This is a genomic window from Streptomyces sp. NPDC007907 (genome assembly GCF_042959365.1).
GTDB lineage: Bacteria > Actinomycetota > Actinomycetes > Streptomycetales > Streptomycetaceae > Streptomyces > Streptomyces indiaensis.
Window position 1 is genome coordinate 1,250,801 of the sequence record NZ_JBIBKR010000001.1, and the last position, 49,407, is coordinate 1,300,207.

Annotated in this window: 44 protein-coding genes, 2 rRNA genes and 2 pseudogenes; 21 read left to right on the plus strand and 27 right to left on the minus strand. The window is 71.6% G+C overall.

Annotated features, from left to right (window positions below):
* The first annotated feature begins 56 nt into the window (after nucleotides 1-56).
* Both ACFZDI_RS05790 and ACFZDI_RS05795 read left to right on the plus strand, forming a co-directional pair.
* The gene (locus ACFZDI_RS05790; RefSeq protein ID WP_234846852.1) at nucleotides 57-656 is read left to right on the plus strand and encodes a dihydrofolate reductase family protein; all 600 of its coding nucleotides are present in this window, start codon (nucleotides 57-59) and stop codon (nucleotides 654-656) included.
* 145 nt (nucleotides 657-801) lie between these two features.
* Nucleotides 802-1,647: a GNAT family N-acetyltransferase gene (locus ACFZDI_RS05795; protein WP_391247930.1), complete on the plus strand. Its 846-nt coding sequence runs from the start codon at nucleotides 802-804 to the stop codon at nucleotides 1,645-1,647.
* Here the strand turns inward: ACFZDI_RS05795 and ACFZDI_RS05800 are convergent.
* Complete coding sequence (locus tag ACFZDI_RS05800; protein ID WP_391248061.1) at nucleotides 1,584-2,654, minus strand: substrate-binding domain-containing protein; 1,071 nt, start codon at nucleotides 2,652-2,654, stop codon at nucleotides 1,584-1,586. The two genes, ACFZDI_RS05795 and ACFZDI_RS05800, sit on opposite strands and share 64 nt — an antisense overlap.
* Before the next feature lie 303 nt (nucleotides 2,655-2,957).
* On the opposite strand from ACFZDI_RS05800, the gene ACFZDI_RS05805 reads away from it, so the two are divergent.
* From ACFZDI_RS05805 to ACFZDI_RS05820, 4 genes are read left to right on the plus strand one after another with little or no spacing between them, the layout of a single operon-like run.
* Nucleotides 2,958-4,241, plus strand: a complete 1,284-nt coding sequence (locus ACFZDI_RS05805; protein ID WP_234846854.1) for an ABC transporter substrate-binding protein — start codon at nucleotides 2,958-2,960, stop codon at nucleotides 4,239-4,241.
* Between the two features lie 11 nt (nucleotides 4,242-4,252).
* Nucleotides 4,253-5,236: an ABC transporter permease subunit gene (locus tag ACFZDI_RS05810; RefSeq protein WP_391247933.1), complete on the plus strand. Its 984-nt coding sequence runs from the start codon at nucleotides 4,253-4,255 to the stop codon at nucleotides 5,234-5,236.
* On the plus strand, nucleotides 5,233-6,069 hold the full coding sequence (locus ACFZDI_RS05815) for an ABC transporter permease subunit (protein ID WP_391247935.1): 837 nt from the start codon (nucleotides 5,233-5,235) through the stop codon (nucleotides 6,067-6,069). Before ACFZDI_RS05810 ends, ACFZDI_RS05815 begins: the two co-directional genes overlap by 4 nt.
* 41 nt (nucleotides 6,070-6,110) lie before the next feature.
* A complete protein-coding gene (locus tag ACFZDI_RS05820) occupies nucleotides 6,111-7,751 on the plus strand; it encodes an alpha-amylase family glycosyl hydrolase (RefSeq protein ID WP_391247937.1) in 1,641 nt (546 codons plus the stop codon).
* Between the two features lie 407 nt (nucleotides 7,752-8,158).
* Here the strand turns inward: ACFZDI_RS05820 and ACFZDI_RS05825 are convergent, their stop codons facing one another.
* From ACFZDI_RS05825 to ACFZDI_RS05840, 4 genes are all read right to left on the minus strand, one after another.
* A complete protein-coding gene (locus ACFZDI_RS05825) occupies nucleotides 8,159-9,574 on the minus strand; it encodes a HAMP domain-containing sensor histidine kinase (RefSeq protein WP_234846858.1) in 1,416 nt (471 codons plus the stop codon).
* Entirely contained in the window at nucleotides 9,575-10,294 is a 720-nt protein-coding gene (locus ACFZDI_RS05830; RefSeq protein ID WP_361121590.1) for a response regulator transcription factor, read from the minus strand.
* Between the two features lie 117 nt (nucleotides 10,295-10,411).
* Nucleotides 10,412-11,488 (minus strand): LLM class flavin-dependent oxidoreductase, encoded by a 1,077-nt coding sequence (locus ACFZDI_RS05835; protein ID WP_361121587.1) that lies wholly within the window; start codon nucleotides 11,486-11,488, stop codon nucleotides 10,412-10,414.
* Between the two features lie 64 nt (nucleotides 11,489-11,552).
* Nucleotides 11,553-12,170 carry a TIGR03086 family metal-binding protein gene (locus ACFZDI_RS05840; RefSeq protein WP_391247940.1) on the minus strand — a complete coding sequence of 206 codons (618 nt, stop codon included), beginning with the start codon at nucleotides 12,168-12,170 and terminating at the stop codon, nucleotides 11,553-11,555.
* A gap of 62 nt (nucleotides 12,171-12,232) precedes the next feature.
* On the opposite strand from ACFZDI_RS05840, the gene ACFZDI_RS05845 reads away from it, so the two are divergent.
* Entirely contained in the window at nucleotides 12,233-13,066 is an 834-nt protein-coding gene (locus tag ACFZDI_RS05845) for a DUF6597 domain-containing transcriptional factor (protein WP_391247942.1), read from the plus strand.
* Between the two features lie 119 nt (nucleotides 13,067-13,185).
* Here the strand turns inward: ACFZDI_RS05845 and ACFZDI_RS05850 are convergent, their stop codons facing one another.
* Complete coding sequence (locus ACFZDI_RS05850; RefSeq protein ID WP_391247944.1) at nucleotides 13,186-14,076, minus strand: zinc-binding dehydrogenase; 891 nt, start codon at nucleotides 14,074-14,076, stop codon at nucleotides 13,186-13,188.
* A 126-nt stretch (nucleotides 14,077-14,202) separates the two neighbouring features.
* Between ACFZDI_RS05850 and ACFZDI_RS05855 the strand changes: the two genes are divergently transcribed.
* Nucleotides 14,203-14,610 (plus strand): helix-turn-helix domain-containing protein, encoded by a 408-nt coding sequence (locus tag ACFZDI_RS05855; RefSeq protein ID WP_234846864.1) that lies wholly within the window; start codon nucleotides 14,203-14,205, stop codon nucleotides 14,608-14,610.
* Nucleotides 14,611-14,654: 44 nt separating this feature from the next.
* Complete coding sequence (locus tag ACFZDI_RS05860; protein ID WP_234846865.1) at nucleotides 14,655-14,990, plus strand: YnfA family protein; 336 nt, start codon at nucleotides 14,655-14,657, stop codon at nucleotides 14,988-14,990.
* 44 nt (nucleotides 14,991-15,034) lie between these two features.
* Here the strand turns inward: ACFZDI_RS05860 and ACFZDI_RS05865 are convergent, their stop codons facing one another.
* Complete coding sequence (locus tag ACFZDI_RS05865) at nucleotides 15,035-15,472, minus strand: ester cyclase (RefSeq protein WP_234846866.1); 438 nt, start codon at nucleotides 15,470-15,472, stop codon at nucleotides 15,035-15,037.
* A 119-nt stretch (nucleotides 15,473-15,591) separates the two neighbouring features.
* Here ACFZDI_RS05865 and ACFZDI_RS05870 point away from each other — a divergent pair, with 119 nt between their 5' ends.
* Nucleotides 15,592-16,368 carry an SDR family NAD(P)-dependent oxidoreductase gene (locus tag ACFZDI_RS05870; RefSeq protein ID WP_234846867.1) on the plus strand — a complete coding sequence of 259 codons (777 nt, stop codon included), beginning with the start codon at nucleotides 15,592-15,594 and terminating at the stop codon, nucleotides 16,366-16,368.
* Nucleotides 16,369-16,696: 328 nt separating this feature from the next.
* Here ACFZDI_RS05870 and ACFZDI_RS05875 read toward each other — a convergent pair whose 3' ends face one another.
* Nucleotides 16,697-17,890, minus strand: coding sequence for an RtcB family protein (locus ACFZDI_RS05875; RefSeq protein ID WP_391247947.1), 1,194 nt, complete (start codon nucleotides 17,888-17,890; stop codon nucleotides 16,697-16,699).
* Between the two features lie 171 nt (nucleotides 17,891-18,061).
* Between ACFZDI_RS05875 and ACFZDI_RS05880 the strand changes: the two genes are divergently transcribed.
* The 3 genes from ACFZDI_RS05880 to ACFZDI_RS05890 all read left to right on the plus strand — a co-directional run bounded on the left by ACFZDI_RS05880 (nucleotide 18,062) and on the right by ACFZDI_RS05890 (nucleotide 21,397).
* A complete protein-coding gene (locus ACFZDI_RS05880) occupies nucleotides 18,062-18,883 on the plus strand; it encodes a DUF3558 domain-containing protein (protein ID WP_391247949.1) in 822 nt (273 codons plus the stop codon).
* A 119-nt stretch (nucleotides 18,884-19,002) separates the two neighbouring features.
* Complete coding sequence (locus tag ACFZDI_RS05885) at nucleotides 19,003-19,908, plus strand: DUF3558 family protein (RefSeq protein WP_391247950.1); 906 nt, start codon at nucleotides 19,003-19,005, stop codon at nucleotides 19,906-19,908.
* A gap of 121 nt (nucleotides 19,909-20,029) precedes the next feature.
* Nucleotides 20,030-21,397 (plus strand): DUF2637 domain-containing protein, encoded by a 1,368-nt coding sequence (locus tag ACFZDI_RS05890; RefSeq protein ID WP_391247952.1) that lies wholly within the window; start codon nucleotides 20,030-20,032, stop codon nucleotides 21,395-21,397.
* Between the two features lie 72 nt (nucleotides 21,398-21,469).
* Here the strand turns inward: ACFZDI_RS05890 and lysS are convergent, their stop codons facing one another.
* A complete protein-coding gene (gene lysS, locus ACFZDI_RS05895; protein WP_391247955.1) occupies nucleotides 21,470-23,218 on the minus strand; it encodes a lysine--tRNA ligase in 1,749 nt (582 codons plus the stop codon).
* 149 nt (nucleotides 23,219-23,367) lie between these two features.
* On the opposite strand from lysS, the gene argS reads away from it, so the two are divergent.
* Nucleotides 23,368-25,125, plus strand: a complete 1,758-nt coding sequence (argS, locus tag ACFZDI_RS05900) for an arginine--tRNA ligase (RefSeq protein ID WP_391247957.1) — start codon at nucleotides 23,368-23,370, stop codon at nucleotides 25,123-25,125.
* 65 nt (nucleotides 25,126-25,190) lie between these two features.
* On the opposite strand, the gene ACFZDI_RS05905 is transcribed toward argS, so the two are convergent.
* Nucleotides 25,191-26,423 carry an aminotransferase class I/II-fold pyridoxal phosphate-dependent enzyme gene (locus ACFZDI_RS05905; protein ID WP_391247959.1) on the minus strand — a complete coding sequence of 411 codons (1,233 nt, stop codon included), beginning with the start codon at nucleotides 26,421-26,423 and terminating at the stop codon, nucleotides 25,191-25,193.
* Between the two features lie 86 nt (nucleotides 26,424-26,509).
* Between ACFZDI_RS05905 and ACFZDI_RS05910 the strand changes: the two are divergent.
* Together ACFZDI_RS05910 and ACFZDI_RS05915 are read left to right on the plus strand one after the other, a co-directional pair.
* Nucleotides 26,510-26,692: pseudogene (locus ACFZDI_RS05910) on the plus strand (SAM-dependent methyltransferase); the annotation flags it as partial.
* A 52-nt stretch (nucleotides 26,693-26,744) separates the two neighbouring features.
* A pseudogene (locus ACFZDI_RS05915) lies at nucleotides 26,745-27,016 on the plus strand (hypothetical protein); the annotation flags it as partial.
* Between the two features lie 15 nt (nucleotides 27,017-27,031).
* Here ACFZDI_RS05915 and ACFZDI_RS05920 read toward each other — a convergent pair.
* Nucleotides 27,032-28,432 carry a helix-turn-helix domain-containing protein gene (locus ACFZDI_RS05920; RefSeq protein WP_391247961.1) on the minus strand — a complete coding sequence of 467 codons (1,401 nt, stop codon included), beginning with the start codon at nucleotides 28,430-28,432 and terminating at the stop codon, nucleotides 27,032-27,034.
* A gap of 229 nt (nucleotides 28,433-28,661) precedes the next feature.
* Here ACFZDI_RS05920 and ACFZDI_RS05925 point away from each other — a divergent pair, with 229 nt between their 5' ends.
* Nucleotides 28,662-29,375 (plus strand): DUF4232 domain-containing protein, encoded by a 714-nt coding sequence (locus tag ACFZDI_RS05925; RefSeq protein ID WP_391247963.1) that lies wholly within the window; start codon nucleotides 28,662-28,664, stop codon nucleotides 29,373-29,375.
* A gap of 8 nt (nucleotides 29,376-29,383) precedes the next feature.
* Here ACFZDI_RS05925 and hemB read toward each other — a convergent pair whose 3' ends face one another.
* Nucleotides 29,384-30,382 (minus strand): porphobilinogen synthase, encoded by a 999-nt coding sequence (hemB, locus tag ACFZDI_RS05930; RefSeq protein WP_234846877.1) that lies wholly within the window; start codon nucleotides 30,380-30,382, stop codon nucleotides 29,384-29,386.
* A gap of 305 nt (nucleotides 30,383-30,687) precedes the next feature.
* Here hemB and ACFZDI_RS05935 point away from each other — a divergent pair, with 305 nt between their 5' ends.
* Nucleotides 30,688-32,076 carry an FAD-binding protein gene (locus ACFZDI_RS05935; protein ID WP_391247965.1) on the plus strand — a complete coding sequence of 463 codons (1,389 nt, stop codon included), beginning with the start codon at nucleotides 30,688-30,690 and terminating at the stop codon, nucleotides 32,074-32,076.
* Between the two features lie 20 nt (nucleotides 32,077-32,096).
* Here ACFZDI_RS05935 and ACFZDI_RS05940 read toward each other — a convergent pair whose 3' ends face one another.
* The 5 genes from ACFZDI_RS05940 to ACFZDI_RS05960 form a co-directional block, all read right to left on the minus strand.
* Nucleotides 32,097-33,803 (minus strand): bifunctional uroporphyrinogen-III C-methyltransferase/uroporphyrinogen-III synthase, encoded by a 1,707-nt coding sequence (locus tag ACFZDI_RS05940; protein WP_234850063.1) that lies wholly within the window; start codon nucleotides 33,801-33,803, stop codon nucleotides 32,097-32,099.
* Nucleotides 33,800-34,747 carry a hydroxymethylbilane synthase gene (gene hemC, locus ACFZDI_RS05945; protein WP_234850062.1) on the minus strand — a complete coding sequence of 316 codons (948 nt, stop codon included), beginning with the start codon at nucleotides 34,745-34,747 and terminating at the stop codon, nucleotides 33,800-33,802. Before hemC ends, ACFZDI_RS05940 begins: the two co-directional genes overlap by 4 nt.
* 164 nt (nucleotides 34,748-34,911) lie before the next feature.
* Nucleotides 34,912-36,666, minus strand: coding sequence for a glutamyl-tRNA reductase (locus ACFZDI_RS05950; protein WP_391247967.1), 1,755 nt, complete (start codon nucleotides 36,664-36,666; stop codon nucleotides 34,912-34,914).
* On the minus strand, nucleotides 36,663-37,427 hold the full coding sequence (locus tag ACFZDI_RS05955; protein WP_391247969.1) for a redox-sensing transcriptional repressor Rex: 765 nt from the start codon (nucleotides 37,425-37,427) through the stop codon (nucleotides 36,663-36,665). The genes ACFZDI_RS05950 and ACFZDI_RS05955 overlap by 4 nt, the downstream gene beginning before the upstream one ends.
* Nucleotides 37,428-37,741: 314 nt before the next feature.
* A complete protein-coding gene (locus ACFZDI_RS05960; RefSeq protein WP_391247971.1) occupies nucleotides 37,742-38,020 on the minus strand; it encodes a glutaredoxin family protein in 279 nt (92 codons plus the stop codon).
* A gap of 164 nt (nucleotides 38,021-38,184) precedes the next feature.
* Here ACFZDI_RS05960 and ACFZDI_RS05965 point away from each other — a divergent pair, with 164 nt between their 5' ends.
* The 3 genes from ACFZDI_RS05965 (at nucleotide 38,185) to ACFZDI_RS05975 (ending at nucleotide 41,703) form a co-directional block, all read left to right on the plus strand.
* Nucleotides 38,185-39,102 (plus strand): HAD-IB family hydrolase, encoded by a 918-nt coding sequence (locus ACFZDI_RS05965; protein ID WP_391247973.1) that lies wholly within the window; start codon nucleotides 38,185-38,187, stop codon nucleotides 39,100-39,102.
* Between the two features lie 349 nt (nucleotides 39,103-39,451).
* Entirely contained in the window at nucleotides 39,452-40,222 is a 771-nt protein-coding gene (locus ACFZDI_RS05970; RefSeq protein WP_234850057.1) for an ECF subfamily RNA polymerase sigma factor, BldN family, read from the plus strand.
* Nucleotides 40,223-40,458: 236 nt separating this feature from the next.
* Complete coding sequence (locus ACFZDI_RS05975) at nucleotides 40,459-41,703, plus strand: DUF5667 domain-containing protein (protein WP_391247975.1); 1,245 nt, start codon at nucleotides 40,459-40,461, stop codon at nucleotides 41,701-41,703.
* Nucleotides 41,704-41,778: 75 nt separating this feature from the next.
* On the opposite strand, the gene ACFZDI_RS05980 is transcribed toward ACFZDI_RS05975, so the two are convergent.
* The 10 genes from ACFZDI_RS05980 to ACFZDI_RS06025 all read right to left on the minus strand — a co-directional run.
* Entirely contained in the window at nucleotides 41,779-42,834 is a 1,056-nt protein-coding gene (locus ACFZDI_RS05980) for a lysophospholipid acyltransferase family protein (RefSeq protein WP_234850055.1), read from the minus strand.
* A 14-nt stretch (nucleotides 42,835-42,848) separates the two neighbouring features.
* A complete protein-coding gene (locus ACFZDI_RS05985; RefSeq protein WP_234850054.1) occupies nucleotides 42,849-43,910 on the minus strand; it encodes an NAD-dependent epimerase/dehydratase family protein in 1,062 nt (353 codons plus the stop codon).
* A 230-nt stretch (nucleotides 43,911-44,140) separates the two neighbouring features.
* The gene (locus ACFZDI_RS05990; RefSeq protein ID WP_003948845.1) at nucleotides 44,141-44,239 is read right to left on the minus strand and encodes a 30S ribosomal protein bS22; all 99 of its coding nucleotides are present in this window, start codon (nucleotides 44,237-44,239) and stop codon (nucleotides 44,141-44,143) included.
* 155 nt (nucleotides 44,240-44,394) lie between these two features.
* Nucleotides 44,395-44,607: a helix-turn-helix domain-containing protein gene (locus ACFZDI_RS05995; RefSeq protein ID WP_004984898.1), complete on the minus strand. Its 213-nt coding sequence runs from the start codon at nucleotides 44,605-44,607 to the stop codon at nucleotides 44,395-44,397.
* Nucleotides 44,608-44,736: 129 nt separating this feature from the next.
* Nucleotides 44,737-45,552 carry a phosphatase gene (locus ACFZDI_RS06000; RefSeq protein WP_234850053.1) on the minus strand — a complete coding sequence of 272 codons (816 nt, stop codon included), beginning with the start codon at nucleotides 45,550-45,552 and terminating at the stop codon, nucleotides 44,737-44,739.
* Nucleotides 45,553-45,994: 442 nt separating this feature from the next.
* Nucleotides 45,995-47,167 (minus strand): acetoin utilization protein AcuC, encoded by a 1,173-nt coding sequence (locus ACFZDI_RS06005; RefSeq protein WP_391247978.1) that lies wholly within the window; start codon nucleotides 47,165-47,167, stop codon nucleotides 45,995-45,997.
* On the minus strand, nucleotides 47,118-48,338 hold the full coding sequence (locus ACFZDI_RS06010; protein ID WP_391247980.1) for an MFS transporter: 1,221 nt from the start codon (nucleotides 48,336-48,338) through the stop codon (nucleotides 47,118-47,120). The genes ACFZDI_RS06005 and ACFZDI_RS06010 overlap by 50 nt, the downstream gene beginning before the upstream one ends.
* A gap of 89 nt (nucleotides 48,339-48,427) precedes the next feature.
* Nucleotides 48,428-49,072: an HAD-IA family hydrolase gene (locus ACFZDI_RS06015; protein ID WP_391247982.1), complete on the minus strand. Its 645-nt coding sequence runs from the start codon at nucleotides 49,070-49,072 to the stop codon at nucleotides 48,428-48,430.
* A 59-nt stretch (nucleotides 49,073-49,131) separates the two neighbouring features.
* A 5S ribosomal RNA gene (rrf, locus tag ACFZDI_RS06020) occupies nucleotides 49,132-49,248 on the minus strand.
* An 86-nt stretch (nucleotides 49,249-49,334) separates the two neighbouring features.
* Nucleotides 49,335-49,407 (minus strand): 23S ribosomal RNA (locus ACFZDI_RS06025); the annotation flags it as partial.

The following is a 49,407-nucleotide window of genomic DNA, read 5'->3' on the forward strand; positions in this document are numbered from 1 at the left end:
GATCCACTCTGGTCTCCGGCCCATCGCGCAGACCCGGAGAAAAAAGGGAGCACCGCATGCGAAAGCTCGTGTACTACATCGCCACCACGCTGGACGGTTTCATCGCGGGCCCGGACGGTGCCGACCCCACCGGCCCGGCCGGCTTCTGGCCGATCCCGGCGGACTACATCGAGTACCTGGTGGCGGAGTACCCGGAGACCCTGCCCGTGCAGGCCCGGGCGGCCCTGTCCGTCACGGCGGAGGGCACGCACTTCGACACCGTCCTCGAAGGACGGCGCAGCTACGAGATCGGCCTCAAGGCCGGCATCGACGACGCCTACCCCCACCTGCGCCACCTGGTCTTCTCCCGGACCCTCACCGAGGTCCCGGCCCCGGCCGTCGAACTGGTCGCCGACGACCCCGTGGAGAAGGTGCGACAGCTGAAGCAGGAGGACGGCAAGGACATCTGGCTGCTGGGCGGCGCGGAACTGGCCGGGGCCCTGTACTCCGAGATCGACCGGCTCGTCCTCAAGGTGGCCCCGTTGACCATCGGCGCGGGGATCCCGCTCTTCTCCCACAAGGCCGTCTTCGATCCGCGCGGCTGGGAGCTCACCGGCCACACCGTGCTCGACAGCGGCGCGGCCTTCGTCACCTACGCGCACGCCACCGGAAACTGACCACGCCGCCGGACGACCCTCCGGCGCCGTGCCGGCATGGCCGGTTCCCGGCGGAGTGCGCCGGGGTCCGCCGGGGCCGTGGATGAGCCGGCCCCCGGGCGGGCAGGACCGGTGCGGCAGCAGTCGGTGACCCGAGGGGGACCCCGTGCGTGATCTCGCGGACGCGATCGAGTCGATGGAACAGCTCGCGACGGTCTGGCGGGCCATGGTGCTCGACCGGGACCCCCGCGCCGACGTGCGGGACCTGCCGGGCATCGCCGTACGGTGGGCCGACTCCCGGTTCGCCTTCTGGAACTGCGTGACCCTGACGGAGGCCGGGGCGGACGCCGGGGTGCTGAAGCAGCGGCTGCACGAGGCCGCCGCGGTGATGCGTTCGAAGACCCGCCCCGGCTTCCTGTGGGTCTTCGAGGCCCTGCTCGACGACGGGGCGCGTGCGGCGCTCGCAGCGGCCGCCGAGCGGGCGGGCCTGCGGTACGCCTTCCCCGGCACCGGCATGGCGGGAGACCTGCTGCCTCTCCCCGAGCCCGCCCACCCCGAGCTGGCCTTCGTGCGCGTGGACAGCGACGAACTGCTCCAGGCGTACGCGGACATCAACGCGCGCGCCTACGGTTTCCCGCTGGAGGACGGGCGGGACGGGCTCGCCGGGTCGGCGTGGTGGAAGAGCGGGGTGTTCGCCTACCTGGGGCTGCGCGACGGGGTCCCCGTGACCTGCGCCGCGACCGTGGAGGCGGAGGGGCGGCTCTTCGTCGTGCTCGTCGCCACCGATCCGGCGTGGGAGCGGCGGGGCTACGGAGAGGCCGTGACCCGCAAGGCCCTGTACGAGGGGGGCCGCGCGACCGGGCTGACCCGGGCGACCCTGCACGCCACCGTCGCGGGCGCGCCCGTGTACCCCCGGATCGGGTTCGAGCCGAACTCCCCGATCGGGTTCTACGCGCTCGCCGGGCTCCCCGGCGCCTCGGACTCCTCCGGTCCCTCCGGCCTCTCCGGCTGATCCGCCGGTCGGGTCGCCACGGGGGCCGTCGTGCCCCGGGGGATCACGTGGGTCGGCAGGACGATGTGGCGTTCGTGGTCCCCGTCCGAGTCGTCGATGAGCTTCAGGGCCAGTTCCCCGGCCAGCCGGCCCATCTCGGACGGGGACTGCGCCACCGTCGACAGGTCGAACCAGTCCGCCAGCGGCTGGTCGTCGAAGCCCAGGACCGAGATGCGCTCGGGCACCGCGATCCGTGTCTTGCGGAGGTTCCAGATGAGGGCGACCGCGACCTCGTCCTGCTCGGCGAAGACGGCGGTGGGCGGCTCGCGCAGGCTGAGCAGTGCGCCGAGGGACTCGGCGGCCGCGCGCTTGCTGCCGGTCCGCGTGGACACCACCAGGTCGTCGTCGAGCGGCACCCCCGCCTCGGCGAGGGCCTGCCGGTAGCCCAGCAGGCGCTCGTTGGAGCTGAAGGTGAAGCCGCTCGCCCCCTCGGTCGGGACGAAGGCGATGCGGCGGTGGCCGAGGTTGAGTAGGTGCCGGGTGCCGTGCAGCGCTCCGGCGACGTCGTCGACGTAGACGCTCGGGCGGCCCTCGACGTGCTGGCTGACGTAGATCACCGGCATGCCGAGGTCGTCCAGCCGGGCCGTCTCCTCGTCGGTGAGGTCGAAGGAGAACACCAGGAGCGCGTCGGCGTTGCGGCGCGCCGGGAGATGCTCGAAGAACGCCGTGCGCTCGGCCAGGTCCGGGATCTCGTAGACGTTCAGCTGCATGCCCGCCGCCCGCAGCAGCGGGGCGAGGCTGGACAGGGCGGATCCCATGAACCACGAGTTGAGCGTCGGGACCATCACCGCGACCGTGCCCGTCCTGCCCGTGACGAGGCTCGCCGCCTGCCGTGACACGGCGAAGTTGAGGTCGCGAGCCGCCTGCTCGACGCGGGCGCGCACCTCCGGCGAGACCGTGGACAGTCCGCGCAGAGTACGGGAGACGGTGGAGGTGGAGACCCCGGCCCGCTCGGCGACGTCGGCCATCGTGGGGTGCCGTTGCTGAGCTGGAGGCATGAGCCGGACGTTAGCACAGGGATCCATTCCGTCACCGGGATTCGTGACAGCGCTTTCACGTGCGGGCGACCCGACCGGTCAGCCCATTACCTGTGGGTAACGCATTGACTTCACCTCGGCCCGCCCCTAGCTTGCAAGCGTTGTCCCGACAGCCTCGTATCCCTCTCCGGAAATCCGCTCTCATCTTTCTGACCTGCGGATTCCCTCATCGCATCGCGTGACAACGCAGTCTCAGCAGCATTCGCACCCGGTTCCGCACGACCAGGAGAGACAGTGACGACCAGAACCACCAGCAGAGCGGCCGTGATCACCGCCGCCGGGCTCCTCCTCACCGCCTGCGGCTCCTCCGACGGCGGCTCCGGGCAGGCCGGCCCCCCGTCGTTCGAAGGGCGCGGCCCCATCACGTACGTGGCGGGCAAGGACACCACCGGCACCGTCCAGCCGATGCTCGACCGCTGGAACGCGGCGCACCCGAAGGAGAAGGTCACCTTCATCCAGCTGCCGACCGACGCGGACGCCCAGCGGCAGCAGATGATCCAGAACGCGGAGACGAAGTCCGACGCCTACACGGTGCTGTCCCTCGACGTCGTGTGGACCTCGGAGTTCGCCGCCCACCGATGGATCGACCGGCTGCCCGACAAGCGGTTCCCGCTGGGGAAGATGCTGAAGCCGGTGGTGGAGACCGCCCGGTACCGGGGCGGGCTGTACGCGGTGCCGGCCAGTTCGGACGGCGGCATGCTCTACTACCGCACCGATCTGCTGAAGAAGGCCGGCGTCGCCGCTCCCCCCAGGACCTGGGACGAGATGACCGCCGCGTGCGCCGAGGTGAGGAAGCTCCCCGAGGCGAAGGGCATGTCCTGCTACGCCGGGCAGTTCCAGAAGTACGAGGGCCTGACGGTGAACTTCGCCGAGGCGGTGAACTCGGCGGGCGGCACCGTCGCCGACGCCGCCGGCAAGCCGGACGTCGACACCCCCGAGGCGCGCAAGGGCCTGGACTTCCTGGTCCGTTCCTTCCGGGACGGGACGATCCCGAAGAAGGCCATCACCTACCAGGAGGAGGACGGCCGGCAGGCCTTCCAGTCCGGCAAGGTGCTCTTCCTGCGCAACTGGCCCTACGTGTACTCCCTGGCCCAGAAGAGCGGCGTCAAGGGCAAGTTCGCAGTCGCGCCCCTGCCCGGTCTGAACGGGCCCGGCTCCTCCAGCCTCGGCGGCCACAACATGGCCGTGTCCACGACGGCGAAGAACAAGGCGACCGCGCTGGACTTCATCGAGTTCATGACGAACGAGAAGAACACCCGCACCCTGCTGGAGGACGCCTCCGTCGCCCCGCCGTACGCCGCGCTCTACGACGACCGGCAGCTCATCGGGCAGTACCCGTATCTGCCGGTGCTCAAGGAGTCCATCGTCCGGGCCGTCCCGCGTCCCCGGGTGGTGCCGTACGGCGATGTCACCGCGGCCGTCCAGCAGGAGGCGTACGCCGCCCTGAACGGGGACAAGAACAGCGCGCAGGCACTGCGGGACCTGCAGAAGGCGCTGAGCAAGGCCGTGGCACGGTGAAGGCCGGCGTCATGACCGAGGCGCCGGCACAGTCCGAGGCTCCCACCCCGGCCGGGCCGCCGGTGCGGCGGGGGCGGGCGGGTGCCGGTGCCGGACGGCTGGCGGCGCTGCTCGTCTCCCCCACCCTGCTGGTGCTCACGGTCGTCGTGCTCTACCCGACCCTGATGGCGCTCAAGGAGTCGCTGTACGGGGCGAAGGGCCTGGACCCGGCGACCGGGTTCATCAGCGACACCGAGCCGTTCGTCGGGCTGGGCAACTACGCCGAGATCTTCGGGGATGCCGGGGCTCGGTTCTGGAACGCCTTCTGGAACACCACGTTCTTCACCGTCGTCACCGTCGGCCTGGAGACGGTGATCGGCGTGGCCATGGCGCTGATCATGCACAAGGCGTTCAAGGGCCGGGGCCTGGTGCGGGCCGGGATCCTGGTGCCCTGGGCCGTGCCGACGGCCATCTCCGGGCTGCTGTGGCGCTGGATCTTCAACAGCGACGGCGTCGCCAACGCGCTGCTCGGACAGCAGATCCTGTGGACCACCGAGGGCGTGCACGCCAAGGTCGCGGTCATCGTCGCGGAGGTGTGGAAGACGGCGCCGTTCATCGGGCTGCTGGTGCTGGCAGGACTCCAGGTGATCCCCACCGAGGTCTACGAGGCGGCCCGGATGGACGGGGCCCGCGCGGCGCGCCGGTTCTGGCACATCACCCTGCCGCTGGTGAAGCCGGCCCTGCTCGTGGCGGTGCTGTTCCGCTGCATGGACGCGCTGCGGATGTTCGACCTGCCTTACATCCTCGTCGGCGCGCAGAAGCACTCGGTGGAGACGCTGTCGATGCTCGCGCAGAACGAGGCGTCCAACGTCCGCTTCGGACCGGCCTCCGCGTACGCGGTGATCCTCTTCCTCTACGTGTTCCTGATCGCGCTCGCGTTCGTCCGGCTGCTCGGTGCCGACCTCGTCGGCGGCGGGCGCGCCGGGAGGCGCCGTCGTACGGAGGTGACGGCATGACGACCCTCACGGCGAAATGGCGGGGCGGGCTCGTGTACGCGGGTGTCGTCGCGGTCGTGGCGTACTGCCTGGCCCCCTTCTACTGGATGCTGGTCTCCAGCCTGCGCCGCACCGGCGACATCTTCGACACCTCGCTCGTCCCGTCCCCGCTGTCCTTCGAGAACTACCGGGCCGTGTTCGACCCGGCGCAGGGCTTCGGCCGGGCGCTGCTCAACAGCCTGGTCGTCGCCGGGATCACGACCGTCCTGGCGCTGGTGCTGGCCACGTTCACGGCGTACGCGATGGCGCGGCTGGAGTTCCGCGGCAAGCGGCTGATCCTGACGCTGATCATCGCCACCTCGATGTTCCCGGTGGTGTCGATCGTGGTGCCGCTGCTGAAGCTGTTCACGGACATCGGCTGGATCAACACCTACCGGTCGATGATCGTGCCGAGCATGTCCTTCGCGCTGCCGCTGGCGGTGTGGAACCTGACCACGTTCTTCCGGCAGATGCCGGACGAGCTGGAGCACGCGGCGATGGTCGACGGCTGCACCCGCGGCCAGGCCTTCCGCAAGGTCATCGTGCCGCTGGCTGCGCCGGGCATCTTCACCACCGCGATCATCACGTTCATCGCGGCCTGGAACGAGTTCCTCATCGCCCTGTCGATGACCAACCGGCCGGGCATGCAGACCGCCACGGTCGCCATCTCCAAGTTCACCGGCGCGACGACCTACGAGACCCCGTTCGGCAGCCAGATGGCCGCGGGTGTGCTGGTCACCGTTCCGCTGGTGGTCATGGTGCTGCTCTTCCAGCGCCGGATCGTCGCCGGGCTCACCGCCGGCGCGGCCAAGTAGCCCCACCCTGCCGCAGTTTCGCCCGCTTCAGAAGGAGCCTTGTGTCCCCCACCGCACCCTGGTGGCGCAGCGCCGTCATCTACCAGGTCTACATCCGCAGCTTCGCGGACGGCAACGGCGACGGCGTCGGCGACATCGCCGGCATCCGCTCCCGCCTGCCGTATCTGAAGTCGCTGGGCGTGGACGCCATCTGGATCAACCCCTGGTACAAGTCGCCGATGGCCGACCACGGTTACGACGTCGCCGACTTCCGGGAGATCGACCCGGTCTTCGGCACCGTGGCCGACGCCGAGCGGCTCATCGAGGAGGCGCACGCGCTGGGGATCCGCGTGATCCCCGACATCGTGCCCAACCACACCTCCGACCGGCACGCCTGGTTCCGGGCGGCGCTGGCGGCCGGCCCCGGCAGCGCCGAACGCGAGCGCTACGTCTTCCGCGCCGGGCGCGGACCGGACGGCTCCCAGCCACCGAACGACTGGGTGTCCTGCTTCGGCGGCCCGGCCTGGACCCGGCTGCCCGACGGGGAGTGGTACCTGCACCTGTTCGCGCCCGAGCAGCCCGACCTGAACTGGGAACACCCCGAGGTGCGGGAGGAGTTCGAGTCGATCCTGCGGTTCTGGTTCGGCCGGGGCGTCGACGGTTTCCGCATCGACGTCGCCCACGGGCTGGTCAAGCACCCGGAGCTGCCCGACCTGCCGCCCCGCCGGGACCCGGACGACGAGCGGCCCCGGCAGCACGTCGACCACCCGCACTGGGACCGGGACGAGGTGCACGAGATCTACCGGTCCTGGCGCAAGGTCGCCGACGAGTTCCCCGGCGACCGCTCCTTCGTCGCCGAGGCCTGGGCGGACACCCCCGAGCGGCTGGCGGCGTACGTCCGCCGGGACGGCCTGCACACGGCCTTCAACTTCGACTTCCTGATGTCGAGCTGGGACGCGAAGGACCTGCGGTCGGTCATCGACGGCTCCCTCGGCATGCTCGGGGCGGTGGGCGCACCGGCCACCTGGGTGCTGTCCAACCACGACGTCGTACGCCACCCCAGCCGCTACGGCCGCCGGACGGTCAGGCGCTGGGTGGCCAACGAGAGCTACCGCCCCGACGGCCCCCTGGACCTCGACCTCGGCACCCGGCGCTCCCGTGCCGCCGCTCTGCTGATGCTCGCCCTGCCCGGCGGCGCCTACGTCTACCAGGGCGAGGAACTCGGGCTGCCGGAGGTCGAGGACCTGCCGGAGTCCGTTCTCCAGGACCCCACCTGGGAGCGCTCGGGGCGCACCGACCGCGGCCGCGACGGCTGCCGTGTCCCGATCCCGTGGACCGAGGGCGGCACGGCGTTCGGCTTCAGCCCCGAGGGCGCGACGGGCGAGCCGTGGCTGCCGCAGCCCGCCGAATGGGGCCGGTTCGCCGTGGCGGCCCAGTCGGGGGACACCACCTCGATGCTGGAGCTGTACCGGGCGGCGCTGGGCATCCGGCGCGACCATCCGGCCCTCGGCGACGGCTCGATGGACTGGCTGGACGCTCCCGAAGGGGTTCTGGCCTTCCGCCGGGAGCCCGGTTTCGTCTGCGTCGTGAACCTCTCGGCCGAGCCGTACGAGCTGCCGGCGTACTCCGCGCTGCTGCTGGCCTCCGGTCCGCTGAGGAACGGGCGTCTGGAGCCGGACCAGGCGGTGTGGCTGGCGGTCTGACCGCCCACACCACCGCCCTGCACCGCTTCCGGCAGGGGCGGGAGCGGGCCGCGTCCACGGGCTCGGCCTGCCCGGGGCGCACGGTCCGGGTCGCGTCCGCGGGGCTCGGCTCCCAGGGGGGGACGGCCACGGCCGCATCCGCGGGGGCTCGGCTCGCCGGGGGGCACGGCAACGGCCGCATCCGCGGGGGCTCGGCTTGCCGGGGGCATGGGCTCGGCTTGCCGGGGCGCACGGCCGCATCCGCGGAGCTCGGCTCGCAGGGGGGCACGGCCACGGCCGCATCCGCGGGGGCTCGGCACGCCGGGGGGCGCGGGCTCGGCTTGCCGGGGCGCACGGCCCCGGTCGCGTCCGCGGGCTCGGCCTGGCCGGGGCGCACGGCCCCGGTCGCGCGCCGCACACCCGCCGGGTCAGTCGATCCCGCCGCCGACCGTGAATCCGGTGACCGTCCCGCCGCCTTCCCGCCGGAACGCGAACGGTGCTCCGCCGTGTGCGAGGGCCACCTCGCGGACGATGGACAGGCCGAGGCCGGAACCCGGCAGGGAACGGGCGTCGGCGGCGCGGTAGAAGCGGTCGAAGACCCGGGTGAGGTCGCGGTCGTCGATGCCCGGGCCGCGGTCGAGGACCTCGATGCGGATCCTGCCGGGCCGGGCGGGCCCCGAGACGACGATCTCGACGGGGGCCCTGCCGCCCTGGTCGAACTTGACGGCGTTCTCGACGAGGTTGGACAGCGCCCGGGTCAGCATCCCGGGCCGTCCGTCGGTCGTGGTGTCGCCGCTCGCGCGCAGCAGGATCTGCCGGCCGCTGCGGCGCCGGGCCGCCCCGGCGACCTCCTCTGCGATGTCGGCGACGTCCACCCGCTGCGGCGGCTCGGTGTCGGACTGTCCGGCCGCGAGATCCACCAGCTCGTTGACCAGATCGGTCAGCTCCCGGGCCTCCTGGCCGAGGTCGGCGACCAGCTCCTCGCGGGCCTGCGGCGGGAGTTCGTCGATCCGGCGCAGCAGGGAGATGTTGGTGCGCAGCGAGGTCAGCGGCGTGCGCAGCTCGTGGCCCGCGTCCTGGACCAGGCGGCGCTGGTCCTCCTCGGACTGCGCGAGCCGGCCCAGCATGCGGTCGAAGGCCCGGCCGAGGCGGCCCACCTCGTCGTGGCCGGCCACGGGCACCTGGATGCCCAGGCGGCGGGTGCGGGCGACGTCCTCGGCGGCGTCGGTCAGCACGACCAGGCGGCGGGTGATCCGCCGGGCCAGCCACCAGCCGAACAGCCCGGCGCCCACCACCACGGCGGCCATCAGCAGCAGCGTCCGCTGCTGGAGCGCCCGCAGCAGATCCTCCACGTCGCTGAACTCCTGCGCGATCTGCACCGCGCCCCGGCCGCCGCCGAGGGAGACGGTGGCGACGCGGTAGACGTCGCTGCCCACGTCGACGTCCTTGTGCTCGGCCACCTGCCCGGAGCCGGCCGCGGCGGCGATCCGTACGTCGGTGCCGGTGACGGGCAGTCCGGGACTGCCCGCGTCGACGACGTGCCCGTCCGGGCCGAGCACCTGCACGTCCGTGCGGGCGGGCCGCACCAGGTCGTGGCCCGGCGCGGCGGACGAGAAGTCGCCGGGCGCCATGTGGTTCTGCCGCACCTCGTCGCGCAGGTCCTGCACGACCTCGTCGAACACGGTCTGCTGGTCCACCCGCACCAGCCGGGCTGCGGCACTGTAGGACAGGATGCCGACGAGGATGGTGACGGCCGCCGTCACCGCCGCGAAGGACACCGCGAAGGTGGTGCGCAGCGACACGAGCTTCGGCCGCCGCCCGGCCGGCAGGCGCAGGCGGCCCACTCAGTCCTCCCGCAGCACGTAACCCACGCCGCGCACCGTGTGGATCAGTTGCGGCGCGTCCGGCTCGTCGAGCTTGCGGCGCAGGTAGCCGACGTAGACGGCGAGGTTCTTCGAGCCGGGCCCGAAGTCGTAGCCCCAGATGCGGTCGTAGATCGTCGAGTGGTCGAGGACGATGCCCGCGTTGCGGACCAGCAGCTCCAGCAGTTCGAACTCGGTGCGGGTCAGCTCCAGCTCGCGCGCGCCCCGCCAGGCCCGGCGGGCCTGCGGGTCCATGCGCAGGCCGGCGGCCTCGAGGAACCGCTCGGGGAGCGGCCTGGGCGTCTCGGCCGCGGGGGCGCCGCCGGTGCCCACCGGGCTGGTGCGGCGCAGCAGGGCGCGCAGCCGGGCGAAGACCTCCTCCACGTCGAAGGGTTTGACCACGTAGTCGTCGGCGCCCGCGTCCAGCCCGGCGATCCGGTCGGCGGTCTCGACGAGGGCGGTCAGCATCAGCACCGGCGTCCGGTCCCCCTCGGCGCGCAGCACCCGGCACACCTGGAGCCCGTCGATGCCGGGCATCATCACGTCCAGCAGGAGGACGTCCGGACGGTTGCGGTGGGCCTGCGCCAGCGCCTCGACACCGTCGGCGACCGCCATGACCTGGTAGCCCTCCAGGGTCAGGGCGCGCTCCAGGGCGTTGCGGATGGCGCGGTCGTCTTCGGCGAGCAGCACGGTGTGGGGCACGCGTCCAGTGTGCCAAGCCGCCCCGCGCCCGGGACCGTATGCGCTGCGCCGGGGCGTCCTTCTTACTCGGCTCTCACCAGGGGCGGGGCGGCCTCGCGGCCGGGCCCCGCCGTCCCCTCACCCTCGGGCCCGGGCGAGGCGGGCCGGGTGCGTCGGGGCGTCCGGGACGTCCGCCGGGCGGTCCACGGCGAACTCCTTGCGCAGCACCGGCACGACCTCCTCGCCGAGCAGGTCGATCTGCTCCAGCACGGTCTTCAGCGGCAGCCCGGCGTGGTCGATCAGGAACAGCTGGCGCTGGTAGTCGCCCGCGTAGTCGCGGAAGGCCAGGGTCTTCTCGATGACCTGCTGCGGGGAGCCCACGGTCAGCGGCGTCTGCTCCATGAAGTCCTCCAGCGACGGGCCGTGCCCGTACACCGGGGCGACGTCGAAGTAGGGGCGGAACTCGCGCACCGCGTCCTGGGCGTTCTTCCGCATGAAGACGTGCCCGCCGAGACCGACGATCGCCTGCTCGGGCGTGCCGTGCCCGTAGTGGGCGTACCGCTCGCGGTACAGCTCGACCATGCGCTTGGTGTGGTCGGCCGGCCAGAAGATGTTGTTGTGGAAGAAGCCGTCGCCGTAGAACGCGGCCTGCTCGGCGATCTCCGGGGAGCGGATCGACCCGTGCCAGACGAACGGCGGTACGCCGTCCAGCGGGCGGGGCGTGGCCGTGAAGCCCTGCAGGGGCGTGCGGAACGTGCCCTCCCAGTCGACGACGTCCTCGCGCCAGAGGCGGTGCAGGAGGGCGTAGTTCTCGACGGCGAGGTTGATGCCCTGCCGGATGTCCTGCCCGAACCAGGGGTAGACCGGGCCGGTGTTCCCGCGGCCCAGCATCAGGTCGACCCGCCCGTCGGCCAGGTGCTGGAGCATCGCGAAGTCCTCGGCGATCTTCACGGGGTCGTTGGTGGTGATCAGGGTCGTCGCCGTGGAGAGGATCAGCCGCTCGGTGCGGGCCGCGACGTAGCCGAGCATCGTGGTGGGGGACGAGGGCACGAACGGCGGGTTGTGGTGCTCACCGGTCGCGAAGACGTCGAGGCCCACCTCCTCGGCCTTCAGCGCGATGGCCACCATGGCCTTGATCCGCTCGCGTTCCGTGGGCGTCCGGCCGGTGGTGGGGTCGGGCGTGACGTCGCCGACGCTGAAGATCCCGAACTGCATGCTCGCTCACCCTCCAGGTTGTTTACTGTTCAACTATACCTGGAGAACGGCGGCCCACGTGCGCCTATTCCCGCGAGGAAGCCTGGGCGGTCCGGCCCCAGGACGGGGCACGGCCGGTCCGCGCCAGCAGCCGCTCGAACGCCGACGCGTCCTCGCCCACCGGCACCGGCTCACCGAACACGCCCATCTTCCGGGCCGTCGACGCCAGCTGGTCCACCGCGCCCGCCAGCTCTGCCACGACCGCCTCGTCGGCACCCGGGTCGTCCTGGCCGGTCGCCCTCGCCAGGTCCCACACGTGCACCGTCAGGTCCAGCAGCGCCATCGAACCGACCAGCCGCGCGGGCATGCCCATGGCGCCGGTGGTGCCCTCCTCGGCACCGGGCGCGGACCAGGCCGCCACCAGTCGGTCCGCCTCCCCCACCAGCCGCTCCCGCCAGTCGGGGCTCTCGGCGACCACGTCGGCCGCCCCCGAGAAGTCCGAGGCCTCCTTCGCGGCCAGCCGCTGGAACTGCACGATCACCTGGAAGAGATGACCGGCCAGGGCCCGCACGTCGTACTCGGCGCAGGGCGTCGGGGCGCCGAGCGCCGCGTCCGGGATGCCCCGCACCACCGGCACCGCCCGCCGACTCGCCAGGGCCAGCAGCTCACCGATGCCGTGGGTCCTCACCGCTTTCGTGTCCATACCCCGACCGTAGGCAGCCCCACAGCCGCCCTTCTTGAAGAAACGCGACGTACGATCCGGCCATGGAGGCACCCCGCCACGACACCCGCGGGATCGTCGACCCGTCCGGGCTGCTGGACCACGTCCGCTTCCGCCGCCACGAGCCCGCCGGGCCGTTGCGCCGGTACGTCGAGTGGTACTGGCTCATCGACTGGGACCTGCCCGCGCCCTACGCCTCCCACGTCGTCCCGCACCCCGCCGTCAACCTCACCTTCCAGTGGGACGAGGACGAGGGCCCGCCGTACGCCGAGGTCACCGGCGTCGCCCTCGGCCTCTACACCAGGAAGCTCACCGGGCGGGGCCGTGTCTGCGGGGCGAAGTTCCGCCCCGGCGGCTTCCGGCCGTACGCCCCGGACGACCCGGTCTCCCGGTGGACGGGCCGCGCGCTGCCCGCCCGGGAGGTGTTCCCGCAGATCACCGATGACACCGCCCGCTCCGTCGTCACCGCCGCCGACGACCGGGACCGGGTGGCCGCCCTGGACGCCTTCCTGCTCTCCCTGCCGTGCGCCCCGGACCCGCAGGCCGACCTCGCGATCGACCTCGTCCGCCGCATCCGCACGGACCGCACCGTGCGCCGCGTCGGCGACCTCGCCCACGAGCAGGGCCTGTCGATGCGGGCCCTGCAACGGCTGTTCGCCGCCTGGGTGGGGGTGAGCCCCAAGTGGGTCGTCCTCCGCTACCGCATCCACGAGGCCCTCGAACAGGCCGGCACCCGCGACGCCGTCGACTGGGCCGCCCTCGCCGCCGACCTCGGCTACGCCGACCAGGCCCACCTGGTACGCGACTTCACGGCGACGGTGGGGGTGCCGCCCACGGCGTACGCGGCGGAGGTCAGGGCCGGACGCGCCGGCCCCTAGGTCGAGTCCCGGAGGCGCTCGACGGGCGGTTCGAGTGGGACGACGCCGCCGAGACGAGCGCGCCACTCGTCGATCCGCCGGCCGTTGTCGAGCCGCCGGTCGAGGAGCCCCGCACCCGGCTAGGGCACGAGCACCAGCCGCCCCCGCACGCCGCCCCCGTCGAGCCGGGCGTGCGCCTTCGCGGCGTCCTCCAGGGCGAACGTCTCGGCCACCCGGGTCGTCAGCACGCCCTCGTCCACCAGCCGCACCAGCTCCGCCAGCCGGGCCCCGTCGGCACTCACCTCGACCGCCCCGGTCCGCACACCCCGGACCGAGGCCGGCTCCGCCTGCGGGATGACGCCGATGTACCGGCCACCGTCCCGCACCCCCGCCAGGGCCGGCTCACCGAGGACCGCGGCGTCCAGCACCGCGTCGAAACCCCCGTCCGTGACGGCACCGCTGACGAAACGCTCCGCTCCCAGCGACCGCACGAACGCCTCGTCGCCCGCACGCGCCAGCCCGGTCACCGCGATCCCCCGGTGCGCCGCCAGCTGGACCGCGTATCCGCCGACCGCCCCCGCCGCGCCCGTCACCAGCAGCGACTCGCCCGGCGCGAGCTCCAGCCGGTCCAGGGCCTGCACAGCGGTCAGCGCGTTCAGCGGCAGCGTCGCCGCCCGGACGGCGTCCACCGTGGCGGGCGCCAGAGCCGCCGCGTCCGTGTCCACGACGACGTACTCGGCGTGGGTGCCCAGCGGCTTGACCATGCCGTAGTCCAGCGCCACCACCTCGTCGCCCACGCGCCACGAACTGGCCACTCCCACCGCGTCCACCGTCCCGGCGACGTCCCAGCCCAGCCCGATCCGCTTGCCCGCGCCGCCGAACACCCCGGACCGCACCCCCGCGTCCACGGGATTCAGGGAGGCGGCCGCCACCTTGATCCGCACCTCACGCGCACCCGGCTCGGGCACCGCGGTCTCCACGACCTCCACAGCCTCCGGCCCACCGAACGAATTCACCACGACAGCACGCACAGCGACGCTCCTCGGATTCTCGGTAACGGGGACGTCCTCCGCCCCGCTGCGGACAACCCTAGGAAGAGTTACTATCCATCAGTAAGTAGTTACCTGCGAGTGCGTATGTACCCCGGAGGTGAGCGTATGCCGACCATGACGGCGGCCCAGCGGCGCGAGCAGGCCCGCATCGAGTACGACGCGTTCCTCAAGAGCTGCCCCACCAACCAGCTCCTGGACCGCATCAGCGACAAGTGGGTCAGCCTCGTCGTCTCCGCCCTCGCCCCGGGTCCCCTGCGCTACAGCGACCTCGGCCGCAAGATCGCCGGCGTCAGCCCCAAGATGCTCACCCAGACCCTGCGCACACTGGAACGCGACGGCCTCCTCACCCGCACCGTCACCCCGTCCGTCCCGGTCCGCGTCGACTACGCGCTCACCCCCCTGGGCCAGAACCTCGCCCTGCTGCTGACCGCCGTGAAGGACTGGGCGGAGAACCACTTCGACGAGGTCGCGCAGGCCCGCGAACGCTACGACGCCGAGGCCGCCGACGCCTGACGCCGACGGCACGGGGCCGGGCCGGGCGTGCGAAGCTGGCCGCCATGTCCGTGCTCCGCTCCGCCGCCCTCTTCGTCCTCGCCGCCCTGCTGGAGATCGGCGGCGCCTGGCTCGTCTGGCAGGGCGTACGCGAGAACAAGGGCTGGCTCTGGGCGGCCGGCGGGGTCCTCGCCCTCGGCGCCTACGGCTTCGTCGCCACGTTCCAGCCCGACGCCCACTTCGGCCGGGTCCTCGCCGCCTACGGCGGGATCTTCGTCGCCGGTTCGATCCTGTGGGGCGTGGTCGCCGACGGCTACCGCCCGGACCGCTGGGACCTCACGGGCGCGCTGGTCTGCCTCGCGGGCATGGCCGTCATCATGTACGCCCCGCGAGGGAACTGACCCGCGTCCCGGGCCCGCGTCCCGGGCCCGCGTCCCGGGCCTGCTCAGAACGGCTCGTCGGGCGGCAGCAGGCCCAACTGCCCCAGGAAGTCCATCTCGTCGAAGTACAGCCGGTAGTCGACGATCCGCCCGTCCTCGACGGTGGCGATGTCCACCCCGCGGATCCGGATCTCCTTCTGCGTCGGCGGCAGCGTCTCCCCGTTGGGCAGCTCCAGCGGCCCGGTGTTCCGCCCGTGGTAGACACCCTCGTCGATGGCCGTGTCACCGGCCTCGTAGGAATGCAGCGGCTGGAACGTCGCCTCGGGAACCGCCTCCGTCATGGTCCGCCAGTACTCGACGATCGCGTCCCGTCCGCGCAGCTCGCCCTCGTCGGGTGTGAAGGCGACCGCGTCCTCGGCGTACAGATCGGCGACGACCTTCAGATCGGCGTGCCCGGTCACCGCGTCGGTGAGCCGGTCCATGACCTCACGTGCCTCACCCATGATCCACCTCCCGGAGAACAGGGGATCACCCAGCCTCATTCTCCCACCACGGACCCCTTCTATCCTGGCCGCACGCCCCGGCGCAGACGCCCGCCGGCCCACCCACCCGAGGAGCTCCCATGGCCACCGCCGCCCCGCCCGCAGCCTCCCGCATCGCCGTCGTCACGGGTGCGAGCAGCGGAATCGGCGCCGCCACGGCCCGGCAACTCGCCGCGGCGGGCTACCGCGTCGTCCTCACCGCGCGCCGCAAGGACCGCATCGAGGCCCTGGCCGAGGAGATCACCAAGGCCGGCCACCAGGCCACGGCCTACCCCCTCGACGTCACCGACCGCGCCGCCGTCGACGAGTTCGCGACCGCCTTCAAGACGATCGGCGTGCTGGTCAACAACGCGGGCGGCGCGCTCGGCGCCGACCCGGTCGCCACCGGCGACCCGGAGGACTGGCGCCGGATGTACGAGACGAACGTCCTCGGCACCCTCAACCTCACCCAGGCCCTGCTGCCCAAGCTGATCGCGAGCGGCGACGGCACGGTCGTGGTCGTCTCCTCCACCGCCGGCCACGGCACCTACGAGGGCGGCGGTGGCTACGTCGCCGCGAAGCACGGCGCCCACGTCCTCGCCGAGACCCTGCGCCTGGAGATCGTCGGACAGCCGGTCCGCGTGATCGAGATCGCCCCCGGCATGGTCAAGACGGACGAGTTCGCCCTGACCCGCTTCGGCGGTGACGAGGAGAAGGCGGCCAAGGTCTACCAGGGCGTCGCCGACCCCCTCACGGCCGACGACGTCGCCGAAACGATCACCTGGGCGATCACCCGCCCCGCCCACGTCAACGTCGACCTCCTGGTCCTGCGCCCCCGAGCCCAGGCGTCGAACACAAAGGTGCACCGGGCGTTGTGAGGCCGCATTCTCACTCACAGGCGTGAACATCGTCGTTCATCCGAACGGCGCTTGAACTGCCGATCCAAGCTCACGTCACATCGTCAAAACGACGGCCCCGGCCGGGACGGGCATCCCGGCCGAGGGCCGACGCGGCCGTGGCGGCCTACCTCTGTCTTGGGAGCGAAACGCCGCTGAGAGGACCATGAGGGCCCCATCCTGCTGAAACTCCACAGCCCAACGGCCGCGACGTAAGTGCTCGGCAGGACCGCGCAAAGCTGCAATCTCCGAAGGTGGCGCCTGCGCACCGGACGAGTACCGGCCGCGGCCTGAACCCGGCCCTTGAGCGTCAGCCCTTCACGCAGACGACCTGCTTCAGCTTCGCCACGACCTCCACGAGATCCCGCTGCTGGTCGATGACCTGCTCGATCGGCTTGTAGGCGGCGGGGATCTCGTCGACCACGCCGGAGTCCTTGCGGCACTCCACGCCCTGGGTCTGCTGCTCCAGGTCCTTCGTGGTGAACCGGCGCTTGGCCGCGTTGCGGCTCATGCGCCGACCCGCGCCGTGCGAGGCCGAGTTGAACGACTTGGCGTTGCCGAGGCCCTTGACGATGTACGAACCCGTGCCCATGGACCCGGGGATGATCCCGTACTCGCCGGAGCCGGCCCGGATCGCGCCCTTGCGGGTCACCAGCAGGTCCATGCCCTCGTAGCGCTCCTCGGCCACGTAGTTGTGGTGCGCGCTGATCTCCGGCTCAAAGGCGGGCTTGGCCTTCTTGAACTCCTTGCGGACCACGTCCTTCAGGAGCGCCATCATGATCGAGCGGTTGTGCTTGGCGTACTCCTGCGCCCAGAACAGGTCGTTGCGGTACGCCGCCATCTGCGGGGTGTCCGCGACGAAGACGGCGAGGTCGCGGTCGACCAGGCCCTGGTTGTGCGGGAGTTTCTGGGCCACGCCGATGTGGTGCTCGGCCAGCTCCTTGCCGATGTTCCGGGAGCCGGAGTGCAGCATCAGCCAGACAGATCCGGTCGTATCCGCGCATACCTCGACAAAATGATTTCCGCCGCCGAGTGTTCCCATCTGCTTCGCGGCACGCTCCTGACGGAACTTGACCGCTTCCGCCACCCCGTCGAACCGCGACCAGAAGTCGTCCCACCCCGCGGTGGCCAGCCCGTGGAACCGCCCCGGATCCACCGGGTCGTCATGCATCCCCCGCCCCACCGGAATCACCTGCTCGATCCTCGACCGCAGCCGGGACAGGTCGCCGGGCAGGTCGTTCGCCGTCAGGGATGTCTTCACCGCCGACATTCCGCAACCGATGTCGACACCCACCGCCGCCGGGCACACCGCGCCCTGCATGGCGATGACCGAACCGACCGTCGCACCCTTGCCGTAGTGCACGTCGGGCATCACGGCCAGGCCCTTGATCCACGGCAGCGTGGCGACGTTCCGGAGCTGCTGGAGCGCGCCCTCCTCGACCGAGGCCGGGTCGGTCCACATCCGGATCGGTACCTTCGCACCCGGTATCTCTACATACGACATAGCGTCCTCAATCCCCCGTAAACGAACAGAAGTCCTCAACAGCAAATACCGGAGCCAAGGTCGACGAAAAGGAAATCGGACCGGCGTCCACGGCAGTGCGTGCGATACACATTGTGTCCATCGCCCGCCGTACGGCGGCAAGCCAATATCCGTGTCGAGAGGAGCCACCACGTGCAACGGAAGGCGTGCGTGCCCGGTATCGCCGTGCTCCTCGCGGCGGTTCTGGCCGGCTGCACCGGCGGCTCGGCCGACGGCGGCCCGACGGACGACACCAACCCCGGCGACACCGGCACGGCCTCACCCGCCGCCGAGCCCGGCCGCTACCGCACCCTGCCCGACCCCTGCGCCGAGGCCGGCGACAGCACGCTCGACGAACTCCTCCCCGGCATCGCGCAGATCAGGGACGAGGAGCAGCGCGAGAAGGCCTATAAGGGTGAGCCGACGACCACCTTCGACACCGACCGGAAGGTCGGCTGCCGCTGGAAGGTGGACTCCCCGGCGGCCACCGACCACCTGCTGATCGACTTCGAGCGGGTCGTCTCCTACGACAACGCCGTCAGTGACGACAGCCAGGCCGAGCAGCTCTTCGCGGAGCGGGAGGCCGCGGCCCACCTGCCCGAGCCGACCGCCACGCAGACGGCGCCCTCGGCCGGCGCCACGGCGAGCGGTTCGGCCGCCTCGTCGAGCGGCTCCCCGGCCCCGTCCGGCTCCTCCTCCTCGCCCTCGGCGTCCCCTTCCGCGACGCCGACCGAGCTGCAGCCCCGGGTCCTGGAGGACCTCGGCGACGAGGCGTTCCTCGACGACGGGCTGAACCGTTCCGGTTCGACGGCCGAGCAGCGGACGGTGACTGTGGCGTTCCGCACGTCCAACGTCATCGTGACCATCGAGTACGCGGAGCAGCCGGCGACCGTCGGAGTCGTCCCGGACAGCAAGGAAATGCAGGACAGGGCGCAGAAACTGGCCTCCCAACTGGCGGAGTCACTGGGCGACTGAGGCCCCTTCACGGCCCCTTCACGGCCCCGCGCAAAGCGCCCGAAGGAAGAACACGCCGCTGCCTCACCGCGTACGGTGACCACTCGGACCCGTTCCGACCGCAGGGAATCACGAGCGTCATGAGTGAAGGAACCATGCAGCGACGAGCACAGCGAGTAGAGCGAGACCAGCGAGCGAAGCGCCTGAGCCGCGTCCTTGTCTGCGCGGCCGCCGTCCCCGTGATGCTGGTCGCCGCCGGCTGCTCCTCGGACTCCGGCTCCGGTGACAGCACGGACAAGGCCGAGGCCGCGGCGTCGGCGTCGGCGTCGGCGAGCCCGTCACCGACCGTGAAGGCGGCGGCGTACGACAAGCTTCCGGAGGCGTGCAAGGCGCTTCCGAAGAAGACGCTGAAGGACCTCGTGCCGGAGAGCAAGTCCGGCAAGGAGGGCAAGTCGGACGACATCTCGACGCGTGCCAGCTGCTCCTGGAACAGCCTCGACAACAACGGCGTCAAGGGTTCGCAGTTCCGCTGGCTGAACGTGTCGATGCTGCGCTTCGAGTCGGACGTCACCCTCGGTCCGGGCGACAAGCTGGCGCAGGAGTACTTCGAGAAGCAGGTCCAGGAGGCCCAGGCCGTCGAAGGCGCGAAGAGCGTCAAGACGGAGCCGGTGACCGGTACGGGTGACCGGGCGACGGCCGTGCACTACGACCTGAAGAAGAAGGAAGGCACCTTCAAGCAGCAGACGGTCGTGGCGCGCGTCGAGAACGTCGTGGTCACGCTCGACTACAACGGCGCCGGCCTGGCCGGGGACAAGACGCCGGACGGCGGTGACCTGCTGAAGGACGCTAAGAAGGCCGTCAAGGAGGCCGTGGAGGCGGTGTCGGCCGCGAACGGCAAGGGCGGCGGCACGGCGGACGGCGCCCCGTCCCAGCCGTCGAAGTCGTCGTCGAAGTCGCCCTCGAAGCCGGCTTCCAAGGAGGCCTCGGACGAGCCCTCGAAGGGCACGTCGGCCTCGCCGTCGAAGAAGCCCGCGGCGAAGAGCTGAGCAGTCCGTGAGCCGTCCGTGAGCAGTCCCTGAGACGTCTCGACGGGAACCGGCCACCCGTTCCCCGTACACATGTGCCACCCTGTTGCGCGCAACAACACGCAAGGGGAGGGGAGTACGGGTGGCCGCGCCACTGCAGCTGACTCGGATGCACCGCGTTCTCATCGGCGTGGTCGTGGCCGGCGCCGTGATCATCGCCGGTATCGGCTTCGCCGGTTCGTACGCGGCGGTCCGCGAGTTGGCCATCAAGAAGGGCTTCGGGAACTTCTCCTACGTCTTCCCGATCGGCATCGACGCGGGCATCTGCGTCCTGCTGGCCCTGGATCTGCTCCTCACCTGGATCAGGATCCCGTTCCCCCTGCTGCGCCAGACGGCGTGGCTGCTGACGGCGGCGACGATCGCCTTCAACGGCGCGGCCGCGTGGCCGGATCCGCTCGGTGTGGGCATGCACGCGGTGATCCCGGTGCTGTTCGTGGTCGCGGTCGAGGCGGCCCGGCACGCGATCGGCCGGATCGCCGACATCACGGCCGACAAGCACATGGAGGGAGTCCGCCTCACCCGCTGGCTCCTCTCCCCGGTCCCCACGTTCCTCCTGTGGCGCCGCATGAAGCTGTGGGAGCTGCGCTCCTACGACCAGGTGATCAAGCTGGAGCAGGAGCGGCTGGTCTACCAGGCCCGGCTGCGGTCCCGCTTCGGACGCGCCTGGCGCCGGAAGGCACCGGTGGAGTCACTGATGCCGCTGCGGCTGGCGAAGTACGGCGTGCCGTTGGCGGAGACGGCCCCGGCTGGCCTGGCCGCGGCGGGCATCGAGCCGGCCCTGCTGCCACCGGCCCCTCAGCAGGCCCTGGACGCGGCGGAGCCGAGGACGCTCGCGGCGGAGCCGAAGGCGCTCGGGGCGGACGCCGCCCTCGCTGCGAACAGCCGTGTCGCCGCGGCGGCACAGGCGGGCGCGGCGGCACCCCGCGGCGGGCGGCGTCCGGAGTTCGACGGCAGCCCCGACGCACAGCAGCCCGGCCCCGCACCGGAACCGGACGAGAGCCCCTGGTTCAACACCCCCCGGGACGTCGAGTACCAGGGCGGCTACGACCCGGCCTACGACCCCGACCAGTACGCCCAGTGGATCGCCGAGCCCCCGCGGGCCGAGCGGTATCCCGAGACCCGGGGGGCCGAGCAGTATCCCGACCGGCCGCAGGAGGGCTTCTCCCCGGAGGACACCGGGAGCTTCCCGATCCCGGTGGTCCCGGGCCGCACCCGTGAACTGGGTGAGGGCGGCGGCACACCCCCCGCCCCGGAGCCGGACGAGGAGGCGTACTACCAGATCTTCCGCGAGTCGATCAAGAGCGGGAACGGAGCACCCACCCCGCGCGGGTTTATCGCCGACGTCGAGGCGACGTACGGCGTCACGCTGGAGGAGGCGGAGTCCAAGCGCATGGTGAATCGCTTCTCCAACCGCCTCAACGCGGAGCTGACGGACGAGCACATCGCCTGACGCGCAACCGGCACACACGGAGAAGGGGCCCTCGGAGAGGGCCCCTTCTCCGTCGTCACGGCGACGGATCCGCTACGCCGCGAGCAGCGCCCGCACCCGGTCCTGCCCCACCGCCAGCAGCAGCGTGGGCAGCCGCGGACCGGTGTCGCGGCCCACCAGCAGGTGGTACAGCAGCGCGAAGAAGGACCGCTGGGCGGTCTTGATCTCCGGCGGCAGTTCCTTCGGCGTGGCGTCGGCGGAGAACCCGGCCTGCACCTTCGGCACGCCGTACACCAGGTGCGTCAGCCCGTCGAGCGACCAGTGGTCGGCCAGCCCGTCCAGCAGCAGCCGCAGCGACGCGCGGCCCTGCTCGTCGAGCGACTTCAGCAGCTCGGCGTCCGGCTCGTCCCGCACGATGGTCCGCTGGTCGGCGGGGACGTGCGTGTTGATCCAGGCCTCGGCCTTGTCGTAGCGCGGGCGCGCCTCGTCGAGGGAGGTCAGCGGCTGCTCGGGGTCGAGCTCGCTGAGGATGCGCAGCGCCTGGTCCTCGTGCCCGGCGGTGATGTCCGCGACGGACGCAAGCGTCCGGTACGGCAGCGGCCGGGGCGTCCGGGGCAGCTCACCGGCCGCGGTGCGCACCGCGCGGGAGTGCGCGGCCACGTCGGCCGGCAGGGCGCTGCCGTCGGCGACCTTGGCGTCCAGCCGGTCCCACTCGTCGTAGAGCCGCTGGATCTCCTGGTCGAAGGCGACCTTGAAGGACTGGTTGGGCCTGCGGCGGGCGTACAGCCAGCGCAGCAGCTGCGGCTCCATGATCTGCAGGGCGTCGGCCGGGGTGGGCACGCCGCCCTTGGAGGAGGACATCTTGGCCATGCCGGAGATCCCGACGAAGGCGTACATCGGCCCGATCGGCTGCTTCCCGCCGAAGATGCCGACGATCTGCCCGCCGACCTGGAACGACGACCCGGGCGAGGAGTGGTCGACACCGGAGGGCTCGAACACGACCCCCTCGTACGCCCAGCGCATCGGCCAGTCGACCTTCCAGACCAGCTTGCCGCGGTTGAACTCCTCCAGCCGGACCGTCTCCGAGAAGCCGCACGCGGTGCAGGCGTACGTCAGCTCGGTGGAGTCGTCGTCGTAGGAGGTGACGGTGGTGAGGTCCTTCTCGCAGTTGCCGCAGTACGGCTTGTACGGGAAGTACCCGGCGGCGGTGGAGCTGCCGTCGTCCTCACCGGCCGCGCCGGAGCCCTCGGCGGCCTCCAGCTCGGCCTCGTCGACCGGCTTCTGGCCCTGCTGCTTCTTGGCCGGGGCCTTCTTCGTGCGGTACTGGTCGAGGATCGCGTCGATGTCGGCGCGGTGCTTGATCGCGTGCAGGATCTGCTCGCGGTACACCCCGGAGGTGTACTGCTCGGTCTGGCTGATGCCGTCGAACTCCACGCCCAGCTCGGCCAGCGACTCGATCATCGCGGCCTTGAAGTGCTCGGCCCAGTTCGGGTGGGGGGAGCCCTTGGGCGCCGGGACGGACGTCAGCGGCTTGCCGATGTGCTCCTGCCAGGCCTCCTCGTCGACCCCGGCGATGCCCTTGGGCACCTTGCGGTACCTGTCGTAGTCGTCCCAGGAGATCAGGTGGCGCACCTGATGGCCCCGGCGGCGGATCTCGTCGGCGACGAGGTGCGGGGTCATGACCTCGCGAAGGTTCCCGAGGTGGATGGGCCCGGACGGGGAGAGCCCGGACGCGACGACGACGGGTTTGCCCGGGGCCCGGCGCTCCGACTCCTCGATGACCTCATCCGCGAAACGGGAGACCCAGTCGGTGGTCTCGGTGCTCTGAGCCACGATCGGCACGTCCTTCTTTCTGCATCGGGCAGCCGGTACGGTCGCACGGCTGACCGCACCATTGTCCCAGACCCCCTCGCGCCCGGAAAAACGGCTTTACCCGCATGGAATACTGGCCGTGTCTATCGATTCCCTCGAGGAGAACGGCACCCTTACCTATGGCCTCGGTCACGTCCCTCAGCGACTCCGTCCACCAGCGCCTCGCGGCGGCCCTGTCGGCGGCTCTGCCGCAGGCCGGCTCCGCGGACCCGCTGCTGCGACGAAGCGACCGGGCCGACTTCCAGGCCAACGGGATCCTGGCCCTCGCGAAGAAGGAGAAGGCCAACCCGCGCGAGCTGGCCACGCAGGTCGTCTCCCGGGTCGAGTCGGGTGAGCTGATCAAGGACGTCGAGGTCTCCGGCCCCGGCTTCCTCAACATCACGGTCACCGACCGCGCGATCACCGAGAACCTCGCCGTGCGGCACGCGGACGGCGAGCGTCTCGGGGTGCCGCTGAAGGAGAACGCGGGCATCACGGTCGTCGACTACGCCCAGCCGAACGTGGCGAAGGAGATGCACGTCGGTCACCTGCGGTCGGCGGTCATCGGCGACGCCCTGCGCGGCATGCTCGACTTCACCGGCGAGAAGACGATCGGCCGGCACCACATCGGCGACTGGGGCACCCAGTTCGGCATGCTCATCCAGTACCTGTTCGAGCACCCCGGCGAGCTGGCGCCCGCGGCCGACGTCGACGGCCAGCAGGCGATGAGCAACCTGAACCGGGTGTACAAGGCGTCGCGTGCGCTCTTCGACGCGGACGAGGAGTTCAAGGAGCGGGCCCGCAAGCGGGTCGTCGCCCTGCAGTCCGGTGACAAGGAGACGCTCGAGCTGTGGCAGCAGTTCGTGGACGAGTCGAAGGTCTACTTCTACTCCGTCTTCGAGAAGCTCGACATGGAGATCCGCGACGAGGAGATCGTCGGCGAGTCCGCCTACAACGAGGGCATGCCCGAGACCGCCCGCCTCCTGGAGGAGACGGGAGTCGCGGTGCGCTCCGAGGGTGCGCTCGTGGTGTTCTTCGACGAGATCCGCGGAAAGGACGACCAGCCGGTCCCGCTGATCGTGCAGAAGGCGGACGGCGGCTTCGGCTACGCGGCCTCCGACCTGACGGCGATCCGCAACCGCGTCTTCGACCTGCGGGCGACGACGCTGCTGTACGTCGTGGACGTACGCCAGTCGCTCCACTTCAAGATGGTCTTCGAAACGGCCCGCCGGGCCGGCTGGCTGAGCGAGCACGTCACCGCGCACAACATGGGCTACGGCACGGTTCTCGGCGCGGACGGCAAGCCGTTCAAAACGCGTGAGGGCGAGACCGTACGGCTGGAGGATCTGCTGGACGAGGCGGTGCAGCGGGCCGCCGAGGTCGTACGGGAGAAGGCGCAGGACCTCACCGAGGAAGAGATCCAGGAGCGGGCCGCGCAGGTCGGCATCGGTGCCGTGAAGTACGCGGACCTTTCGACGTCGCCGAACCGGGACTACAAGTTCGACCTGGACCAGATGGTGTCACTGAACGGCGACACGTCCGTCTACCTCCAGTACGCGTACGCCCGGATCCAGTCGATCCTGCGCAAGGCCGGCGAGACGAAGCCGGTCGCGCACCCGGAGCTCGAACTCGCCCCGGCGGAGCGGGCGCTCGGTCTGCACCTGGACGCCTTCGGCGACACGGTCTTCGAAGCCGCCGCGGAGTACGCCCCGCACAAGCTGGCGGCGTACCTGTACCAGCTGGCGTCCCTGTTCACGACGTTCTACGACAAGTGCCCGGTCCTGAAGGCCGAGACGCAGGAGCAGATCGAGAACCGCCTGTTCCTCTGCGACGTCACGGCCCGCACGCTCCACCGCGGCATGGCCCTGCTGGGCATCCGGACGCCCGAACGACTCTGACGCCGGGTTCTTGTGCAACCGAGCCGAGGGCGGCACTCCCCCAGGGGGTGCCGCCCTCGGTGGTTTCAGCCGGCGGACGTGGCGCTCCCTGCGGGGCCGAGTCCCTTGCCCAGTCGGCGCAGGCCCTCGCCGATCTCCTGCGGTGTCTGCGTCACGAAGCACAGGCGCAGGGTCGTCCGGTCGGGCGGGCCGGCGTAGAAGGGCGCGCCGGGGACGTAGGCGACGTCCTGCCGGACCACCTGCGGCAGCAGGGCCGTCGTGTCGTACGGCTCCGGCAGGCGTGCCCAGAGGAACATGCCGCCCTCGGGCCGGTTCCAGACCGACCCGCCGGGCAGCGCCCCGGCCAGTCCGGCGAGCATCGCGTCGCGGCGTTCGCGGTACACGCCGGCGACGCGGGCGACATGGGCGTCCAGGTCGTTGTCGGCCAGGTACCGGGCCGCGGCGAGCTGGTTGACGGTCGGGGTGTGCAGGTCGGCGGCCTGCTTGGCGACGGCACAGGCGCGCCGCAGCTCCAGGGGCGCCCGCAGCCAGCCCAGCCGCAGCCCGGGCGCCATGACCTTGGAGAAGCTGCCGAGCAGCACGGTCCGGTCCTCGGCGCCCGGGTGGGCGGCGATCCACGGCACGCGCTCGCCGTCGTAGCGCAGTTCGCCGTAGGGGTCGTCCTCGACGATCCACAGTCCGCGCCGGGCGGCGACGGCGGCCACGGCGGCGCGGCGCGCTGCGGGCAGGGTCCGGCCGGTGGGGTTCTGGAAGGTGGGCACGGTGTAGAGCAGCTTGGGCCGCTCGCGTACGACGAGTTCCTCCAGGGCGCCCGGGTCGAGGCCGTGCTCGTCGCCGGGCACGGCCACGATCCGCGCCCCGGCGAAGCCGAACGCCTGGAGGGCCGCCAGATAGCAGGGGTTCTCCACGAGGACGGTGTCCCCGGGTTCGAGGAGCGCGGTGGCCAGGAGCGAGAGGGCCTGCTGGGAGCCGGTGGTGACGAGCAGGTCGTCGGGGCCGGTCGGCAGGCCGCGCGCGGTGGTGCGGGCGGCGAGCGCGTCCCGCAGCGCGGGTTCGCCCTCGGTGGTGGAGTACTGCAGGGCCCGCGCGGGCGCCTCGGCGAGCACGGCTTCGTAGGCGGCGGCGATGCCCTGGGCGTCGAACAGCTCCGGCGCCGGGAGCCCGCCCGCGAAGTTGATCACCTCGGGGCGGGCGGTGACGGCGAGGATGTCGCGTACGGGAGAGCCGCCGACGGCCTGCGCCCGCGCGGCCAGGGGCGGCACGGGAGCGTGGGTGGGCAGGGGCTCGGCGACGGTCATGACACGGCTCCTTCGGCTGCGGTGACGCCTGACGCCCCGCAGCCTAGGCAAGTACGTGCCGTCTACAAGCAGGTTTCCGGGATCCGGACGCCCCGCCAGTCACCCGCGCGGCCGTGGCTCACGCCTTGGCGCCGATCGCCGCGTACACATTGATGCGCGGGTACCTCGACGTCCGGCACAACCGCGACTTCCTCCGGCGGGCGGTGACCACGCTCGTGGGGCAGCACGGCATCCGGCAGTTCCTCGACATCGGCACCGGGCTGCCCACCGGCAGACCCGCGCCGGGTGCGCCTTGCTGCTGTCGATCCTCCTCCGCAGGGGCGCGCCTGGCCGCCCCGTCTCCCCGAGCAGCCGATCTTCTACCCGGTCCTCAACGAGGACTACGCCATCAAGATCGCCCGGGACTGGGACGTCAAGCACGACGGTGCCGGCACGTCACGCGCTTCGAGGTCGACACCGCCTTCCTCACCCGCTACCCGGTCCAGCAGGCAGGTGGCCGCACCATCCTGGAACTGTGGGTCCCGGCCGAGGAACTGGACGAGTTCAACGCCCACATCGTCGGGAGGATCGAGCTGGTCCACGAGTTCCACTGAGGCCGACCCGCCCGACTACTCCGTGGTCCCCTCCTCGACCCACTTCTCGCCGCCCAGCGGGAACTCGTAGGCCGGACGCCCGTTGTTGCCGCTCGTACGGAACGGCCGGCCGTGGTCGTCCACGGTCAGCGTGCCCGTCCGGCCGCCGCTGGACCACTTGAGCTCCAGGTACCAGCTGACGTCGTACGCGGAGGCGTCGGCCCGGACGTAGTACACCTCCGGGTCGGACTCGCTCACCTTGAAGGGGAAGTCCGCGTGGCCCGCCTCGGGCACGACCCCGGGGCGCGTGGCGTCGAGGGCGACCGTGAAGAACCGGGTCGGCACACCGCCGCCGCAGCCGACGCCCGGATACCCCATGGCGTAGTCGTTCCAGGCGAGCGGCGCCCGCTTGCCGGTCATCCGGACCGTCAGATCCTTGACGACCACGGTCTCCTCGCCCTTCCCCTGCACCGTCAGCTTCAGCAGCTGCTCCCCCGACGGCACGGCCCCCATGGCCGCCACCCAGCCGGGCGCGTCCGTCTCGACCGGCGGCGGGCGGACCTGCCCGGGCGGCAGGTTCACCAGGTAGCGCTGGGAGCAGGGGCTCTCCCAGGCGTGCGGTTCCGTGGTCACGGTGAGAGGAGCGGCGGCGGGGGCGGTGTCACGGCCGCGGCGGTCGGAACCTCCGCCGGCGGAGTCCGGGGCGGCGGGTGCTGAGGCACCCGGCTTCTCCTTCTTCCCTCCGTCCTCGCCCTTGTGCTTGTTCTCCCCTTCCCGGTCCTTGTTCTCGCCGCCCGCGGAGGACGAACCGGCGGACGGCCGGACGGAGGCCGCCGGGCCGTGCCCCTCCGGCCCGCCGCCACCGCCGGTGGCCACCGCCGTCGCGCGCCGCCCCTCGTCGTCCGAACCGTCCAGTGGGACGGCCACGGCGAGACCGACCCCACCGAGGGCCACGGCTACGGCGACACCGACGAGGAGGGCGCGGCGGGGGCGTCGACGTACGGAGGGCTCCGGCGCGGGGGCGTCGGTGTCCACGGCCTCGACTGCGCCCGATGCCGGGGCGCCGGCCCCGGCAAGGGCCGCCTCCGAATCGCCGCCGCTCTCCTCGCTGCTGCTCCCCTTGCCGCCGCTTTCCTCGCTACTGCTCCCCTTGCCGCCACTGCCCGTGGCGCCGCTCCCCTTGCGTGCCCGCGCGGCGTCCGCCAGGACCCACCGCCGGTGCAGCTCGACGAGCTCCCCCGGCGAGGCCTTGCACAGCCTGGCGAGCCGCTCCACCGGCGCGTAATCGGTCGGCACGGCATCGCCGTTGCAGTACCGGTGCAGCGTCGACGTACTCATGTGGAGCCGCTTGGCGAGCACCCCGTAGCTCAGCCCGGAGCGCTCCTTCAACTCCCCCAACAGCGCGGCGAATTCCGCCGTGGTCGTCCCCTCCGACACCGTTCCTCCATGCCCCGTGTCCCGTTCCCCCGTTCCAGGGAATGGTCGTTCTCCCTGGTCAGAGCATGTGCGGGCGTTCCAACGTCCCTGATGGGCCGCCGGGTCTGGCAGCCGGGACGGATCACCGCACAAGCTCTGGTCATCCAAGCACGCCGCTGCCGGGACCACCGACGGCGCGGCGCACCCGGGCCTGCTTGCCCACCGCCTTTGTCCGAAAGGAAACACAGACATGCGCACGTACCACGCCCTCCCCGCCGCCCTCCTGGCCGCCCTCGCCCTGACGGCGTGCCAGGACGGCACGGGCACGAAGGACGAGGGCGCCGCCCGCTCCGAGCCGGCCTCGGCGACCGTCACGGCCGAGCAGGCCACGCGGACCGCTCAGGCTCCGGAAGGCACGAAGGACACGCAGGGCGCGAAGGACCCGCAGGCGACTCAGGCCACCAAGAGCCGGCAGGCCTCGAAGTCCGCCGCGACGAGCGGGACGGCGGCGAAGGGCGGGAAGGGCGCTGCCGCGGCCCGCGTCCCCTGCAACGGCTCCAACACCACCGTCACCGCGCAGCCGGTCCGCCGCCCCCTCAACCACATGCTGATCACGGTGAAGAACACCGGCTCGAAGACGTGCGACCTCACCTACTACCCGGTGCTGCGCTTCGACGAGATGCAGTGGGTCCCGCAGGCCATCAAGGAGTCCCAGCCGCAGGCGGTGACGACCCTGGCCCCCGGCGAGTCCGGCTACGCGGGCGTCTCGCTGTCGGCGGCCGACGGCAGCGGCGAATGGGGCACCACCGGCCACAAGCTCACGGTCGGCTTCCAGGGTTACACGCCCGACAGCGACGGCGGCCCCTCGGCGATCCCGGCCCTGCCGGCCAAGGGCGTGTACTACGACAGCACCCTGAAGGTCACCTACTGGCTGCGCGACATGGACGACGCGCTGTCCTACTGAGCGCCGCCCTACCGGTCCTTGAGCTTCTGGGCCACTTCGGTGGCCCAGTAGGTGAGGATGTTGCGCGCACCGGCCCGGCGGATGCCCGTCAGGGACTCCATGATCGCCCGGTCCCGGTCGATCCAGCCCTTTTCGGCGGCGGCCTCGATCATCGAGTACTCGCCGGAGATCTGGTAGGCGGCGACCGGCACGTCCACGGCGTCCGCGACCCGGGCGAGGATGTCCAGGTAGGGCCCGGCCGGCTTGACCATCACCATGTCGGCGCCCTCCTCCAGGTCGAGGGCGAGCTCCCGCAGCGACTCCCGCGCGTTCGCGGGGTCCTGCTGGTACGTCTTCCGGTCCCCCTGCAGCGACGAGCCGACGGCCTCGCGGAAGGGCCCGTAGAAGGCGGAGGCGTACTTGGCGGTGTAGGCGAGGATCGCGACGTCCTCCCGCCCGATCTGGTCGAGGGCGTCGCGGATGACGCCGATCTGGCCGTCCATCATCCCGCTGGGCCCGACGACATGGGCGCCGGCGTCGGCCTGCACCTGGGCCATCTCGGCGTACCGCTCCAGGGTCGCGTCGTTGTCGACCCGCCCCTGCTCGTCCAGGACACCGCAGTGCCCGTGGTCGGTGGTCTCGTCGAGGCACAGGTCGGACATGACGAGCAGGTCGTCCCCGACCTCGGCGCGCACGTCGCGGAGGGCGACCTGGAGGATCCCGTCCGGGTCGGTCCCGGGCGTGCCGAACGGGTCCTTCTTCGACTCCTCCGGCACACCGAACAGCATGATGCCGGAGATCCCCGCCGCGACCGCCTCGGCGGCGGCCTTCTTCAGACTGTCCCGGGTGTGCTGCACGACCCCCGGCATGGCGGCGATCGGCACGGGCTCGCTGACGCCCTCGCGCACGAAGGCCGGAAGAATGAGATCGGCGGGGTGCAGCCGGGTCTCGGCGACCATCCGACGCATCACGGCGTTGCTCCGCAACCGCCGCGGCCGAGAACCGGGAAATGATCCGTACGTCGTCATGCCCCCACGCTACGCCCGCCCCAAACCCCCCGATACCGACGCCCTGTCGGCCCGCCACGCGCACGCGCAGCCGCCCCGCCGCCCCCGCTGCGGGCATGCGTGCCGCCAGGGGCGGCACGGGTGGGCGCATCGGCACCCCGCTACGCCGGGCTGCGGACCGACCCGCCCCCAGCTCCCAACCGAGCACCAAGCAGCCCGCAGCCACACCATGCGCCCCCACCCACCCCGGTCCATCCTGAAAACAAAAGGACCCCGACGGCCCCCACACCGCCGCTGTCCCTCCGTACACCCCCACGGAGGACCCGATGACAGCCCACCCCCACACCCCCGATCTCTTCGCCCTCTCGGAGATCCACGGCCCGGTCCTACGCCCCGGCGACCCCGCCTATCCCGACGAAGTCACCGGCTTCAACCTGGCCTCCCTGCACACCCCGGACGTGGCGATAGGCGCCACCGGCCCCGACGACGTCGTCACCGCCATGCGCTGGGCCCGCGCCACCCGTACCCCCGTCGCCGTCCAGGCCACCGGCCACGGCGCCAACTACCCGATCGAGCACGGCCTGCTGATCAACACGTCCCGCATGACGGACGTCGACGTCGACCCCACCACCCGCACCGCCACGATCGCCGCCGGCGCCAAGTGGAGCCACGTCATGGCCGCGGCCGCCCCCCACGGCCTGGCAGGCCTGTGCGGCACCTCCACGGACGCCGGCGTCGTCGGCTACACCCTGGGCGGCGGACTCCCGGTCCTCGGCCGGGCCTACGGCTACGCCGCCGACCTGGTCCGCTCCTTCCAGGTCGTCACCCCGGACGGCCACCTGCACGAGTCGGACCCCCAAGCCGAACCGGAGCTGTTCTGGGCGCTGCGCGGCGGCAAGGGCAACGTCGGCATCGTCACCTCGCTCGTCACCGAGCTGCTCCCCGTCCCCCGGCTCTACGGCGGCGGCCTCCACTGGCACGCCGAGCACACGGAGACCCTGCTGCGCACCTGGACGGACTGGACCGGTACGGTCCCGGACGAGATGTGCAGCATGTTCTCGGTGCTGCGCCTGCCGCCGATCCCCCAGATCCCCGAGCCCCTGCGCGGCGGCTTCTGGGCCCGGGTCGCGATCGCGTGGCCGGGCGACCCGGCCGAGGGCGACGCCCTGATCGCACCGCTGCGGGCAGCCGCCCCCGTGGCCGTGGACCTGGTCGGGGACATGGCCTACACGGACCTGGACCGCATCCACATGGAACCCCAGGACCCGCTCCCGGCCCGCGAGTGCTGCATGCTGCTGCGCGACCTGACCCCCGACGCCCTCGATGCGTTCCTGGAGCAGGTCGGCCCCGGAGCCGGCGCCGAGCACCCGCTCCTCGCGGCCTCCCTGCGGCACATGGGCGGCGCACTGGCCCGCCCGTCCGCCGTCGAGGACGCCGTCTGCTCCCGGGACGCCGGGTACTTCATGGAGTCGGTCGGCATCATGCCCGCCCCGCCCGTGGCCGAGGCCGTCGAACAGGCCACGCGCCGCCTCCACACGGCCATGGCTCCGTACGGAACGGGCCGCACCATGGTCAACATCCACGGCACGCCGGGCGACGAACAGGACCGCGCCCGCGCCTGGACCCCGGAGGTCTACGCCCGCCTACGCCACGACAAGTCCGTCTACGACCCGGACAACCTCCTGCGCTACGGCCACGCGGTGACGCCCGCGTAGCCGCAGCCAGTGAGGTTCGGTCACGTCGTCGAGCGCCTGCGCCGCGCCCCCGGCCGCCGCTCGCTCGGCCGTGTCACCGGGTCCCCGGCCTCCAGCGCCGCCAGCCGGCGCTTCGCGCCGAAGTCGGCCAGGGCCTCCGCCAGCTTGTGCACGGACGGCTCGGGAGCCATCACGTCCACCCGCAGCCCGTGCTCCTCGGCGGTCTTCGCCGTGGCCGGGCCGATACAGGCGATCACGGTGACGTTGTGCGGCTTGCCGGCGATGCCGACCAGGTTCCGCACGGTGGACGACGAGGTGAAGAGAACGGCGTCGAAGCCGCCGCCCTTGATCGCCTCGCGGGTCTCCGCCGGCGGCGGCGAGGCCCGCACGGTCCGGTAGGCCGTGACGTCGTCGACCTCCCAGCCGAGCTCGATCAGCCCGGCGACCAGCGTCTCCGTGGCGATGTCGGCCCGCGGCAGGAACACTCTGTCGATCGGGTCGAAGACCGGGTCGTAGGGCGGCCAGTCCTCCAGCAGACCGGCGGCCGACTGCTCACCGCTCGGCACCAGGTCGGGCTTCACGCCGAACGCGATCAGCGCCTTCGCCGTCTGCTCGCCGACGGCCGCGACCTTGATGCCCGCGAAGGCACGCGCGTCGAGCCCGTACTCCTCGAACTTCTCCCGCACGGCCTTGACCGCGTTCACCGAGGTGAAGGCGATCCACTCGTAGCGGCCCGTGACGAGCCCCTTGACCGCGCGCTCCATCTGCTGGGGCGTGCGCGGCGGCTCGACGGCGATCGTCGGCACCTCGTGCGGCACGGCCCCGTACGACCGCAGCTGGTCGGAGAGCGAAGCCGCCTGCTCCTTCGTGCGCGGCACGAGCACCTTCCAGCCGAACAGCGGCTTGGACTCGAACCACGCGAGCTGGTCGCGCTGGGCGGCGGCGGAGCGATCCCCGACCACGGCTATGACCGGCCGGCCGCCGTCGGGCGAGGGCAGCACCTTGGCCTGCTTCAGCGTCTGCGCGATCGTGCCGAGCGTGGCGGTCCAGGTGCGCTGCCGGGTGGTCGTACCGGCGACGGTGACCGTCATCGGGGTGTCCGGCTTGCGCCCGGCGGAGACGAGCTCGCCGGCCGCCGCCGCGACGGAGTCCAGCGTCGTGGAGACGACGACCGTGCCGTCCGACGCCCCGACCTCCGTCCAGCACCGGTCCGACGCCGTCCGCGCGTCGACGAACCGCACGTCCGCGCCCTGCGCGTCCCGCAGCGGCACACCGGCGTAGGCGGGCACACCGACGGCGCTCGCGATGCCGGGGACGACCTCGAAGGGCACCCCGGCGGCGGCGCACGCCAGCATCTCCTCGGCGGCGTACGTGTCGAGGCCCGGGTCCCCGGACACGGCACGCACGACCCGCCTGCCGCCCCGCGCGGCCTCCATGACAAGATGTGCGGCATCCCGCACCGCGGGGACTGCGGCGGTGGTTGACGTGCCGTCAACTACCGTCAGCTGGGGCGTTCCTGTGCCCGGCGCCGGGTCCTGGGAAGGATCCGGATCCGTGTGCACTTCGGAGACGCCCTGCCTGGCGTGCTGACGTACGACGTCGAGCACCTCGTGCTCGGCGACGAGGACGTCCGCGTTCGCCAGCGCCTCCACGGCGCGCAGAGTCAGCAGTCCCGGATCTCCGGGTCCGGCACCCAGGAAGGTGACGTGCCCGTGTTCAGGACCGGCGGAAAGGGTGGTGGGGCTCAATGTGCTCGCTCCCCCATCAGACCGGCCGCGCCCTGGGCGAGCATCTGGGCCGCGAGTTCGCGACCGAGCGCCGTTGCCCCGTCGTGCGTCTCGGGCACGGGACCGGTGGTGGACAGCTGCACCATGCGCGTGCCGTCGGTGGTCCCGACGACGGCGCGCAGGCGCATTTCCTTGACAATCTGCATGTCGGCCTGGCGGTCCCCCCGCTCGAGCGGTGCCGAGAGCGGGGGAAGGTCGGCCAGCGCGCCCACGGGGGCGCTGCAACCGGCCTCCAGGGCGGCGAGCAGTGATCGCTCGGCCGTCACGGCGATCCGTGTGAACGGGTCGTCGAGTTCGGCGAGCGCGGCGACGAGGTCCGCGTTGACCGCGGCGCACTCGATCGCCAGGGCCCCCTGGCCGGGGGCGGGCAAAACCGTGTCGACCGACAGGAAGTCGGTCACCTCGTCACCGCGGCCGATCCGGTTCAGTCCGGCGGCGGCGAGCACGACGGCGTCCAGCTCCCCGCTGCGCACGAACCCGATGCGGGTGTCGACGTTGCCGCGGATCGGGACCGTCGCTATGTCCAGGCCGTGGCTGCGGGCGTACGCGTTGAGCTGTGCCATGCGGCGCGGGGAACCTGTGCCGATGCGTGCCCCGGAGGGCAGGTCGGTGAACTTCAGGCCGTTCCGGGCGACGATCACGTCCCGCGGGTCCTCGCGCACCGGCACGGCGGCCACGACCAGGTCGTCGGGCTGCGTGGTCGGCAGGTCCTTCAGCGAGTGCACCGCGAAGTCGACCTCGCCCGCGAGCAGCGCGTCGCGCAGCGCGTTGACGAACACGCCGGTGCCGCCGATCTGGGCGAGCTGCTCACGCGAGACGTCACCGTACGTGGTGATCTCGACGAGCTCGACGGGCCGCCCGGTCACCCGGCTGACGGCTTCCGCCACCTGGCCGGACTGGGCCATGGCGAGCTTGCTCCGCCTGGTGCCGAGCCTCAGCACCCCTTGTGCATCCGCTCCCCGCAAGGGCGCCTCAGCCGGTGCCGAGGATTCGACCGTGCTCAGCCCTTCGGGCCTCCGCGCGCTCGTGCCCTCGGCGCCGACGCGCCCCAGCGGCTCACGCGTGTCGTTCATGCCGGCCCTCGGTCTCTCTGGGTGGTGCTTTCCTCGGCCCGGGAGACGGCGGCCACCGTCTCGGGGTCGAGGTCGAACAGGGTCCGCAACGCGTCCGCGTACCCGGCGCCGCCGGGTTCGGCCGCGAGTTGCTTGACCCGCACGGTCGGCGCGTGGAGCAGTTTGTCGACCACGCGCCGCACGGTCTGGGTGATCTCCGCTCGGTGCTTGTCGTCGAGTCCGGGCAGCCGCCCGTCGAGCCGGGCGATCTCGCCGGCCACGACGTCGGCGGCCATGGTGCGCAGGGCGACCACGGTCGGCGTGATGTGCGCGGCCCGCAGTGCTGCCCCGAAGGCCGCGACCTCGTCGGAGACGATACGCCGGACCTGGTCCACATCGGCAGCCATCGGAGCGTCCGCGGAGGCCTCCGCCAGCGATTCGATGTCCACCAGCCGCACCCCGCCCAGCCGGTGCACGGCCGCGTCGATGTCGCGCGGCATGGCGAGGTCGAGCAGGAAGAGCACGGGCTCGGGCCGCTGCGGCTCCTCGACCGGCTCGGGCCGGCGCCGCTCGGGGATCCGGCCGACGGTGGCGGCGGTCGCGGCGAGGGCGGCGATGGCGTCGGTGTCCGCGGCCGGGTCGAGCGTGCCGGTCTGTCCCGGCCGGGCCGAAGCGCCCGCCGCGCGCCGATCGCCACCCACCGTGCCGTTGTCCACCCACGCCGCGTGCTGCTCCAGGTCGGCGGCGGCCATCCCGGCCACGGCGGCCTCGCCCAGCACGGAGAATCCGGCGGTGCCCTGCACGGCGGACAGGTCCAGGGGACAGCCGTCCTCGCTGCCGAGGCTGGTGCCCGACGGACCGCTGCGCTGCGCACCCGGGCCGGACGCGCCGCCCGGGCCGTCCTCGCCGGGCACGGCCGAGGGCGCGGGCGTACGGCCCTCGATCGCCTCGGCGACCGACTCGGCCGACAGGACCAGGCCCGTCGCGCCGGTGCAGGAGACGGCGACGTCGGCACGTGTCAGCTCGGCCGGCACCGACTCCATCGGTACCGCGCGGGCCGCCACGTCCGTGTCGTCGCCCTCCATGAGGATCTGCGCCAGGCGCTCGGCCCGGTCGAAGGTCCGGTTGGCGACGACGACCTCGGCGACCCCGGCCCGCGCGAGCGTGGCCGCGGCCAGGGAGGACATCGACCCGGCCCCGATGACCAGGGCCTTCTTGCCCCGGGCCCACCGCTGTATGTTCCCGCCCCGGGCCAGCTGCTCCAGACCGAAGGTGACCAGGGACTGGCCGGCGCGGTCGATGCCCGTCTCGGAGTGGGCGCGCTTGCCCACCCTGAGGGCCTGCTGGAACAGGTCGTTCAGGAGGCGGCCGGCGGAGTGCAGCTCCTGCGCCCGGGCCAGGGAGTCCTTGATCTGGCCGAGGATCTGCCCCTCGCCGACGACCATCGAGTCCAGGCCGCAGGCCACCGAGAACAGATGGTGGACGGCCCGGTCCTCGTAGTGCACGTAGAGATAGGGAGTGAGCTCCTCCAGGCCGACCCCGCTGTGCTGGGCGAGCAGCGTGGACAGCTCGGCGACACCGGCGTGGAACTTGTCCACGTCGGCGTACAGCTCGATGCGGTTGCAGGTGGCGAGCACCGCGGCCTCGGAGGCCGGTTCGGCGGCGACCGTGTCCTGGAGCAGCTTGACCTGCGCGTCCGTGGTCAGCGCGGCCCGCTCCAGGACGCTGACCGGGGCGCTGCGGTGGCTGAGTCCGACGACGAGGAGGCTCATGCCGGCATCACGGCGGGCATGTCCCCGTCGGGCCCCTGGTCGGCGGAGTCGCTGCGGGTGGCGGCGGCCGGGACGCCGCCGTCGGAGGAGGCGGCCTCCTCCCCGGCCTTGCGCTGCTCGTGGAAGGCGAGGATCTGCAGCTCGATGGAGAGGTCGACCTTGCGCACGTCGACGCCGTCCGGGACGGACAGCACGGTCGGCGCGAAGTTCAGGATGGAGGTGACACCGGCGGCCACCAGCCGGTCGCAGACCGCCTGGGCGGCACCGGCGGGGGTGGCGATGACACCGATCGACACGCCGTTGTCCTGGATGATCTTCTCCAGGTCGTCGGAGTGCTGCACGGGGATCCCGGCGACGGGCTTGCCGGCCATGGCCGGGTCGGCGTCGATCAGCGCGGCGACCCGGAAGCCACGGGAGGCGAACCCGCCGTAGTTGGCGAGGGCGGCGCCGAGGTTGCCGATGCCGACGATCACAACCGGCCAGTCCTGGGTGAGCCCCAGTTCGCGGGAGATCTGGTACACGAGATACTCGACGTCGTAGCCGACACCCCTGGTCCCGTAGGAGCCGAGGTAGGAGAAGTCCTTGCGCAGCTTCGCGGAGTTGACCCCCGCCGCGGCCGCGAGCTCCTCGGAGGAGACCGTGGGGACGGAGCGCTCCGACAGCGCGGTCAGAGCGCGGAGGTACAGCGGAAGCCGGGCGACGGTGGCCTCGGGAATCCCTCGGCTGCGGGTCGCCGGTCGGTGAGTTCGGCCAGTTGCCACGGTGCTCCTGCGGGTAGAGCGGGGCTGTAGGCGGTCATACGTCCCTACATGACCGCCCCGTCGAATGCAGGCTATGTCTTTGTGAACGCGTGCACAAAGATGGTGTCCGATTTGCCCGGCCAACGTGACCGGGGTCACGCGCCCCCGGCGCACACGCAGGGAACCAGTGCCGGAGCACCACCGCTCCTTGTCTTCTGGGGGCAAAACCGCACACTCTCCTCAGTGAATCCCGCCCCCGAGACCAAGCCACCATCGATCCTAAGCGACCCGGCGGCCTCTTTTGGACTGATCGGTCAGTCGCTGACCGGGCGGGATCAGTCGGTCAGCGCCTTGCGCAGGCGGTCCTCGTTCACGCGCCAGAACGTGTGCTGCCTGCCGTCCACCAGCACGACCGGGATCTGCTCCCAGTACTGGTCGTGCAGTTCCCGATCCTCGGTGATGTCCTTCTGCTCCCAGGCGACTCCCAGATCACCGCACACCTTCTCCACAACGGCCTGTGCGTCATCACACAGATGACAGCCGGGCTTGCGGATCAGCGTGACGAGCCGGTCACCGGAGGGCCTGCGACGGAAGAGGGGACTCATGTCGGCCATTGTCGCGCGCCCGCGGACAAGCGGAACACGCCGAGAAGCCCCCGGCCGACGCGCCGGCCGCCTCCGTCCCACGGGGGGTCTTTTGACGACATGCTTGCCGAGAGTTCACACGCCCCCAACCTCTCGGCTCCGGAACCCCCGAACGAACTGGCTATGCTCACGCCATGGCCGCTCTCGGATGGCTCACTCCCCGTAGGCGCTCCGCCACGGCGCGGAGCGTTTTGGCTGGCGAGGCCTCGGCGGAGGCAGCCCGCAAGTCCACCCAGGAAGTCGCCGGCACGACCGAGGAAGCGCAGTTCCCGGTCCACGGCGACGACCGGGCCGCCGCGTTCTTCGACCTGGACAACACGGTCATGCAGGGCGCGGCCATCTTCCACTTCGGACGGGGCCTGTACAAGCGGAAGTTCTTCGAGACGCGCGAGCTGGCGAAGTTCGCCTGGCAGCAGGCGTGGTTCCGGCTCGCCGGGGTCGAGGACCCCGAGCACATGCAGGAGGCCCGCGACTCGGCCCTGTCGATCGTCCAGGGCCACCGCGTCGCCGAACTGCAGTCGATCGGCGAGGAGATCTACGACGAGTACATGGCCGAGCGCATCTGGCCCGGCACCCGCGCCCTCGCCCAGGCCCACCTGGACGCCGGCCAGAAGGTGTGGCTGGTGACGGCCGCCCCCGTCGAGATCGCCACGGTCATCGCCCGCCGCCTCGGCCTGACCGGCGCCCTCGGCACGGTCGCCGAGTCCGTCGACGGCGTCTACACCGGCAAACTCGTCGGCGAACCCCTGCACGGCCCGGCCAAGGCCGAGGCCGTACGGGCCCTGGCCGCCGCCGAGGGTCTGGACCTCGGCCGCTGCGCCGCCTACAGCGACTCGCACAACGACATCCCGATGCTCTCGCTGGTCGGCCACCCCTACGCCATCAACCCGGACAGCAAGCTGCGCAGGCACGCCCGGGAGCTGGACTGGCGCCTGCGCGACTACCGCACGGGCCGCAAGGCGGCCAAGGTCGGCATCCCGGCCGCGGCGGGCGTCGGCGCGGTCGCGGGCGGCACGGCGGCCGCAATCGCCCTGCACCGCCGCCGCCGCTGACGGTCCGATCAAACCGGGACAGCGATGTTTGCGGCCTGACAGTCGCCGTAAATCCAACAGGCGTACCCCCACAACCTCGTGTCCAGTCCTCTTGGCTGCACACGGCCACAACACGCCCTGGACTCAGCCCCTATCCGAAGGATTCCGATCAACAACCGGTCACCCTGCGGCACTTGATCCGGTGTCAATCGGTTACGGAAGCGACGTAATCGATGATTTGAGCAACTCGGTGTAGCAGGGCCTGCACGAAGCGTTATTCTCCTCAGACGCAAACCGGTACCTCTCCGTCGCTACGACGAGTGAAAGGTCCCGCACTGCACGTGATGGAAGCTCTGCCTCTGGGAGTCCCGTGTACCCACACGTCGGGGTTGACGCCTCGGGCCTGGCTACGCTGCGCGCAACGGTCCACGACCTGTTGCGCGGCTTCGTCCCCACCGCGTACGCCGTCCCCGCATTCGCCGCCGCCGCGCCCGTAGGCCCTTGCTACGCACTGGCCGACGGCAGCGCCGCGGTCGGCAGGCGAGGGCGCCACTCCGGCGCGGCCACCCCACGCCGGCCTGCCGCGGACAGCGACAGCGCCCGGATGATGGACCTCGTGGAGCGCGCCCAGGCCGGCGAGTCCGACGCCTTCGGCCGCCTCTACGACCAGTACAGCGACACCGTCTACCGGTACATCTACTACCGGGTCGGGGGAAAGGCGACCGCCGAGGACCTCACCAGCGAGACCTTTCTGCGGGCGCTCAGAAGGATCGGCACCTTCACCTGGCAGGGCCGTGACTTCGGCGCCTGGCTCGTGACCATCGCCCGCAACCTCGTCGCGGACCACTTCAAGTCCAGCCGCTTCCGCCTCGAGGTCACCACCGGCGAGATGCTCGACGCCAACGAGGTCGAGCGCTCCCCCGAGGACTCCGTCCTGGAGTCCCTCTCCAACGCCGCCCTGCTCGACGCCGTACGGCGGCTCAACCCCCAGCAGCAGGAGTGCGTGACGCTCCGCTTCCTCCAGGGCCTCTCGGTCGCCGAGACCGCCCGGGTGATGGGCAAGAACGAGGGCGCCATCAAGACGCTCCAGTACCGGGCCGTCCGCACCCTCGCGCGGCTCCTGCCGGAAGACGCCCGCTGACCGACCGGCACACTCGGCGACCCCCAACTCACGTTCCGTGACAGTCGGTTGACTTCGGCATCCGATCAGCCGACGTCCGTAACCCAAGTGCCGCGCCGCTCGTTGTGCGGGATGCAGGCTCCCTGTGGTCACCCCCTGGTCGGCTCCGGTCACTCGATCGTGCGGTCGTGGTCAGGGTGTGCAACCCTCAGGACCCCCTGGGGAGTCGACCGTCATGACGAGAGGAGGTGCCGCCAGTGATCGCGAACGTATCGGCGCACCGGCGGGCGAACGCCTTCGCCCAGGCCCTGGAGGAGCAGTCCGAGCAGGGCACGGCGGCCGAGCAGCCCGAAGGATCGGCCCCGGCCCCGGCCATCGCGGAATCGAGCGAACAGGCCCGCCATCTGGCGCTCGCCTCGGGGCTCGGCGCGTTGCCCAAGCCGGAGCTCGACCCGGAGGTCAAGGTCGTCCAGCGGGCCCAGCTGGTGGCCGCGTTCGAGGCCATGCTGCAGGAGGGCACCGCGGGCGGCGGGGCGAGGGACGGCGCGGTCCCCGAGCATCGTTCCCGGGCCCGCGGAGCGCACCGCGCGCAGGCACTGAAGAAGTTCCGGCCGCGTTCCCGGCTCGCCAAGGGCCTCACCGCGGGCGGGCTCAGCGTCGGGGTGGCCGCCAGCGCCTTCGGCGGAGTCTCCGCCGCCAGCTCGGACGCCCTGCCCGGCGACTCGCTCTACGGCCTCAAGCGCGGCATCGAGGACGTCAAGCTCGGCCTCGCCGACGGGGCGGACGAGCGCGGCCGGGTCTATCTCGACCACGCCTCCACCCGGCTCAGCGAAGCCCGCCGGCTCATGGAGCGCGGCCGCAGCGGCCCCTTGGACCACGAGTCCCTCGGCGAGATCCGCCGCGCCCTGTCCGGGATGCGGCACGACGCCTCGGAGGGCCACCGGCTGCTCAGCGAGGCCTACGAGCGCGACCCGGACTCACTCGGGCCCCTCCAGGCCCTGTCCGCGTTCTCCAGCTCCCACCGCGAGGCCTGGAGCGAACTGCGCGACCGACTGCCCGTCCAGCTCGGAGACGTCAGCCGCGAGGTGTCGTCCGTCTTCGACGCCATAGAGGAGGACGTCGCCCCGCTGCGTTCCCTGCTGCCCGAGCCCCCGGCCACCGGCGGCGGCGACGGCAAGCGGCAGGGCGCCTCCGAGTCCGCTCCCAGCGGTTCCTCGGGCACCGGCCGCTCGACCCACCCCAGCGACAGCGCCGGCAGGCACAGCGACGAGCACAGCACCGGCAGCGGCAGCCCCAGCCGCTCGGCCGGGTCCGGCAGCGACAGCGACGGCCTGCTCGGCGGCAACACCGGCGGCCTGCTCGACCCGCCGAAGGACAGCGAGGCCAGCACCTCCCCGTCCGCGGAGGGCAACACACCCGTCCCCGAGCCGGATGTGACGCTCCCGCCCCTCCTGCCCGGCCTGCTGCCCGGCCTGGGCATCGACAGCGAAGACGCGGGCTAGAGGACGCGGACCATAAGACGACTTCGGGGCGCCCCTTCAGCAAGGGGCGCCCCGAAGTCGTACACCCGCACAGACTCAGAAGAACACCGACCGCCGCTGCACCAGCAGCTTGTACAGCGTGTGCTGGATCTGCTCCCTGACCTGGTCGGTCAGGTTGAACATCAGCATCGGGTCCTCCGCCGCCTCCGGCGGATAGCCGTCCGTGGGGATCGGCTCGCCGAACTGGATCGTCCACTTGGTCGGCAGCGGAATCGCCCCGAGCGGCCCGAGCCAGGGGAACGTCGGCGTGATCGGGAAGTACGGGAAGCCCAGCAGCCGCGCGACCGTCTTGGCGTTGCCGATCATCGGGTAGATCTCCTCCGCCCCGACGATCGAGCAGGGCACGATCGGCGTCCCCGCGCGCAGCGCCGTCGAGACGAAACCGCCACGGCCGAAGCGCTGCAGCTTGTAGCGGTCCGCGAAGGGTTTGCCGAGGCCCTTGAAGCCCTCCGGCATCACCCCGACCAGCTCGCCCTGCTCCAGCAGCCGGGACGCGTCCTCCGCGCACGCCAGGGTGTGGCCCAGCTTGCGGGCCAGCTCGTTGACGACCGGAAGCATGAACACCAGGTCCGCGGCGAGGAGTCGCAGATGCCGGCCCGCCGGGTGGTTGTCGTGCACGGCGACCTGCATCATCAGGCCGTCCATCGGCAGCGTGCCGGAGTGGTTGGCGACGATCAGGGCGCCGCCCTCGGACGGGATGTTCTCGATGCCCTTCACCTCGACCCGGAAGTACGTGTCGTACAACGGGCGCAGCAGCGACATCAGGACCTGGTCGGTGAGTTCCTCGTCGTAGCCGAAGTCGTCGACCTCGTAGTCCCCGGTGAGGCGGCGGCGCAGGAACGCCAGGCCGCCCGCGATCCGCCGTTCCAGCCCGCCCCCGCCGTCCTCGGAAGGCTCTGGCGGCTGTTCATCGGAAGTCACGGGAACATCTTCCTGCACAACGGCCCTGGTGGGCAGGGGCTGCACCTCACGCACCGGCACGGACTCCGTGCCCGGGCGGCGGTTCCCGGCGCCCCGGCGCCGCTGGGGACGCTGCGCCGCGCTCCCCCGGGACCGGTCGTCGTCGAACGGAATGACCTTGGCGTCCGCCATCGTTGATGCGCTCCTCAGTTGGCGCTCTGCGTCGGGGAGTGTCCGCCGCCCGCGAGGGGCAGGCCGGCGATCCGGTCGACGGCCCCCGCGAGGGCCTCCGGCGGAAGGAGTCCGGGGCCCTGGCTGCGGGCGAAGTCCGCGAACGTCTCCGCGGTCGTGTACTTGGGCTGGAATCCCAGCGTCTCGCGCATCTGGCCCGTGGCGACCACCCGGCCGTGCGTGAGCAGCCGGATCTGCTCGGGCGAGAAATCCGTCATCCCCAGCGTACGCACCAGCGAGCCCGCCCAGGTGACGGCCGGGAGCAGCAGGGGCACGGTGGGGCGGCCGAGGCGCCGGGAGCACTGGGAGAGCAGCAGCACACCGTCGCCGGCGATGTTGAAGGTGCCGCTGTTGAGGGTGCCCCGCCGGGGTTCGTGCGAGCCGAGCCGCAGCACCTCGATCACGTCGTCCTCGTGCACGAACTGCAGCCTCGGGTCGTAGCCGAACACGGTCGGCAGGACGGGCAGCGCGAAGTACGAGGCGAGCGGGGTGTCCGCGGTCGGGCCCAGGATGTTGGCGAACCGCAGCACGCACACGGCCACATCGGGCCGGCGGCGGGCGAAGCCGCGGACGTAACCCTCGACCTCGACGGTGTCCTTGGCGAAGCCGCCGCTGGGCAGGGACTTGGGCGGGGTGGTCTCGGTGAACACGGCGGGGTCGCGGGGCGCGGAGCCGTAGACGTTCGTGCTGGACTTCACCACCAGCCGCTGCACGGACGGGGACTTCTGGCAGGCACCGAGCAGCTGCATGGTGCCGATGACGTTGGTCTCCTTCAGGGAGGCCCGGTTGCCGCTGCCCAGCGGTGTGCCCGTCACGTCGAGGTGGACGATCGTGTCGGCGCCCGTCTCGGCGAGCACCCGCGCGATGCCGGGCTGCCGGATGTCGGCCTGGACGAAGTCCGCACCGCCCAGATGGTGCTCGGGCGGCACCGCGTCCACGGCGACGACCCGGTCCACGTCGGGGTCCCGCTGGATCCGCCGGACGAACCGGCCCCCCAGCTGGCGGGCCACTCCGGTCACGAGCACGACCTTGCCCAAGATCAGCGCCTTCCTTCCAGAACCTCTTGCCCCCGGCCGCGTTCCCCCGTGGGGCCAACTTAGCGGTTTGTTGTTGCTCTGTGATGACCGCCCGATGCGCGAAGTGACCGAAGCAGCCGGACGCAGGAGCCGGCGCCGGCACCACGGCGGCCCGACGCCGACATGCGTGTGGCCCCCCACCGTTCGGTGGGGGGCCACAGCAACGCTCTCGCGGCGTGCGCGTCGCGAACTTACTTCTTGTTGCGACGCTGGACGCGCGTGCGCTTGAGCAGCTTGCGGTGCTTCTTCTTTGCCATCCGCTTGCGCCGCTTTTTGATAACAGAGCCCACGACTACCCTCGCTCACTTCTCATCACTCGGTGTTTGGGCGCCATGGGCCCATACGACCTACGAGGGGCCAGCCTACCCGTCCGAGCGCTGAGGTCGTAATCGAGGAGGCCGGAGGGATCCCGAAGTGCCCTGTGGGGATCGCCCCGGCCCTGCCGTCAGGCGGTTTCCACCCCCACGTAACTCTCGCGGAGGTACTCGTGAACCGCTTGCTCCGGGACGCGGAAGGACCGCCCCACACGGATCGCGGGCAGATGACCGCTGTGCACCAGCCGGTACACGGTCATCTTCGACACTCGCATCACCGAGGCGACTTCCGCCACGGTAAGGAACTGAACCTCGTTCAGAGGCCTCTCGCCAGCTGCAGCCATGACACACCTGAACCTTCCGCACTCGACGGCCACCGGCTTCCCCTTCCGGTGACTCTTCGTCGCTGCGTGCTCACTCCCCAATGTAGGGGCCAGTGATGCGAGTGGGGAAGAGGTGCACCCATCGGCGGCCTACTGTGACAGACACGCCCGATTGAGTACGTAGCGGGTAAGCGGCAGGTAGTAATCGGACCGCACGCCGTCATCAAGTGGAACGACGACCGAGACGGACCCCTCGGCCTCCCCCACGAACAGCGCCGGGTCGTCCGTATCGGCCGGCCCGATGGCCTCGAACCCCAACTGACCTGCACCGCAGACCCATCCATGATCCCCGATCACCAGCTCGGGCAGGGGCCCGCCGGCCTCCGCACAAGCGGCCAGCACGGTACGAACCGGGAGAGGTGAGTGCGTATGTGCGCCGGGCTCACAACCGGGGCGTTCGGGATTCAGGGTCCGCACCAGCGCGACTCCTCGTACGTAGTCGAGGTTGTACGTACGTAGGCCGAACCGGGTCGTTATGTCGACACGGCGACCCTGCGCGGGGGTGAGGACGGCACATCCAGACGCCGACAGCGCGTCTGCCAGAGCGCCGTAGAAACCGAGCAGGCGGTGCGGGTGCCCGGTGCCGAGAAGCACGGGAGCACCCCGTCGGGCGGCCCCGGCGAGACGTTCCGCGAAGGCGTCCAGCGCTGCCAGGGTCCGCTCCGGGTCGATCACATCATGGCCGGAAACTCGCCGGGAATCGGCCGAAACGCCACACCGGTCCGCCATCAGCTCGATCAACTCGCGCTGCCGCCAGGCACCTTCGGGATCGATCCCGAGCAGCACCCGGGGGTCCCGGGCGGCGAAGAGCCGGTAACTGCGCAGGCTCTGCTCCCGCGAGGTGGCCACGGTCCCGGCAAGCCGCGCGCCCACCAGATGCGCACGCAGGGCTTCGGTGGTCAGCACAGACAGATCGTGCGCGACCGGAACGCGGCGTGTCCCGAGAACCGCCGAACACCGCACGGTCGGCCCACGGTCGGCGAGCGTCGCTCGCGACAGAGGTACGGCGGCGCGGGAGCGTCGGCGGCGGCAGCAGCAGAGATGCAGCGGCCCGGAGGCGTCGCTCGCAGAGATGCAGCGGCCCGGAGGCATCGCTCGCGGCTGAGATGCGGGGCACGGGAGCGTCGGTGCGGCAGAGGGGCGGGGCGCGGGAGCGTCGGCGGTGGGAGAGATGCGGCGGCGCGGAGGCGTCGCTCGCGGCTGAGATACGGCGTCCGGGAGCCTCGGCGCGGCAGAGGTGCGGGGCGCGGCAGTGGTGCGGCGCCACTCGCGGCTCAGGTGCGGCTCTCCCCGCCTCTGTGGGCCGACCGTACGCGAGTCCTGCACAGCCCGCCCCGGCGTCAGCCCGTCACGCCAGCAGACCCCGCAGGGGGAACACCGCCCGTCGGGCCGCCAGGACCGCCTGGTCCAGCCGGTCCGCCGGGTCGTAGCCCTGTTCCCAGGCGGACCAGGAGACGGGCCAGCGCCCGTCCGTCATCCGCGCCGGGGCCAACTGCCGCGTCTTGGCGAACACTTCCTGCCGCCAGCCTTCGGGGATCGTCGCCTCGGGCTCCACGGCCCGGCCCGCCGCGATCGCGACCAGATGCGTCCAGGACCGCGGCACGACGTCCACGACCGCGTAGCCGCCCCCGCCCAGCGCCACCCACCGCCCGTCGGCGTACTCGTGCGCCAGGTCGTGACAGGCCACCTGCACCGCCCGCTGCGCGTCCAGCGACACCGCCAGGTGCGCCAGCGGGTCCTCGAAGTGCGTGTCGGCCCCGTGCTGCGTCACCAGCACCTGCGGCCGGAAGTCGGCGATCAGCTCCGGCACGATCGCGTGGAACGCCCGCAGCCACCCGGCGTCCCCGGTCCCGGCCGGCAGCGCCACGTTCACCGCGGAGCCCTCCGCGGAGTCCGCCCCGGTCTCCTCCGGCCATCCGGTCTGCGGGAACAGCGTCCGGGGATGCTCGTGCAGCGAGATCGTCAGCACCCGCGGGTCCTCCCAGAACGCCGCCTGGACCCCGTCCCCGTGGTGCACGTCGACGTCGACGTACGCGACCCGCTCCGCCCCGAGCTCCAGCAACCGCGCGATCGCCAGCGAGGCGTCGTTGTAGATGCAGAACCCGGACGCACCGCCCGGCATCGCGTGGTGCAGCCCGCCCGCGAAGTTCACCGCGTGCAGCGCCTCACCCCGCCACACCGCCTCCGCCGCCCCCACCGACTGCCCGGCGATCAACGACGACACCTCGTGCATCCCCGCGAACGCCGGATCGTCCATCGTCCCCAGCCCGTACGACTGATCCGCCGCCGCCGGATCCGCCGAGGCGGCCTTCACCGCCCCGATGTAGTCCTGCCGGTGGACGAGCCGCAGCGTCGACTCCCCGGCCGCCTTCGCGGCGACCACATCCACCTCACGGTCCAGCCCGAAGGCGGCGACCAGTCTCCGGGTCAGGGCGAGCCGGACGGGGTCCATCGGATGCCCCGGACCGAAGTCATAGCCCGTTACTGCCTCGTCCCACATCAGCTGTGCGCGGCCGCTCATGCCCGCCACCGTATCGGTCCGGTTGAGCCGCGAACGACCGGGCGTACACCAGTGTCACCAGCACCAACACCATCGGCACCAGCATCGCCCCGCGATAGCTCCACAGATCCCCGAGTGCCCCGACCAACGGCGAACCGATCAAGAACCCCACGTAGTTGAAGACGTTGAGCCGCGCCACGGCCGCGTCCGAAGCCCCCGGGAACAGTCTCCCGGCCGCCGCGAACGTCTGCGGCACCAGCACGCACAACCCCAGCCCCAACAGGGTGAACCCCAGCATCCCGACCCAGGCCCCGGGCGCCGCCGCCACCACGGCGAACCCGCCCGCCGCGACCAGCGCACCGCCCCGCACCACCGCGACCGCCCCGAACCGCCGCACCCCGAGGTCCCCGATCGCCCGCCCCAGCAGCGTGGTGACCATGTACACGTTGTACGGCACGGTCGCCATCTGCTCCGAGCTCCCCAGCACGTCCTGCAGATACTTGGCACTCCAGTTGGAGACCGTCGAGTCCCCGATGTACGCGACCGTCATCACCAGACACAGCGGCAGCAGCAGCTTGAAGACGAGCGTCTGCCCCTCACCGGCCTGCTCCGCCACGACCGTCACCGCACCCCGGTCGTCATCGACGTACCACCGGCTCCCCACCAGCACCGCGGGCAACAGCACCAGTACGACCGGCAGATACGACACCCACAACGCCAGATGCCAATGCGCCCCCGCCCACGCCAGCGACGCCCCGACGATCCCGCCCAGGCTGTACGCCGCGTGGAAACTGAGCATGATGCTGCGCCCGTACGACCGCTGCAGGCTCACCCCGAGCATGTTCATCGAGGCGTCCAGCACCCCGACGGCCAGCCCGAACGCCGCGAGCGACACCGCCAGCTCGACCATCCGGTCCCCGGCGCCGACGCCGAGCAGTGACAGCAGCACCACGGGCTGGGACCAGCGCAGCAGCCGGCTCGGCCGCACCCGCTTCACCAGCCGCTCGGTGGTCACGCTCCCGACCCCGGCGAGGATCGGCACGGCGGCCAGGAAGGCGGGCAACAGCGCGTCGGAAACGCCGTAGCGGTCCTGGATGGCCGGGATCCTCGTCACGAGCAGGGCGAAGGCGACGCCCTGCACCAGGAAACCGCCAGTCAACGAAGCCCTGCCGCGCCGCAGCACATCAGTCATGGCGGCGAGCGTAGGGCCCCGGCCTACCCGTGGGTAGATCCAGCCAAAGATGAATTCGGTTCATCTTCTGCGGAGTTCCGGGTCCGGGCTCACAGCAGCAGGTCGGGCAGCTCCCCCATGTCGGAGAACAGCCGGCGCGCCCCGGCGAGCTTCTCCGCCGTCGTCATCGCCGTGAAGCCGTAGACGTCCATGCCGGCCGCGAGGGCCGCCCGCACGCCCAGCGGGCTGTCCTCGACGACGACGCACCGCTCCGGCGCGACGCCCATCCGCTCGGCCGCGTAGAGGAAGAGATCGGGGGCCGGCTTCCCCCGCCCGACGTCCTGCGAGCTGAAGATCCGCTCCTCGTCGAACCAGCGCTCGAGTCCGGTCGCCCGATGCGCCACACGGATCCGCTCATGACTCCCCGAGGACGCCACGCAGTACGGCACTCCGTCCGCGGCGAGCTTCTCCAGCACCTGGGAGGCCCCGGTGACGGCCACCAGTTCCAGCTCGAACGCGGCGAAGACCCGTGCGTGGAAGACGTCGTCGAAGTTATCCGGCAGCCGTTGCCCGGACCGCTCCAGGACCAGTTCATGAATGCGGTGCATCGCGGATCCCATGTAGTCCCGAATGGACTCCTCATAGGTGGTGGGGTGACCCAGCTCGGTCAGGTATGCCGCGAGCAACCGGTTGGAGATGGGCTCACTGTCGACGAGTACACCGTCATTGTCGAAGATCACGAGGTCGTGGCGCATGGGTCGAGCCTAAACGCAGAAAACCCCGCATCCGAAGATGCGGGGTTTTCCCAAAAATTGTTCGGCGGCGTCCTACTCTCCCACAGGGTCCCCCCTGCAGTACCATCGGCGCTGTAAGGCTTAGCTTCCGGGTTCGGAATGTAACCGGGCGTTTCCCCTACGCTATAACCACCGAAACACTATGAAACTGTTCAGCCGCACCACGCGTGGCAGCGTGGGGCCGTTCGTGGTTTCAGAACCAACACAGTGGACGCGAGCAACTGAGGACAAGCCCTCGGCCTATTAGTACCGGTCAACTCCACACGTTACCGTGCTTCCATATCCGGCCTATCAAC

What these genes read in the sequence shown, in the direction of transcription:
- ACFZDI_RS05790 (WP_234846852.1), top strand. Translation starts at nt 57, where the DNA reads ATGCGAAAGCTCGTGTACTACATCGCCACCACGCTGGACGGTTTCATC.
- ACFZDI_RS05800 (WP_391248061.1), bottom strand. Translation starts at nt 2,654, where the DNA reads ATGGCCGACGTCGCCGAGCGGGCCGGGGTCTCCACCTCCACCGTCTCC.
- ACFZDI_RS05810 (WP_391247933.1), top strand. Translation starts at nt 4,253, where the DNA reads ATGACCGAGGCGCCGGCACAGTCCGAGGCTCCCACCCCGGCCGGGCCG.
- ACFZDI_RS05815 (WP_391247935.1), top strand. Translation starts at nt 5,233, where the DNA reads ATGACGACCCTCACGGCGAAATGGCGGGGCGGGCTCGTGTACGCGGGT.
- ACFZDI_RS05835 (WP_361121587.1), bottom strand. Translation starts at nt 11,488, where the DNA reads ATGCAGTTCGGGATCTTCAGCGTCGGCGACGTCACGCCCGACCCCACC.
- ACFZDI_RS05840 (WP_391247940.1), bottom strand. Translation starts at nt 12,170, where the DNA reads ATGGACACGAAAGCGGTGAGGACCCACGGCATCGGTGAGCTGCTGGCC.
- ACFZDI_RS05845 (WP_391247942.1), top strand. Translation starts at nt 12,233, where the DNA reads ATGGAGGCACCCCGCCACGACACCCGCGGGATCGTCGACCCGTCCGGG.
- ACFZDI_RS05855 (WP_234846864.1), top strand. Translation starts at nt 14,203, where the DNA reads ATGCCGACCATGACGGCGGCCCAGCGGCGCGAGCAGGCCCGCATCGAG.
- ACFZDI_RS05860 (WP_234846865.1), top strand. Translation starts at nt 14,655, where the DNA reads ATGTCCGTGCTCCGCTCCGCCGCCCTCTTCGTCCTCGCCGCCCTGCTG.
- ACFZDI_RS05865 (WP_234846866.1), bottom strand. Translation starts at nt 15,472, where the DNA reads ATGGGTGAGGCACGTGAGGTCATGGACCGGCTCACCGACGCGGTGACC.
- ACFZDI_RS05870 (WP_234846867.1), top strand. Translation starts at nt 15,592, where the DNA reads ATGGCCACCGCCGCCCCGCCCGCAGCCTCCCGCATCGCCGTCGTCACG.
- ACFZDI_RS05875 (WP_391247947.1), bottom strand. Translation starts at nt 17,890, where the DNA reads ATGTCGTATGTAGAGATACCGGGTGCGAAGGTACCGATCCGGATGTGG.
- ACFZDI_RS05885 (WP_391247950.1), top strand. Translation starts at nt 19,003, where the DNA reads ATGAGTGAAGGAACCATGCAGCGACGAGCACAGCGAGTAGAGCGAGAC.
- argS (WP_391247957.1), top strand. Translation starts at nt 23,368, where the DNA reads ATGGCCTCGGTCACGTCCCTCAGCGACTCCGTCCACCAGCGCCTCGCG.
- ACFZDI_RS05905 (WP_391247959.1), bottom strand. Translation starts at nt 26,423, where the DNA reads ATGACCGTCGCCGAGCCCCTGCCCACCCACGCTCCCGTGCCGCCCCTG.
- ACFZDI_RS05925 (WP_391247963.1), top strand. Translation starts at nt 28,662, where the DNA reads ATGCGCACGTACCACGCCCTCCCCGCCGCCCTCCTGGCCGCCCTCGCC.
- hemB (WP_234846877.1), bottom strand. Translation starts at nt 30,382, where the DNA reads ATGACGACGTACGGATCATTTCCCGGTTCTCGGCCGCGGCGGTTGCGG.
- ACFZDI_RS05935 (WP_391247965.1), top strand. Translation starts at nt 30,688, where the DNA reads ATGACAGCCCACCCCCACACCCCCGATCTCTTCGCCCTCTCGGAGATC.
- hemC (WP_234850062.1), bottom strand. Translation starts at nt 34,747, where the DNA reads ATGGCCCAGTCCGGCCAGGTGGCGGAAGCCGTCAGCCGGGTGACCGGG.
- ACFZDI_RS05950 (WP_391247967.1), bottom strand. Translation starts at nt 36,666, where the DNA reads ATGAGCCTCCTCGTCGTCGGACTCAGCCACCGCAGCGCCCCGGTCAGC.
- ACFZDI_RS05960 (WP_391247971.1), bottom strand. Translation starts at nt 38,020, where the DNA reads ATGGCCGACATGAGTCCCCTCTTCCGTCGCAGGCCCTCCGGTGACCGG.
- ACFZDI_RS05965 (WP_391247973.1), top strand. Translation starts at nt 38,185, where the DNA reads ATGGCCGCTCTCGGATGGCTCACTCCCCGTAGGCGCTCCGCCACGGCG.
- ACFZDI_RS05980 (WP_234850055.1), bottom strand. Translation starts at nt 42,834, where the DNA reads ATGGCGGACGCCAAGGTCATTCCGTTCGACGACGACCGGTCCCGGGGG.
- ACFZDI_RS05995 (WP_004984898.1), bottom strand. Translation starts at nt 44,607, where the DNA reads ATGGCTGCAGCTGGCGAGAGGCCTCTGAACGAGGTTCAGTTCCTTACC.
- ACFZDI_RS06005 (WP_391247978.1), bottom strand. Translation starts at nt 47,167, where the DNA reads ATGAGCGGCCGCGCACAGCTGATGTGGGACGAGGCAGTAACGGGCTAT.
- ACFZDI_RS06010 (WP_391247980.1), bottom strand. Translation starts at nt 48,338, where the DNA reads ATGACTGATGTGCTGCGGCGCGGCAGGGCTTCGTTGACTGGCGGTTTC.
- ACFZDI_RS06015 (WP_391247982.1), bottom strand. Translation starts at nt 49,072, where the DNA reads ATGCGCCACGACCTCGTGATCTTCGACAATGACGGTGTACTCGTCGAC.